Genomic DNA, 54462 nt, shown 5'->3' on the forward strand with positions numbered 1-54462 from the left:
CCACCAGTCCCTGCTGGCCACCCGCATGCGCACCGAAGACATGCTGCCGATCTGCGACAAGCTCGACAAGGTCGGCTACTGGTCGCTGGAAGTCTGGGGGGGCGCCACCTTCGACGCCTGCGTGCGCTTCCTCAAGGAAGACCCGTGGGAGCGCCTGCGCAAGCTGCGTGCGGCCCTGCCCAACACTCGCCTGCAAATGCTGCTGCGCGGCCAGAACCTGCTGGGCTACCGCCATTACAGCGACGACGTGGTCAAGGCCTTCGTCGCCAAGGCGGCGGTCAACGGCATCGACGTGTTCCGCATCTTCGACGCCATGAACGACGTGCGTAACCTGCGCGTGGCCATCGAGGCGGTCAAGGCTGCCGGCAAGCACGCCCAGGGCACCATCGCTTACACCACCAGCCCGGTGCACACCATCGAAGCCTTCGTGACCCAGGCCAAGCAGATGGAAGCCATGGGTTGCGACTCGGTGGCGATCAAGGACATGGCCGGCCTGCTGACTCCCTATGCCACTGGCGAACTGGTCAAGGCGCTGAAGGCCGAGCAGTCGCTGCCGGTGTTCATCCACTCCCACGACACCGCCGGCCTAGCCGCCATGTGCCAGCTCAAGGCTGTGGAAAACGGCGCCGATCATATCGACACCGCTATCTCCAGCTTCGCCTGGGGTACCAGCCACCCGGGCACCGAGTCGATGGTCGCCGCGCTCAAGGGCAGCGAGTACGACACCGGCCTGGACCTGGAGCTGCTGCAGGAGATCGGCCTGTACTTCTACGCCGTGCGCAAGAAGTACCACCAGTTCGAAAGCGAGTTCACCGCCGTGGATACCCGCGTGCAGGTCAACCAGGTTCCAGGCGGCATGATTTCCAACCTGGCCAACCAGCTCAAGGAGCAGGGCGCGCTCAACCGCATGAACGAAGTGCTGGCGGAGATCCCGCGCGTGCGCGAAGACCTCGGCTTCCCACCGCTGGTCACCCCGACCTCGCAGATCGTCGGCACCCAGGCGTTCTTCAACGTGCTGGCCGGCGAGCGCTACAAGACCATCACCAACGAAGTGAAGCTGTACCTGCAGGGCGGCTACGGCAAGGCCCCGGGTGTAGTCGACGAGAAGCTGCGGCGCCAGGCGATCGGCAGCGAAGAGGTGATCGACGTGCGTCCGGCCGACCTGCTCAAGCCGGAAATGGCCAAGCTGCGCGCCGAGATCGGCAGCCTCGCCAGCTGTGAAGAAGACGTGCTGACCTATGCCATGTTCCCGGACATCGGCCGCAAGTTCCTCGAGGAGCGCGAAGCCGGCACCCTCAAGCCCGAAGTCCTGCTGCCGATCCCGGAAGCCGGTGCCGTGGCCTCGGCCAGCGGCGAAGGTGTGCCGACCGAGTTCGTCATCGACGTGCACGGCGAGACCTACCGCGTCGACATTACCGGTGTCGGTGTCAAGGCCGAAGGCAAGCGTCACTTCTACCTGTCCATCGATGGCATGCCGGAAGAAGTGGTGTTCGAGCCGCTCAACGAATTCGTCGGTGGTGGCGGCAGCAAGCGCAAGCAGGCCAGCGATCCGGGTCATGTGAGCACCACCATGCCGGGCAACATCGTCGACGTGCTGGTCAAGGAAGGCGACATGGTCAAGGCCGGTCAGGCGGTACTGATCACCGAAGCCATGAAGATGGAGACCGAAGTCCAGGCGGCCATCGCCGGCAAGGTCGTCGCTATCCACGTGGCCAAGGGCGACCGGGTGACTCCGGGTGAGATCCTGATCGAGATCGAGGGCTGATAGACGCCTTCGACTGCAAGCGGTTTACCTCGTGGGGAGCGATATGCTCCCCTTTTTTTGGGTTCTTCACGGAATCCTGGGAAAGACAGAAACAAGAACGCCGTATTTCGCCCATTCGGCCTACAGATGGGGGGTGGTCAGGCGACAGCGTCAGGTCATCTGATCCTTACCTGGCCCTGGCGAGCTTGCTCAGGTCCGGTTCCGGCAGGCCTCGAGCGTTTCGAGTTGCCCTTCGGGCCGTTGATTGGCTTCGCTCAACCAACGCTCGAACCCCGCTGCCACCGCTGGCCACTGTTCATCGGTAATCGCATACCAGGCCGTATCGCGGTTGCGGTCCTTGATCACCATGTGGTTGCGGAACACCCCTTCGAAGACGAAGCCCAAGCGCTCTGCCGCGCGCTTCGAGCGGGCATTGGCGTTGTTGCACTTCCATTCCAGGCGGCGGTTGCCCAGCCCGAAGCCGAGCTTGCCCAGCAGGTAGATCGCCTCGGTGCCTTTTGGTGTACGCTGCATGGCGGCGCTGAAGGCGATGTGGCCGATCTCGATGCGGCCGTGCTCGGGGACGATCGACAGCAGGCTCAGGATGCCCTGCACCTGGCCGCTGGCGCGATCGATGACACTGTAGAACAGCGGATCGCGGCTGGCCGCGTTGCCGTCCAGCCAGAGGTCGAAGTCCGGCCGTTCGGAGAATGGGCCGTAGGGCAGGTAGTCCCACAGGGCAGGGTCGGAGCCCGGCCCCTGCAGCACGTCCCACAGGTCGTCGCCGTGGTGCCTTGAGTCGAGCTTTTCCAGGCGAACGAAGCGGCCTTCAAGGGGTTCGGCCTTGGGGAGGGCGGCGGGTTTCCAGTGTAGCGGCTGGTTCATGTTCGGCTCCCGGCTCACAGTGCCTTGCGAAATTGGATGAAGCCTGGCCGCTCGGCGACCTGTTCGTACAGGCCGATGGCGGTCGCGTTGGTCTCGTGGGTCAGCCAGTGCACCTTGGCGCAGCCAGCCGCCTTGGCCGTGGCATAGACGTGCTCGATCAACTGGCGGCCGATACCCTGGCCACGCTGTGTGTTATCGACGTACAGGTCCTGCAGGTAGCAAGCGTTCTCGACGCTCCAGTTGGAGCGATGATAGATCCAGTTGACCATGCCTACCGCCTTGCCGTCGACCCAGGCGAGGGCCGAATGGGTTGGCTCGTTGGGATCGAGGATGCGCTGCCAGGTAACGTTGCTGACCTCGTCGGCCAAGCTGGTCTGGTAGAAACGCAGGTAGGCCTGCCACAGGGGCAGCCAGGCGGCATGGTCGTTAGCGCCGACCGGGCGCAGGGTGATGCGGGTCATGGGGCTTTCTTCCTTCAGGGGAGGCGCATCTGCGCCGCGAGTTGCTTGTCCAGGTAGTCGGGGCTGCGGGCCAGGCCGTCGCGCACGCCCTGGATGTCGGTGGCGCTGCGGTTCTGGCTGAGCTTGCGCGCGCCTTGCAGGCGGGCGATGGGCAGGCGGATGCCGACGATGGCGCGGAGCATGCCGTCGATGTAGTCGGCGGGGGCGTCGGCCACTTTCCACGGCTCGCTGCGGCCCTGCTCGTGGCGGTCGCTCAGGCGGCTGACGATGTCCAGCAGGCGTGGCGCGTCGTGGATGACCTCGACCGGGCCATAGGCATGCACCGCCAGGTAGTTCCAGGTGGGTACCACCTTCGGGTCGCCGGCCTTGCTGGGGTAGTACGACGGGCTGACATAGGCGTCTGCCCCGGGAAACACCAGCAGGGCCTCGCCGCCTTGTGCCAGGTCCTGCCATTGGTGATTGGCCCGCGCCAGGTGGCCATGGACCGTGCCGTACTCGCCCTCGGTCGTATCGACCAGCACTGGCAGGTGGGTGGCCAGCAGGCCTTGCGCGCCATGGCTGACCAGCACCGCGAGGCGGGTTTCCAGCATCTGTGCATGCAAACGCTCGAGGTCGTGTTCCTGGTGGGGTCTGGCGTTGTACATGGCGCAGCTCCTTGTCGAATGGCTCCATCCTAGGCAGGCTATTGGCTCTATGTAAGAGCCAATAAAGGCTGTTTTGAAAGGTCCAATACCATGAATGAGCGCGCCCTTGCGTTGCCTTTCGACCCGGCGGGTATCGTGCTCGACCGCCGTCGCGGGCTCAGCCAGCAGCTCTACCAGGCACTGCGCGCACGGGTGCTGGATGGGCGCCTGGGCAGTGGCACGCGCCTGCCGGCAACGCGGGACCTGGCGGCGATGCTGGCGCTTTCGCGCAACAGCGTGGTGCGTGCCTATGACCAGCTGTATGCCGAGGGCTACATAGAAAGCCGGGTAGGGGATGGCACCTACGTCAGCCGGCTACCTAAACTATCCACACAACTGTCCACAGGGTTATCCCTGGGTTTATCAACAGACTTATCCACATTTTCGTCAGATGATACTGAGGATTCATCCAGTTTTCCGGGTGCCAGTGAGCCTCTGCAGCGTCTGAAGAATAACCATCTGCCGCCTCCACAAGCGGGAGCGCCGCGGGCATTTCGCGTTGGCGTGCCGGCTTTCGACCTGTTCCCGTTCGAGGTCTGGGCCAGGCTGCAAGCGGGTTTCTGGCGAAATCCCGACCCTGCATCGCTGGGTTATGGCGATCCGGCGGGCGAGCCTGCGTTGCGCGAGCTCATCGCTGCCTACCTGCGTCGGTCACGTGGGCTCTCCTGCAGTGCTGAACAAATTGTGATCACCAGTGGTGCACAGCAGGCGATCAGCCTTTGTGCACAGTTGCTGCTGCAACCGGGCGACGGCGTGGCTGTGGAAAACCCAGGGTATCGGGCCGCCGGACACACCTTTGCCGTGGCGGGGGCCAATGTCAGGGGTGTGCCGGTGGACGACGAAGGCCTGGATTGCGAGCGGCTCGCCCAACTGACCGATTGCCGGCTGGCCTATGTCACACCCGCCCACCAGTACCCGACCGGTGTCACCATGAGCCTGGCCCGGCGCCTGTCGCTGCTGGCCTGGGCCGGGCGCCAGGGGGGTTGGATCATCGAGGACGACTACGACGGCGAGTACCGCTACAGCGGCGCCCCCCTGGCCCCCCTGGCGGCGTTGGACCGGCAGGGCCGGGTGCTGTACGTCGGCACCTTCGGCAAGATCGCCTTCCCCGCCTTGCGCCTGGGCTACCTGGTACTGCCCAGGCAACTGGTGCAGGGGTTCAGCCAGGGGCGGGCGCTGGCGGTACGTCACTCCGAGGTGGGCACCCAGCAGGTGATGGCGCAGTTCATGGCCCAGGGGCACTTCCAGCGGCATATCCGACGCATGCGCAAGGCCGCGTTGGCGCGACGCAACGTGCTGAAGGCCGGCTGGCCCGAGGATATCGCCGGGCTGGGGAGCATGCCGGCGGTGGCGGCGGGGCTGCACGTGAAGGTGGATGTGGATAACTTTGCGCGCGAGCAGGAGCTGGTAGCCAGGGCGCAAGCGGCAGGGGTGGAGATCACGCCGCTGAGCAATTATTGGTTGGAGGACAGCGAGGTACCTGTGGATAAACGGGCAGGGCTGGTGCTGGGGTTTGCTGCGGTGCCGGAAGCTCGGATCGCCGATGCCTTGATGCGTTTGCGCAAGGCTTGGCGGCAGTGACATGAAGGGGGCGCTTGGCGCCCCATTCGCGGGCAAGCCCGCTCCCACAGGGTCCCCGTTGCCCTCGGGGGCTGGTGGAGTACTTGGAAGCCAGCTTGCCGGCGATAGGGCCGGTACAGACAGAACAGACGCCCCTGCAAATCACACCCTCTGTGATCGACTCAGGCCCCGAACCGCAACTCAGGTGCCCGACTTGATCCGTGTCCAGGCCCGCGTGCGCGCCCGTTCGGCGTCCCTTGGCAATGGCTTGAGGGTATACAACGTGGCCATGGCCTGCTCGGTCGGGTACAGGTTGGGGTTGTTGCGGATCTCTGGGCTGACCTTGTCGGTGGCGTCCTTGTTCGGGTTGGGGTAACCGACGAAGTCGCTGATCGGTGCGATCACCTCCGGTTGCAGCAGGTAGTTGATGAACGCATGGGCATCCTCGGGGTTGGCGGCATTCTTGGGGATGGCCAGCATGTCGAACCAGATCGGCGCGCCTTCCTTGGGCAGGCGCATGTCCACCACCACGCCATTCTTCGCATCGCGGGCACGGTTGGCGGCCTGGGAGAAGCTGCCCGAGTAGCCCACGGCCACGCAGATATCGCCATTGGCAATGTCGGCCATGTACTTGGAGGAATGGAAGTAGGTCACGTACGGGCGGATCTTGAGCATCAGTGCCTCGGCCTGCTTGTAGTCGGCCGGCTTTTCACTGTTGGGCGGCAGGCCCAGGTACTGCAGCGCCAAGGGCAGGATCTCCGACGGCGAGTCGAGCAGGGCGACGCCGCATTGCTTGAGCTTGGCGATGTTCTCTTCCTTGAAGATCAGGTCCCAGCTGTCCACCGGGGCGTTGTCGCCCAGCGCCGCCTTGACCTTGTCGGGGTTGAAGCCGATCAGCACGGTGCCGTACATGTAGGGCACGGCGAATTTGTTGCCCGGGTCGTTGGCCTCGATCAGCTTCATCAGCGCCGGGTCCAGGTGTTGCCAGTTCGGCAGCTGGGTGCGGTCCAGGGGCTGGAACACGCCGGCCTCGATCTGCTTGGCGAGGAACACGTTGGACGGTACCACCACGTCATAGCCGGAATTGCCGGTGAGCAGCTTGGCTTCCAGGGCCTCGTTGGTGTCGAAGATGTCGTAGATCAGCTTGACCTGGGTGTCTTTCTGGAAGTCGACCAAGGTCTGCGGGGTGATGTAGTCGAACCAGTTGTACACCCGCAGGGTGCGCTGTTCGGCATGGGCCTGCAGGGCGCCGGCGACAAGGCCGGCGGCGATGAACGGGGCGAGCAGACGCTTGAGTCGGATCATGGCCGGGCTCCTGGCTGGGCGCGCTGGAAGCCTTCCAGCACATTGACGGCATTGATGCCGATTTCTTCCACAGCGTAGCCACCTTCCATCACGAACAGGGTCGGCTTGCCCAGGCGGGCGATGCGCTCGCCCATTTCCAGGTAGTCCGGGCTGTCGAGGCGAAACTGCGAGATGGGGTCGTCCTTGAAGGTATCCACACCCAGGGAGATCACCAGCACGTCCGGGCCGTAGGCCTCGATACGCTGGCAGGCGTCTTCCAGGGCTGCGCTCCATGCCGTCCAGTCGCTGCCGGCGGGGAGGGGATAGTTGACGTTGCAGCCCTCGCCGTCACCTTCGCCGGTTTCGTCGGCATAACCGAGGAAGAATGGGAACTCGGCCTGTGGGTCCCCATGGATCGAGGCGAAGAACACATCGCCCCGGCGGTAGAAGATGTCCTGGGTGCCGTTGCCATGGTGGTAATCGACGTCGAGGATGGCGACCTTGCTCCGGCCCTGGTCGAGGAAGGCCTGGGCCGCGATCGCGGCGTTATTCAGGTAGCAGTAGCCGCCCATGACTTCGGCAGCGGCGTGGTGTCCTGGCGGACGGCACAGGGCGAAGGCCGAATGGGCACCCTGCTGGATCGCCGCCTGGGCGGTGAGGGCGACCTGCGCGGCGCTGTAGGCGGCCTGCCAGGTACCGGCGGTGATCGGCGCGCCGGCGTCGAAGCTGTAGTAGCCCAGCTCGCCATGCAGGCTGGTCGGCTTGACCTGGCGCAGGGTGCGCGCCGGCCAGGTGAAGGGCAGCAGGTCGCCTTCCTGGCCCAGCTTGGCCCAGCGTGCCCAGGCGCCCTCGAAGAAGTCCAGGTAGCTAGCGCCATGCACCCGCAGTAGTGGCGCGCGGCCGAAGTCGGTGGGGCCCTGGACGGGGCCGAGGTTGCGTTTTTTGACTTGCTCCAGGACGTGGTCGGCACGCGAAGGCATCTCGAAGCACGGCATCAGCTTGCCGTCGATCAGCTCGCAGCGGCCGTGGTGCAGGCGGTGATCATCGGAATAGATCGTCAGCATTTGTTGTTCTCCGGGTTTACTGGCGTGGGCCCATTTTCACGGGCGGTCAGGCGGGGGAGAACGACGCAAACGGCCAAAAGGGGATCGATGTGGCCAAAGGGTGATGTCCGGTTGGAGGCCCTGTTCGCGGATGCGCCACTCAGCTAAGGCTTCAAACGCCCATTTGTGGCTGCGAAGCGGCCCCAGTAGGGCTTGTCGGCACTGCTCAGCCGCGGAAATGGCTGGGGGCCACTCCACTCCAGCGTTGGAAGGCATGCCTGAAGCTCGCTGTCTCGCTGAAGCCCAAGGTCTCGGCGATGCGATAGATCGGCATCTGGTCCTCGGCCAGCAGTTGCTTGGCGCGCTCGAAGCGCAGTTCGTCGAGCAGTTGCTGATAGCTGCTACCCAGGGCCTGCAAGTGCCGGCGCAGGGTGCGCGACGAACAGTTCATTTGCCGGGCCAGGCCTTCCAGGCCCGGCGCGGCGTCCAGTTGCCGCATCAGCAACTGGCGGATCCGCTCCAGCCAGGCCTGGCGGCCGGTGAACTCGAGGTTCAGTTGCCGGCAACGTTCGCTCATGGCCTTGTGCGTGATGGGGTCGGCCAGCGGCAAGGGCATCTCCAGCCAGCGGCGCTCGAAGGCGAAGGCATTGTCGCGGGCCTCGAAGCCCAGAGGGCATGGGAATGCCCCGTTGTAGAGCGCATGATAGCCGGGCCGGGGATGCTCGAAGCGCGTGGCCAGCAGCGGTAGCGGACGGCCCAGCAGGTCGTCGCAGATCACCTTCAGCGAAACCAGGCAGAACTCGGCATTGAAGGCAGCCAGCGCCGGGCTGTCGCGATAGTCGCTGGCACTGAGCCAGACTCGTGGGCCATCGTCCACCAGGCGCAGTTGGAAGGCCGTCCCCAACAGGGCCGGGTAGCGCAGCGCCAGGCGCAGGGCGTCACCCAAAGTGGCACTGGAGAGCAGGGCGTAACCGAGCATGCCGTAGCACGACACATGCATGCGCCGACCCAGCTCCAGGCCGATTTCCTCGCGCCGGGCCACGGCGTTGGCACACACCTGGAACTCCTGCTGGGTGGTGATGCGCGCGTCGGGATGACCCAGGTCTGCCGGGCCGATGCCACTGCCGGCCAGCAGTTGCGTGGCGTCGCAGCCCTCCTCCTGGAAGACCTTGAGGATCAGCGAAACGGCATTGAGGGTGGTGAGGTGGCTGTGCAGCATGCGCGATGTCCCGTTGGGCTGGGGGACATTATGGAGCAAGTTGTATGCCGGATGCGGCGCAACGCCTTGCACGCCCTGAAGCCACCGACAGGCGAATAAAAAAAGGGCCCGGAGCGTGCGCTCGGGCCCTTGAAAGGTTGAGAGGTGTCTAGTCCCTCGACCTGGTGAGACGTTACAAGCGGTCGGTTACGCCTTCAGCGGAACCAGACGTGGAGCGATCATGTTTTCCGGACGCAGGATGTCGTTGAGCATCGCTTCGTCCAGCAGGCCTTCCTCGCGCACCAGTTCCAGCACGCCGCGGCCGGATTCCAGGGCGACGCGGGCGATACGGGTGGCGTTCTCGTAGCCGATGTACGGGTTCAGGGCGGTGACCAGGCCGATCGAGTGCTCGACCAGTTCACGGCAACGCTGTTCGTTGGCGGTGATGCCGACGATGCAGTGCTCGCGCAGCATGTCCATGGCGCGCTGGAGCAGGCGGATCGAGTCGAAGATCTTGTAGGCGATCAGCGGCTCCATGACGTTCAGCTGCAGTTGGCCACCTTCGGCGGCGACGGTCAGGGCCAGGTCGTTGCCCATGATGGCGAAGGCCACCTGGTTGACGGCCTCCGGGATCACCGGGTTGACCTTGCCTGGCATGATCGAGCTGCCCGGCTGGCGTGCCGGCAGGTTGATCTCGTTGATGCCGGTACGCGGGCCGCTGGACAGCAGGCGCAGGTCGTTGCAGATCTTCGACAGCTTGACCGCGGTGCGCTTGAGCATGCCGGAGAACAGCACGAAGGCGCCCATGTCGGAGGTGGCTTCGATCAGGTCGGCGGCCGGGACCAGCGGCTGGCCGCTGATGGTCGCCAGGCGCTGCACGGCCAGGGCCTGGTAGCCCGGGTCGGCGTTGATGCCGGTGCCGATCGCGGTGCCGCCGAGGTTGATTTCGGTCAGCAGCTCGGGTGCCAGGGAGCGCAGGCGGTTCAGGTCTTCGGTCATGGTGGTGGCGAAGGCACGGAATTCCTGGCCCAGGGTCATCGGCACGGCGTCCTGCAACTGGGTACGACCCATCTTCAGGACGTGGTCGAACTCCTGGCCCTTGGCGGCGAAGGCCTGGATCAGGCTCTCGAGGCTGGCCAGCAGGGCGTCGTGGCCCAGCAGCAGGCCCAGGCGGATCGCGGTCGGGTAGGCGTCGTTGGTCGACTGCGCCATGTTCACGTCGTTGTTCGGGTGCAGGTACTGGTACTCACCCTTCTGATGGCCCATGGCCTCCAGCGCGACGTTGGCGATGACCTCGTTGGCGTTCATGTTGGTGGAGGTGCCGGCACCGCCCTGGATCATGTCCACCACGAACTGGTCGTGGAAATCACCGCGGATCAGGCGGGCGCAGGCCTCGCTGATGGCGGCATGCTTGGCATCGCTCAGGTGACCCAGCTCACGGTTGGCGTCGGCAGCGGCCTGCTTGACCATGGCCAGGGCCACGACCAGCTTCGGGTAGTGCGACAGCGGAACACCGGAGAGGTGGAAGTTGTTGGCAGCGCGCAGGGTCTGGATGCCGTAGTAGGCATCGGCAGGAACTTCAAGGGTACCAAGCAGATCTTTTTCGACGCGGAACGATGCAGCGGAGGACATGACGGATATCATCTCGATTAAAACCCGGCACCTGCCGGAATGCCGCCAATCCTAGGCTCGCCCGGATTTTGCGGCCAATGCTGTTGCACGCTAACCTATGCACAAACGGCATAGTGTTTGATGTGACGCCAATTGACATTCGAGCGTGTTCCATTTTGGTGCACATCCGGAGATCGCTGCATGAACCTCGAAAGCAAGTGGTTGGAAGATTTCAGCGCCCTGGCTGCGACCCGCAGTTTTTCCCAGGCAGCGGAGCGGCGTTTCGTGACCCAGCCGGCGTTCAGCCGACGCATCCGCAGCCTCGAGGCGGCATTGGGGTTGACCTTGGTGAATCGTTCCCGCACGCCCATCGAGCTGACCGAGGCCGGCCAGCTGTTTCTCGTCACAGCGCGTACGGTTGTCGACCAGTTGAGCGAAGTTCTCCGTCATTTGCATCATCTCGAAGGCGGGCAGGGCGAGGTGATCCAGGTGGCTGCCGCGCACTCCCTGGCCTCCGGTTTTTTCCCGCGCTGGGTGGCGCAGTTGCGCAACGACGGGCTGAACATCGCCACGCGCCTGGTGGCCACCAACGTCGGTGATGCGGTGCACGCATTGCGCGAAGGGGGCTGCGACCTGATGCTGGCCTTCTACGACCCGGACGCCGCCTTGCAGATGGACTCGGAGATCTTCCCGTCGCTGCACATGGGCACCACCGAGATGCTGCCGGTCTGCGCCGTGGGTGCCGACGGCAAGCCATTGTTCGACCTCGAGGGCGAGAGCAGCGTGCCGCTGCTGGCCTATAGCGCCGGGGCCTTCCTCGGCCGCTCCGTGAGCCTGCTGCTGCGCCAGCGCAACCTGCGCTATACCACTGTCTATGAGACCGCCATGGCCGACAGTCTCAAGAGCATGGCCCTCGAGGGCATGGGCATCGCCTGGGTGCCACGGCTGTCGATGCGTGGCGAACTGGAGCGCGGCGAACTGGCGATCTGCGGTGGCAGCCAGTGGCATGTACCGCTGGAAATCCGTCTGTACCGCTGCGCCCTGGTGCGCAAGGCCAACGTGCGGCTGTTGTGGCGCAAGCTCGAAGGCGGCGCGGCGATCGGCGCGGTTGACCCAAAAGTCAGCCAAGGCCCCGAAAAATAAGGCCGACAGTTGGTCGCCGGGGGTGCCTGGATGGCCTCGCGTTACGTTATACTGCGCGGCCCCTGGACCGGATCGACCCGGTCATGACTCAGCAAACAAGCCACGCCGGTCGTCCCGCGTGGCTTGTTGTTTTTTGACGCGCCCAAGGGCGCACAAGCGAAGAGGCTCGACGATGAGTGCACTGGTTGGCGTGATCATGGGCTCCAAGTCCGATTGGTCCACCCTTAGCCACACCGCCGATATGCTGGAGAAACTCGGCATTCCCTACGAGGTGAAGGTGGTTTCCGCCCACCGTACCCCGGATCTGCTGTTCCAGTACGCCGAAGAGGCCGAAGGCCGTGGCATCGAGGTGATCATCGCCGGTGCCGGTGGCGCCGCCCACCTACCGGGCATGTGCGCCGCCAAGACCCACCTGCCGGTACTGGGCGTGCCGGTGCAATCGTCGATGCTGTCGGGTGTCGATTCGCTGCTGTCGATCGTGCAGATGCCTGCGGGCGTGCCGGTCGCCACCCTGGCCATCGGCAAGGCCGGCGCCATCAACGCCGCGCTGCTGTCGGCCAGCATCCTGGGCGCCAAGTACCCCCAGTACCATGCCGCGCTCAAGCAGTTCCGCAAGGAGCAGACCGAAACCGTCCTGGATAACCCGGACCCGCGCCAGGCCTGAGATTGACGAACATGAAAATCGGTGTAATCGGTGGCGGCCAGCTGGGCCGCATGCTGGCCCTGGCGGGGACCCCGCTGGGCATGAACTTCGCTTTCCTCGACCCGGCCCCGGACGCCTGCGCCGCGCCCCTGGGCGAACACCTGCGTGCCGACTACGGCGACCAGGACCACCTGCGCCAACTGGCCGACGAAGTCGACCTGGTGACCTTCGAATTCGAGAGCGTCCCGGCCGAGACCGTGGCCTTCCTGTCGCAGTTCGTCCCGGTCTATCCGAGCGCCGAGGCCCTGCGCATCGCCCGTGACCGCCTGTTCGAGAAGAGCCTGTTCCGCGACCTGGGGATCCCGACCCCAGCCTTCGCCGACATCCAGTCCCAGGCGGACCTGGACGCTGCGGTGGCTACCATCGGCCTGCCGGCGGTGCTCAAGACCCGTACCCTCGGCTACGACGGCAAGGGCCAGAAAGTCCTGCGCAGCGCCGAGGATGTCGTGGGCACTTTCGCCGAGCTGGGCAGCGTGCCGTGCCTGCTGGAAGGCTTCGTGCCCTTCACTGGCGAGGTTTCCCTGGTTGCCGTGCGCGGCCGCGATGGCGAAACCCGTTTCTACCCGCTGGTGCACAACACCCACGAGGGCGGCATCCTGCGCCTGTCGGTGGCGAGCGAGGCCCACCCCCTGCAGGCGCTGGCCGAGGACTACGTTGGCCGCGTGCTGGAGAAGCTGGACTACGTCGGCGTGCTGGCCTTCGAGTTCTTCGAGGTCGACGGTGGCCTTAAGGCCAACGAGATCGCCCCGCGCGTGCACAACTCCGGGCACTGGACCATCGAGGGCGCCGAGTGCAGTCAGTTCGAGAACCACCTGCGCGCCGTGGCCGGCCTGCCGCTGGGCCCGACGGCCAAGGTCGGCGAGAGCGCCATGCTCAACTTCATCGGTCAGGTGCCGGCCGTGGACAAGGTGCTGGCCATCGACGATTGCCACCTGCACCACTACGGCAAGGCCTTCAAGATCGGGCGCAAGGTTGGCCACGCCACCCTGCGTAGCAAGGACATGGCCACCCTGCAGCGCAAGATCGCCGAAGTCGAAGCGCTGATCGCCGGCTGATTGAACCTCTGCGCCCGGCAGGCCCTCTGAAATGGCAACAAGCCAAAGCGCTGTCTAGGCTATGGCTTGTTCCATTTCACTGCAGAGGGATTGCCATGGGTATCATTGGAACCATCTTCATCGGCCTCATCGTCGGCCTGCTGGCCCGGTTCATCAAGCCGGGGGACGACAGCATGGGCTGGATCATGACCATCCTCCTCGGCATCGCCGGCTCCCTGGTCGCCACCTATGGCGGACAAGCCCTGGGTATCTACCAGGCGGGGCAGGCTGCGGGTTTCTTCGGTGCCTTGGTCGGCGCCGTCGTCCTGCTGGTGATCTACGGATTCATCAAGAAGCGCTGATTAACGGCTAGAATGCCCGGCAATTCCATCCGAGTTGCCGAGCATTTCCATGCGTGCGTTTTTCCTCATTCCCTTGTTGCTGGTCAGTGCCCTGGCCCATGCCGAGCTGCCCGAGACCGATTGGCTGGAGCTGATGCCCAAGTCGGACCAAAAGGCGCTGGAGCAGATGCCCGAGATCGACCACGACTCCCCGGAGGCCATGGGTACCTTCACCCAGAAGGGTGGCCTCAAGCAGGGCAAGGGCCTGCCGGCGGTGATGTACTCGACCAAGACCGTGGCGGCCATGAACGGCAGGCAGATCCGCCTGGGCGGGTATCCGGTGCCGCTGGAAAGCGATGCCAAGGGCAACAGCACATTGTTCTTCCTGGTGCCGTATCCGGGCGCCTGCATCCACGTGCCGCCACCACCGCCTAACCAACTGGTGCTGGTGCGCTATCCCAAGGGGCTGAAGATCGATGATATCTACACGCCGCTGTGGGTCAGCGGCACCTTGAAGGTCGAGACGGTCAGCAATGACCTGGCGGATGCAGCCTATGCCCTGGATGCGGGGATGGTGAGGGTCGTGGAGGATGCCGATCTCTGAGGCCGTCAGTTGGGGCACGAAGCGGCCCTGAATGGACCGCTTCAAAAGGGGTTTGCGCAGTTGCCTAGAGCGCTTCGCTGGCGAAGGTGACGCTCAACGCATGGCTCGCCCCTGGCGCCAGCGTCACCACGTCATCCCACACGTTCGCCGTCTCGATGCACAGCATCCGCTGCCAGCCGTCGTCAGCCATGTCCGCCAGCTCGTGGGCGCGGTCGGTCCAGGGGTTCCAGATCACTGCCGAGCGCGACCCGCTGCTGTCGAGCGTGATACGCCGGTTCCAGTGAGGGTCGACGATCGCCAGCCGCTGCGGTGTGCCCAGGTAGATGCGATCGGTCTCGCCGGTAAAGCCCAGTGCCCCCTGCTGCCGGCGCTGTTCCCAGTCGGCCAGGGTCTCGATGTAGTCCAGCCCCGCGACGCCCTCGACCTGCACCTGGTGCACATCGCTCACCGCGAAGTAACTGTGCAGGGCCTGGCTGAGGGTCACGTCATCGTTGCCCAGGTTGTAGCTGGTCAGCGTCAGCTTCAGTTGCCCGCCCAATTCGACCAGCAGCTTGAGTTCGACTTCGTGCGGCCAGCCGGGCAGGTCACCCTGGGCCTCGGGCAGGCCGAACTCGATGCGCAGGTCGCTGCCCGCGTCCTCGATGCCCAGCAACTGCCAGTCGCGCGTACGGGCCAGGCCGTGGGCCGGGGCCTGCTCGCCGTGGTACATGGCCTGGACGGCCTGGGGATTGCGCTGCAGGTTGCCGAACCATGGCCAGCACACCGGCGCGCCGGCGCGTACCGACTTGCCCCGGCGGAAGATGGCCTGGTCGCTCAGCCACAGCAGGGGCGGTTCGCCCAGCCGCTGGTAGCTCAGGACCTGGGCGCCCTGCTGGGCGATCAGCAGTTCGGCGTGGTCACTGGTGATCCGCCAGCAATTGAGTTCGCCGTGTTGTTCCGTTTCGACCTGGAAGGTAGCCATGCGCTTGTCTCGTCGTGATGCACGTAAGCCCCTTGGACCTTGTGCCCTGCACCGAGTTTACCGCGCTCCCGGCTCAGCGACGAGGGACGGAACGGGTACGGCCGCTGCCGTCGATGGCGACGAACACGAACACCGCCTCGGTGACCTTGCGCCATTCGCTGGACAGCGGATCGTCGCTCCACACTTCGACCATCATCTGGATCGAGCTGCGGCCGATCTCCAGGGTCTGGGTATAGAAGGAAAGCTGCGCGCCCACGGCCACCGGGACCAGGAAGGCCATGCGGTCGATCGCCACCGTGGCGACGCGGCCGCCGGCGACGCGGCTGGCCATGGCGGTGCCGGCCAGGTCCATCTGGGCGACCAGCCAGCCGCCGAAGATGTCACCGAAACCGTTGGTTTCACGGGGCAAAGCAGTGATCTGGAGGGCCAGGTCGCCCTGCGGGATAGGATCTTCTTGTTCGAGCTCAATCATGCGGTGGGGGCCTCTGACCCGTGACGCTTCGTTGGTTGGCGCAATGACGGACGCCGGGAAAACGATTCAGCTGGAAATATCCTACGCTGATTTCGTTTCACTGGGCGGCCAAGGGAGACTCTGCGAAACCGCCTGAGCATACCGACCGGCGTTTTCGCACAACATCCCATACGGGGCGCAACCTTTTCCTACGAGAGGCCAGTATATAGACCTGAACAGCCAGCGACGACTGCACATTGATGAATATCTGTATGGATTTTGTACCGCTATGAGCCTGGCCCGGCAATTTGTTATCTTCGCTGGCCACCCTACTCAGAAGCCGCGAGCCAAGCGGCCTGCACGACCTACAAGAGAAAACCCATGACCTCCGTGCCGAGCAGTATCGATCAGCCTACCCGGCCACTGACCCGCAGTGACTACAAGACCCTCTCGCTGTCCGCCCTCGGCGGGGCTCTGGAGTTCTACGATTTCATCATCTTCGTGTTCTTCGCCACGGTGGTGGGCAAGTTGTTCTTCCCGGCCGAGATGCCCGAATGGCTGCGCCTGATGCAGACCTTCGGTATCTTCGCCGCGGGCTACCTGGCGCGGCCGCTGGGCGGGATCATCATGGCCCACTTCGGCGACCTGCTCGGGCGCAAGAAGATGTTCACCCTGAGCATCTTCATGATGGCCGTGCCGACCCTGGTCATGGGCCTGCTGCCGACCTATGCGCAAATCGGCCTGTGGGCGCCGATCCTGCTGCTGATGATGCGCGTCGTCCAGGGTGCGGCCATCGGTGGCGAGGTGCCGGGGGCCTGGGTGTTCGTCTCCGAGCACGTGCCGGCGCGTAACACCGGTTACGCCTGCGGTACCCTCACCGCCGGCCTGACCGCGGGCATCCTGCTCGGCTCGCTGGTGGCGACCCTGATCAACACCGTCTACACCCCTGAGGAAGTCGCGGACTACGCCTGGCGCATCCCCTTCCTGCTCGGTGGCGTGTTCGGCCTGTTCGCGGTGTACCTGCGCCGCTGGCTGCACGAGACCCCGGTGTTCGCCGAGATGCAGCAGCGCAAGGCCCTGGCCGAGGAGCTGCCGCTGCGTGCGGTGCTGCGCGACCACCGCGGGGCGATCATCCTGTCGATGCTGCTGACCTGGCTGCTGTCGGCCGGCATCGTGGTGGTGATCCTGATGACCCCGGCGCTGCTGCAGAGCCTCTACCACGTCAGCCCCACCGATTCGCTCAAGGCCAACAGCCTGGCCATCGTCCTGCTCAGCCTCGGTTGCATCGGCGCTGGCAGCCTGGCCGACCGCTTTGGCGCCGGGCGCGTCTTCGTGGTGGGCAGCCTGCTGCTGCTGGCCTCGTCCTGGGCCTTCTACCACAGCCTGCCGAGCCGCCCGGACCTGCTGTTCCCCCTGTATGCCGTGACCGGCCTGTGCGTCGGCATCGTCGGCGCCGTGCCCTACGTGATGGTCAAGGCGTTTCCGGCGGTGGTGCGCTTCAGTGGCCTGTCGTTCTCCTACAACCTGGCCTACGCCATCTTCGGCGGCCTGACGCCCATGGTGGTCACCGCGCTGCTCAAGCTCAGCCCCATGGCACCGGCCTACTATGTGGCCGGGCTGTGCGCCGTCGGTCTGTTGGTGGGGCTGTACCTGCTGGCCAAGAAGCGCTGACTGCCGCTCTATCTCCGCCCTTGCAACATCCTGTAAAGGCCATCCTGCGTGAGCAGTGATGGCCTTTCATCCAATTGTCATATTCGAGTCATAGAGTGTTCATGCGGCCTGCAGATACTTGGGCCCGATCCATCTCACACCCCAAATATTCCTGCTAGGAGCAAGGCATGAAACTGAAGCGTTTGATGGCGGCCCTGACATTCGCCGCCGCTGGCGTAGCCACCGCCAATGCGGTTGCCGCTGTCGACCCTGCAATCCCGACCTACACCAAGACCACGGGTGTATCGGGCAACCTCTCCAGCGTCGGTTCCGATACCCTGGCGAACCTGATGACCCTGTGGGCCGAGGCCTACAAGAAGGAATATCCGAACGTAAACATCCAGATCCAGGCCGCCGGCTCCTCCACTGCGCCGCCCGCCCTGACCGAAGGTACCGCCAACCTCGGCCCGATGAGCCGCAAGATGAAGGACGTCGAGCTGCAGGCCTTCGAGCAGAAGTACGGCTACAAGCCGACCGCCATCCCGGTCGCCGTGGATGCCCTGGCTGTGTTCGTGCACAAGGACAACCCGATCAAGGGCCTGACCATGGCCCAGGTCGATGCGATCTTCTCCACGACCCGCCTGTGCGGCGGCAAGAGCGACGTCAAGACCTGGGGCGACCTGGGCGTGACCGGCGACCTGGCCAACAAGCCGGTCCAGCTGTTCGGCCGTAACTCGGTTTCCGGCACCTATGGCTACTTCAAGGAAGAAGCCCTGTGCAAAGGTGACTTCAAGCCCAACGTCAACGAACAACCTGGCTCGGCTTCGGTCGTGCAGTCGATCAGCAGCTCGTTGAACGGCATCGGCTACTCGGGCATCGGCTACAAGACCGCCAGTGTCAAGACCGTGCCCCTGGCCAAGAAGGAAGGTGGCGCGTTCATCGAGGACAACGAAGCCAACGCCCTGAACGGTACCTACCCGCTGTCGCGTTTCCTGTACGTCTACGTCAACAAGGCCCCGAACAAGCCTCTGGCCCCGCTGGAAGCCGAATTCGTCAAGTTGGTCCTGTCCCAGGCTGGCCAACAGGTGGTGGTGAAGGATGGCTACATCCCGCTGCCGGCCAAGGTGGTCGACAAGACCCTGGCTGACCTGGGCCTGTCGCACAACGCCAACGTCGCGGCCAAGCAGTAAGCGGTGAAGCGGAAGGAGTGGGTGCTTTGCGCCGGCTCCTTCCACGATTTCTCGGTCCGCAGCCAGGGCTCCTGAGCGGCGGGCTTTTTTGCGTCACTGCATTGTCATGTTTTTGTCATACGGGACCGCTAGGGTGTGCGCATGAATGATCTGGCCAACTCCACAATGACCCAAAATTCTCCCCCCGTGCGGATTGACTTCAATACGCCCGAGTTGCAACGCAAGCGCCGCCTGCGCGCGCTGAAAGACCGCCTGACCCGCTGGTACGTACTGGTGGGCGGGCTTGCCGTATTGGCAGCCATCACCCTGATCTTCTTCTACCTGGCCTACGTGGTGCTGCCGCTGTTCCAGGGCGCCGAGCTTTCCAGCAAGAAGGCCCTGGAGCCGACCTGGCTGCAGCAGGATGCCGGCAAGCCGCTGATGATCGCACTCGAGGAGCAGAACCTCGTGGGCATGCGTGTTTCCGACAAGGGCCAGGCGTTGTTCTTCGACACCAAGACCGGTGCCGAGGTCAAGCGCGTCGACCTGGCGCTGCCGGCCGGCACCGAGGTCTCCTCGATCAGCACCGACCAGCCGGGCAGCCCGCTGGTGGTGCTGGGCCTGTCCAACGGCCAGGCGCTGGTGTTCAGCCACAGCTACAAGATCACCTACCCGGACAACAAGAAGACCATCGAGGCAGCCATCGACTACCCCTACGGCCAGGAGCCGTATGTCCTGGATGACCAGGGCCGCGCGCTGGAGCACGTGAGCGTCAACGTCAATGGCGACACCCTGCTGCTGGCCGGCTCCACCGGCTCGCACCTGCAGGTGGTCGAGCTGACCCGCGAAGAGAACATGATGACCGGCGAGGTCACCAGCGAGCAGAACCGCATCGCGCTGCCGCAGATGTCCGAGCCGGTCAAGGCGATCTTCATCGACCCGCGCCAGCAGTGGCTGTACGTGGTCAATGGCCGCGCCCAGGCCGATGTCTTCAGCCTGCGTGAAAAGACCCTCAATGGCCGCTACAAGCTGCTCGAGGACGGCAAGGCGGAAATCACCGCCAGCACCCAGCTGGTCGGCGGCATCTCGCTGATCTTCGGCGACTCCAAGGGCGGCCTGAGCCAGTGGTTCATGGCCCGTGACCCGGATGGCGAGTCGCGCTTCAAGCTGATCCGCAGCTTCCAGATGGGCAAGGCGCCGATCGCCCAGATCGATGCCGAGGAACGCCGCAAGGGCTTCATCGCCCTGGATACCGACGGCAAGCTCGGCGTGTTCCACAGCACCGCGCACCGTACCCTGCTGGTCGAGCCAGCCGCCGAAGGCGCCGGTGTGATGGCCCTGTCGCCACGGGCCAACCGCATTTTCATCGAGCAAGGCGGCAAGTTGCTGCCCCTGAACCTGGACAACCCGCACCCGGAAGTTTCCTTCAGCGCACTGTGGGGCAAGGTCTGGTACGAGAACTATGACGAGCCGAAGTACGTCTGGCAGTCCACGGCCTCCAACACCGACTTCGAGCCCAAGCTGAGCCTGTCGCCGCTGACCTTCGGTACCCTCAAGGCGGCGTTCTACGCGATGATCCTCGCCGCGCCCCTGGCCATCGCCGCTGCCATCTACACCGCCTACTTCATGGCCCCGGGCATGCGCCGCAAGGTCAAGCCGGTGATCGAGCTGATGGAAGCGATGCCGACGGTGATCCTCGGCTTCTTCGCCGGCCTGTTCCTGGCGCCCTACCTGGAAGGCCACCTGCCAGGCGTGTTCAGCCTGCTGCTGATCATGCCGGTGGGCATCCTGGTGGCGGGCTTCGCCTGGAGCCGCCTGCCCGAGTCGATCCGCCTGCGTATCCCGGACGGCTGGGAAGCGGCGATCCTGATCCCGGTGATCCTGGTGATCGGCTGGTTCGCCCTGTTCATGAGCCCGTTCCTCGAGACCTGGTTCTTCGGCGGCGACATGCGCCTGTGGATCACCCACGACCTGGGCATCACCTACGACCAGCGCAACGCCCTGGTGGTCGGTATCGCCATGGGCTTCGCGGTCATCCCGAACATCTACTCGATCGCCGAGGATGCCGTGTTCAGCGTGCCGCGCAGCTTGACCCTGGGCTCCCTGGCCCTGGGCGCGACGCCGTGGCAGACCCTGACCCGCGTGGTCATCCTCACCGCCAGCCCGGGCATCTTCTCGGCGCTGATGATCGGCATGGGCCGTGCGGTGGGCGAGACCATGATCGTGCTCATGGCCACCGGCAACACCCCGGTCATGGAGCTGAACCTGTTCGAAGGCATGCGTACCCTGGCCGCCAACGTGGCGGTGGAAATGCCCGAATCGGAAGTCGGCGGCAGCCACTATCGTGTGCTGTTCCTCGCCGCCCTCGTGCTGCTGCTGTTCACGTTCATCATGAACACCTTGGCCGAGCTGATTCGCCAGCGCCTGCGCAAGAAATACTCGTCGCTTTGATAGAAAGGTAGAGATCCGTGAAAAAGGATTCCCTCAAGGGCTGGTTCAAGAGCGGCGCCCCCGGCGTCTGGATCAGCGGTGGCGCGGTCGCCATCGCGGTGATCATGACCGTGGGTCTGCTGGCAGTGATCGCCGTGCGCGGCCTGGGCCACTTCTGGCCGGCCGACCTGATCCAGGCCACCTACAAGGTGCCGGGGCAGGCCGACCATGTGATCATCGGTGAGGTCGTGCAGAAGGAAGAGGTGCCGCGTGCCCGCCTCAAGGGCGCCGGCCTGCCGGTGCCGGACGAAGGCCCGGAGTTCATGACCCGCGAACTGGTCAAGGTGGGCAACCGCGACCTCAACGGCAGCGACTTCACCTGGCTGGTCGGCGAGTGGCTGGTCGACCAGCAGAAGCCGGCCGAGCTGATCGCCCTGGAGCGCCGCGAATGGGGCAACTTCTATGGCTACCTGGTCAGCGTCAAGGAAGAAGGCCGTGTGGTCGCCGAAGGCCCGGCCGCCTGGCCCGAACTGCAGGCTCGCCTCAAGCGCGCCAACCAGTTGGCCGGTGAGCTGCAGACCCTCGAGAAGAAGGACATCGGTGCCATCAACCATGGCCTGGAGCGCCTGCGCCTGAAGACCCGCCAGCTGGAGCTGCAGGGCAAGCTGGACGCCGCTGCCCAGGCTGATATCGAGGCCGATCGCGCCGAGCTGAACAACCGCTACAAGGCCATCGAGGAGCGCCTGGGGGGCCTGCACCAGGCCTTCGCCCGCGACAGCCTGGTGGCCCGCGATGGCAATGGCCGTGAGGTGGAGATCAACCTGAGCAAGGTGGTCCACGCCTACCAGCCGAACGCCATGTCCGGCCTGACCAAGATGGGCACCTACTTCGCCAAGGTCTGGGAGTTCCTCAGCGACGACCCGCGTGAGGCCAACACCGAGGGCGGTATCTTCCCGGCCATCTTCGGTACCGTGATGATGACCCTGATCATGGCCGTGATCGTCACCCCGTTCGGTGTGCTGGCCGCGGTCTACCTGCGTGAGTATGCCAAGCAGGGGCCGGTCACCCGCCTGATCCGCATCGCGGTGAACAACCTCGCGGGCGTTCCGGCGATCGTCTACGGCGTGTTCGGCCTGGGCTTCTTCGTCTATGTGCTGGGCGGCTCGATCGACCGCCTGTTCTTCCCCGAGGCGCTGCCGGCGCCGACCCTGGGTACCCCAGGCCTGCTCTGGGCCTCGCTGACCCTGGCGCTGCTGGCCGTACCGGTGGTGATCGTGGCGACCGAAGAAGGCCTGGCGCGTATCCCGCGTACCGTGCGCGAAGGTTCCTTGGCCCTCGGCGCGACCAAGGCCGAGACCCTGTGGAAGATCGTCCTGCCCATGGCAAGCCCGGCCATGATGACCGGCATGATCCTCGCCGTGGCCCGTGCCGCGGGCGAAGTGGCGCCGCTGATGCTGGTGGGCGTGGTGAAGCTGGCGCCGTCGTTGCCGCTGGATGGCAACTACCCCTACCTGCACCTGGACCAGAAGATCATGCACCTGGGCTTCCACATCTACGACGTCGGCTTCCAGAGCCCCAACGTCGAGGCCGCGCGACCGCTGGTGTACGCCACCGCGCTGTTGCTGGTGCTGGTGATCGCCACCCTCAACCTCTCCGCCGTGTGGATCCGTAACCACCTGCGCGAGAAGTACAAGGCCCTCGACAGCTGACTTCAGCTTTAAGCCACAGCGGCAAGCCCCTAGCAGATTGCCGCTTTGCCCTAACTTGCAGCTTGCAGCTCGAAGCTGGCAGCTACGAACGGAGTGAGAACATGCAGCAAGAATCCCACGCCCACGGCATCGATATGTCGGCCTTGGGCCGCGACAAGCAGAGCCTGCGCCTGGCCGAGGAAACCGTGGCCATCGAGGTGCCTGGCCTGTCCCTGTTCTATGGCGACAAGCAGGCGCTGTTCGACGTGCAGATGAACATCCCCAAGCAGCGCGTGACTGCCTTCATCGGCCCGTCCGGCTGCGGCAAGTCGACCCTGCTGCGGACCTTCAACCGCATGAACGACCTGGTCGATGGCTGCCGCGTGGAAGGCGCGATCAACCTGTACGGCAACAACATCTACCGCAAGGGCGAGGACGTGGCCGAGCTGCGCCGCCGGGTCGGCATGGTGTTCCAGAAGCCCAACCCGTTTCCCAAGACCATCTATGAAAACGTGGTCTACGGCCTGCGCATCCAGGGCATCAACAAAAAGCGCACCCTCGACGAAGCCGTCGAGTGGGCCCTGAAGGGCGCGGCCCTGTGGGACGAGGTCAAGGACCGCCTGCACGACTCGGCCCTGGGCCTGTCCGGTGGTCAGCAGCAGCGTCTGGTGATCGCCCGCACCATCGCCGTGGAGCCGGAAGTCCTGCTGCTCGACGAGCCCTGCTCGGCCCTGGACCCGATCTCGACCCTGAAGGTCGAAGAGCTGATCTACGAACTGAAATCCAAGTACACCATCGTCATCGTGACCCACAACATGCAGCAGGCGGCGCGTGTCTCGGACTACACCGCGTTCATGTACATGGGCAAACTGGTCGAATTCGGCGATACCGACACCCTGTTCACCAACCCGGCGAAGAAGCAGACCGAAGACTACATCACCGGCCGCTACGGTTAACGGCGCCTGCGGCGCAGCTGCAAGAAAAAGCGGTTGGCACAGGGCCAGGGAACGACACGAACCACTTGAAGCTTGCAGCTTGAGGCTTGCAGCTTACGTGCGGAGCGAAAGCATGATTAACAAAGAAAGTCTGACGCATCACATCTCCCAGCAGTTCAACGCCGAGCTCGAGGAGGTTCGCAGCCACCTCCTGGCGATGGGCGGCCTGGTCGAGAAACAGGTCAACGACGCGGTCACCGCGCTGATCGAGGCCGACTCGGGCCTGGCCCAGCAGGTGCGAGAGGTCGACGAGCAGATCAACCAGATGGAGCGCAACATCGATGAGGAGTGCGTACGCATCCTCGCCCGCCGCCAGCCGGCGGCCTCCGACCTGCGCCTGATCATCAGCATTTCCAAATCGGTGATCGACCTGGAGCGCATCGGCGACGAGTCGACCAAGATCGCCCGCCGTGCCATCCAGCTGTGCGAGGAAGGCGAGTCGCCACGGGGCTACGTCGAGGTGCGCCACATCGGCGACCAGGTGCGCAACATGGTACGTGACGCACTGGACGCCTTCGCCCGCTTCGATGCCGACCTGGCCCTGTCGGTGGCCCAGTACGACAAGAACATCGACCGCGAGTACAAGACCGCCCTGCGTGAACTGGTCACCTACATGATGGAAGACCCCCGCTCGATCTCGCGGGTCCTCAGCGTCATCTGGGCGCTGCGTTCGCTGGAGCGCATCGGCGACCATGCGCGCAACATCTCGGAGCTGGTGATCTACCTCGTGCGGGGTACCGACGTGCGTCACCTGGGCCTCAAGCGTATGAAGGCGGAAGTCGAGGGCGCGGTCGAAAACGCTAATGTTCCGGCCGAGCCTGACGATAAGTAGTAGTGCTCCTGAGTATCGACGCCCGGCTCTGGCCGGGCGTTTTCGTTTGTGCTCGAGCATCCAGCAGGCACCCGCGAGCGATGTGCGCAGTCCCGGCGTGACTCAGGTTTTGGCAAATGGCCATCAGTCGGCGGTATGCTAGTCGGGACTCAAGAGGAGTAGGGATGAGTAAAGTCAATGTGCTGGTCGTGGACGATGCGCCGTTCATTCGCGACCTGGTGAGGAAGTGCCTGCGCAATGCCTTCCCCGGCATAGTCGTCGAGGATGCGGTCAACGGCCGCAAGGCCATGGCCCTGCTGGGCAAGGAGCGTTTCGATCTGGTCCTGTGCGACTGGGAGATGCCGGAGATGTCCGGCATCGAACTGCTGACCTGGTGCCGTCAGCAACCAGAGTTGAAAACCCTGCCGTTCATCATGGTGACCAGCCGTGGCGACAAGGAAAACGTGATTCAGGCCATCCAGGCCGGTGTTTCCGATTTCGTCGGCAAGCCATTCACCAACGAGCAGCTGCTGACCAAAGTGAAGAAGGCCCTGAGCAAGATCGGCAAGCTCGAAGGCTTGGTGGCCAGCGCGCCTGCACGGGCCAATGCGGCATTCGCCAACGACTCGCTCAATGCCTTGACCAGCGGTCGTCCGGAAACGGTCAAGGCGGCCCCGGCCAAGCCCTTGATCAGTGCGCCGGCGCCCAAGAGTGCGGCGGCCCAGGCCGGCCGTGGGCAGGGCCAGCTGCGCCTGTCCAGTGGCATCCAGCCTTGCGTGATCAAGGCCCTGAGCCTCAAGGAGGCACTGCTGGTGGTGCGCCGCAGTGCAGCCCTGCCACAAGTGCTCGAAGGTGCGGTGCTGGACCTGGAGCAGGGCGAGAATGCCGAAGTCGCTCGCCTCAATGGCTACCTGCATGCCATTGCCGCCCTGGAGCCGAAGCCTGAGAGCGACTGGCTGCAACTGACGTTCAAGTTCGTCGACCAGGATGCGCAGAAGCTCGACTACCTGTCGCGCCTGATCGCCCGTGGGACTGCACAGAAGCATTTCACCCCAGGGGCGTGATTGAAACAGTCACGACTTTCCGCTGCCATTTTGGGGCTGCTTCGCGCCCCATCGCTGGCAAGCCAGCTCCCACAACCCCGTCGGGCTTGAGGGCAGCGGTGAACCTTGTGGGGCTGCCGGCGAGCAGCCCCGTCCCGCTTGACCGACTGGCACCTTCTCCGACCAACTGCCATACCTCCCTGCAAACCGGCTGCTAGGCTTCGACACAACAATAAATGTCAAAAAGCCACCATCATGCCCATTCGCCCGCTGCTGTTCTGTGCCTTGCTCACGGCCTCGGCGCCGAGCCTGGGCATGACCCTCTACACGACCACCGACACCTTCGGCGTGGTGTCCTATTCCTACCAGCCCAGCCCTGGCGCCAGGGCCTTCGTGTTCCGTGAGCCGATGGCCGAGCGCCTCGACAGCCAGGTGCGCTTGCGCGCCGAGCCATTCGCCGCAGGCGTGCGCTTCGTTGCGCACAATGCCTTGTTCGCCCCGGTGGAGGTCGAGCTGCGCCTGGAGCGCCTGGCCAATGCCCAGGGCGGCAATGCACCGAGAATCGTGCGGCGGGTGCTGCAGGCGCGTTCGACCCAGGTGCTCAGCGTGCTGATGGCGAGGCAGGGGGCGCGCCTGAAGTATGCGTCGAAGTTTCGTCATGCCCTGGGCGACCCGGCCCAGCGGCCCCAGGCCTATCGTTATCCCTTTCCCTGGCGCGGCGGCCCGTTCCGTCTGACCCAGGGGCCCAATGGCCGCTTCAGCCACTTCGGCCCCAAGGGCCGCCATGCCATGGATATCGCCATGCCCGAAGGCACGCCCATCGTCGCCGCGCGGGGCGGGGTGGTGGTGAAGGTCGAGAACGACCAGAGCGGGCGCGGCAGCCATCCCTCCGGCAACTTCGTCAGGATCCTCCACCCCGACGGCACCATGGGCGTCTACCTACACCTGATGCGCGGTTCGGTGGTGGTGGGCGAGGGGCAGCGGGTGGCCGTGGGCGAGCTGCTGGCCAAGTCGGGCAACACCGGCAACAGCACCGGGCCGCACCTGCATTTCGTGGTGCAACGCAATGTGGGGCTGGCGCTGGAGTCGATTCCCTACCAGTTCGACCGGCCGATCGGCGGATTGCCGGACTTCACGGCCGGCAATCCTTGAGCGGGCTGGGCCGCCGTGCGGTCAATCGAGCTTGAGCACCTTGGCCAGCACGATCTTCGGCCCTTTCATCTTCTTGATGATGATGCGCAGGCCCTCGACCTCCAGCACTTCCTCTTCCTCGGGCACGCGCTTGAGGGTCTCGTAGACCAGCCCGGCGAGGGTTTCCGCCTCGATGTGGTCAAGGTCCACGCCCAGCAGGCGCTCGACCTTGAACAGCGGCGTATCGCCTCGTACCAGCAGCTTGCCGGGCTGGTAGGCGAGGATGCCGCGTTCGGTCTTGCGGTGTTCGTCCTGGATGTCGCCGACCAGCACCTCCAGCACGTCTTCCATGGTCAGGTAGCCGATCACCTTGCCGTCGGCTTCCTCGACCAGCACGAAGTGCGCACCGCCCTTGCGGAACTGCTCCAGCAACTGGGCCAGCGGCATGTGGCGGGACACGCGCTCCAGCGGGCGGCACAGGTCATCCAGGTCGAGGGTCTCGGGAATGTGGTCCAGGTCGGCCAGCTCCAGCAGCAGGTCCTTGATGTGCAGCAGGCCGATGAACTCCTCGCGCTCGGCATCGTAGACCGGGTAGCGGCTGAACTTGTGGCGCCGGAACATCGCCAGGATTTCCTTGAGCGGCGCACGGGCGTCGAGGCTGATCATGTCCTCGCGGGAGTTGGCCCAGTCGACCACTTCCAGCTCGCCCATCTCCACGGCCGAGGCCAGCACGCGCATGCCCTGGTCGCTCGGGTCGTGCCCGCGGCTGGAGTGCAGGATCAGCTTGAGCTCCTCGCGGCTGTAGTGGTGCTCATGGTGCGGCCCTGGCTCGCCTTGCCCGGCGATGCGCAGGATGGTGTTGGCGCTGGCGTTGAGCAGGTAGATGGCCGGGTACATCAGCCAGTAGAACAGGTACAGCGGCACGGCGGTCCACAGCGACAGCAGCTCGGGCTTGCGGATCGCCCAGGACTTGGGCGCCAGCTCGCCGACCACGATGTGCAGGTAAGAGATCACGAAGAAGGCGATGAAGAACGAGATCGCCTTGACCAGCTCCGGCGTGTCGACGCCCACGGCGGCCAGCACCGGCTCGAGCAGGTGGGCGAAGGCCGGTTCGCCGACCCAGCCCAGGCCCAGGGAGGCCAGGGTGATGCCCAGCTGGCAGGCCGACAGGTAGGCATCCAGTTGGTTGTGGACCTTGCGCAGGATGCTGCCGCGCCAGCCGTGCAGGTCGGCGATGGATTCGACGCGGGTGGAGCGCAGCTTGACCATGGAGAACTCGGCGGCAACGAAGAAACCGTTGAGCAGCACCAGGAACAAGGCAAAGATGATCATGCCGAAGTCGGCGAACAGGGTGGTGAGGCTGATACCAGGGGAAGGGTCCATGATGGAGTTTTTACGGGGTCCGTCTTCAGAAAAGGGAGAAAAAAAGTGCCAGCTCCGGCTGGCACAGGGGGTTCAATGTAGCGGCTGGGGCTGCAAAAGCAAAGGGGACAGGCTTTGGGAGAGGCTGCGCAGCCCCGGCTCAGCCCCTGGCGTTGGCCAATTGTGCAGGCGCGAAGTGACAGGTGAAGGTACTGCCATGACCCGGTACGCTGCTGATCTCCAGGCGGCCACGATGGCGCAGCAGCACGTGCTTGACGATGGCCAGGCCCAGCCCCGTGCCGCCGGTGTTGGAGGCGCGGCTGGAGTCGACCCGGTAGAAGCGCTCGGTCAGGCGTGGCAGGTGCTTGGCATCGATGCCGATCCCCGAGTCCTGCACGGACAGGTGCGCGCCCTGGTCATCGGCCCACCAGCGGATGCGGATGTTGCCTTCGTCGGGGGTGTACTTGACCGCGTTGAACACCAGGTTGGAAAAGGCGCTGCGCAGTTCCGACTCGCTGCCCTTGAGGCGCACGCCGGGCGTGGCATCCAGGCTGATGCGTTGGTTGCGCGGGCCGGACAGGGCCTGGGCGTCGGCCTTGATCGACTGCAGCAGGGCGTCGACCGCCACCGGCTGGTTGTCCGACGGGTAGTCGGTGGCCTCCAGCTTGGCCAGTAGCAGCAGGTCGTTGAGCAGGGTCTGCATGCGCGAGCCTTGCTGGCTCATCTGCTGCAACGCACGGTTCCAGCGCGGGTTGACCTCCTCGACGTTGTCCAGCAGGGTCTCCAGGTAGCCGGTGATCACCGTCAGCGGGGTGCGCAGCTCGTGGGAGACGTTGGCGACGAAGTCCTTGCGCATCTGCTCGAGCTGGTGGATGCGGGTGACGTCGCGCACCAGCATCAGGTGCTCGTTGTTGCCATAGCGGGTGATGTGCAACTGGACGCGCAGGCGATCGTTGATCGGCGAGGGGATCTCCAGCGGTTCGACGTAGTTCTGCGACTCGAAGTATTCCTTGAAGCGCGGGTGGCGGACCAGGTTGGTCACCGGCTGGCCACCGTCCTGTGGGGTCTTGAAGCCCAGCAGGGTTTCGGCGGCGCGGTTCCACCACTCCAGGTTGCCTTCGCTGTCGAGCATGATCACCGCGTCGCGCAGGGCGGCAGTGGACTCCTGTACCCGGTCGATCACCGCCTGCAGGCGGCCGCGTACGCGCTGGTCGCGCCGTTGCAGGTGGTAGATGCTGTCGAACACCTCGCCCCACAGACCGTAGCCGTCGGGCGGTGCTTCGTCGGGCTGGTGGTTGCGCAGCCAGTCATGCAGGCGCAGCAGCTGCTTGAGGGTCCAGCCCAGGTAGAGGGCAAGGCCGATGGCCAGGCTCCAGCCGTAGTAGCCACTGACCAGCCCGCCAACCAGGCAGACGGTGATCAACAGCAGCATGTGGCGAATCAGGGTCGCGTGCCAGTTCTGGTTCAATTGACGAATCCTTCGGATCCAGCTTTGAGCTTCAAGCTGCAAGAAGAAGCGGATCGGTGGTGCTGTTCAGTCCTTTATTTCAAGCCTGAAGCGGCGAGCAGGCTTGACGCTGGCTGCTCTTTCTTGCCGCTTGAGGCTTGGAGCTTGCGGCTAGCTCTTGGTGGAAAAGCGATAGCCGGTGCCCCGGACGGTTTGTACCAGATTCTCGTAGGCTTCACCCAACGCCTTGCGCAGGCGGCGGATGTGTACGTCGACGGTGCGCTCCTCGACGTAGACGTTGCCGCCCCAGACCTGGTCGAGCAACTGGCCACGGGTGTAGGCGCGTTCCTGGTGGGTCATGAAGAACTGCAGCAGGCGGTATTCGGTCGGGCCCATCTCGGCCGGCTTGCCATCGATGGTCACGCGGTGGCTGATCGGGTCGAGCAGCAGGCCACCGACCTCGATCGGCGCCTCGCTGTCGCTCGGACCGGTACGGCGCAGCACGGCCTTCAGGCGCGCCACCAGCTCGCGGGGCGAGAACGGCTTGGTGATGTAGTCATCGGCGCCGACTTCCAGGCCCTGGATCTTGTTGTCCTCTTCGCCCTTGGCAGTGAGCATGATGATCGGGATGTCGCCGGTCAGTTCGTCGCGCTTGAGGCGGCGCGCCAGCTCGATGCCCGAGGTGCCCGGCAGCATCCAGTCGAGCAGGATCAGATCCGGTTTGCGATCGACGATGATGGCATGGGCCTGCTGCGAGTTCTCCGCTTCCAGGCAGTCATAGCCGGCCATTTCCAATGCAACGGCGATCATCTCGCGAATGGGCGCCTCGTCGTCGACGATCAGAATGTTTCTGCCAACCATGCTCAATACCTCTCCCGGGAACGATGTCTTGGCCCGCATTAGATAACGGAATTATTGCAGCTGTGTGACAGGACATTGGCGGTTCTGGCGACATTCCGTGACTGGGCTAGGCTTCAAAGGGCCGTCGAAACGGCACTCGGACCTCCCTCCACCCCCGAAACAATGGTGATTCCAATGACACGACATACGCTGAGCTGGATGGCCCTTTTCGCTGCACTGGCGCTACCGGGGGTGGCGTCGGCGCACCATGCGATGGAAAAGGATGGCATGTGGGTCGACCACGCGGGCATGACGCTCTACACCTTCGACAAGGACGAAGGCGGCAAGTCGGCGTGCAACGGCGAATGCGCCAAGAACTGGCCGCCGCTGCTGGTCAAGGCGGATGATGAAGCGGCCACCGACAAGTGGACCCAGATCACCCGCGACGACGGGAGCAAGCAGTGGGCCTATGATGGCAAGCCGCTGTACACCTTCATCAAGGACAAGAAAGCCGGGGACAAGACCGGTGATGGCGTGAAGGACGTCTGGCATATCGCCAAGCCTTGAGGGCGAAGGGGCTGCAAGGCAGCCCCAGCCAACTCAGCGCAACGCGTAGTCCAGCACCACGCCAACGAAGACCAACAACCCCGCCCAATGGTTGTGCAGGAATGCCTTGAAGCACGATTCGCGATCCAGCCCGCGGGTCGACCAGAACTCCCAGGCAAAGCACAGCGCCGCGCCCAGCAGCCCCAGGTGGAACCAACCCCCCAGCTCGAAGCGGCTGCCAGCCAGCAGCAGGCAACCCAGCGACAGCATCTGCAAGGTCAGGATGATCACCCGGTCGGCTTCACCGAACAGGATGGCGGTGGATTTCACGCCGATCTTCAGGTCGTCGTCGCGGTCCACCATCGCGTAGTAGGTGTCATAGCCCACGGTCCACAGCAGGTTGGCGATGTACAGCAGCCAGGCGCTGGCCGGCAGGTCGCCGCCTGCCGCGGTGAAGGCCATGGGAATGCCCCAGGAGTAGGCGGCGCCCAGCACCACCTGGGGGTAGTAGGTGTAGCGCTTCATGAACGGGTAGCAGAACGCCAGGGCCACGGCGCCGAACGACAGCCACACCGTCCGGGCGTTGGTGCACAGCACCAGCAGGAAGCTCACCCCGACCAGCAGCGCGAACAGCATCACCGCCTCGCGCGGCTTGACCCGGCCGCTGGCCAGCGGCCGGTCGGCGGTGCGCTTGACGTGGCCGTCGACCTTGCGGTCGGCGAAGTCGTTGATGCAGCAACCCGCGGCACGCATCAGCACCACGCCCAGGCCGAAGATCAACACGTTGGCCAGGGTCGGCGAGCCTTGCCCGGCGATCCACACCGCCGACAGGGTCGGCCACAGCAGCAGGTAGATGCCGATGGGACGATCCATGCGGCTGAGCTGGACGAAGTCCCAGGCGCGCGGGTGCAGGCGGTTGAGCGACTTGAGCAGTTGCAGGTACATCAGCGGATCTCCTCCTTGGCCGCTTGCCACAGCGTGGGCAGGAACACCTCGGCCACCAGCAGGTCCAGGCCGCCGCGGGCGAAGCGCGAGCGCCGTGCCCACAGCTCGCCGTGGCGCACCTCGGGCGGCAACCAGGCCTGTGGATAACGGCACACCTCGATGGGATGGCGGACGAAGGCCTGGTCGCAGAACAGCAGTTCGCCCAGCGAGCGACTGCCCAGCGTCTCCAGGTCGAGGCCGCCACGCTCCAGGGCACTGCGCCCGGCCACGCTGCGGGCGAACACCCAGGGTTGGCCATGGCCACGCAGGTAGACCTCGCGCACCCAGCCTTCCTCGCCGGGCGCCAGGCCCAGGGCCTGGCACTCGTCGTCGCGCAGGGCCTGCCAGCCCTCGAACAACGGGGTGACCGAGAAATGATCGTTGGACAGGCGGGTCAGGCGGCGGGTCAGGGAGCCCTGGTCGAAGAGCCAGTCGAGGGTCGGCTGGGCGACGTCGGCCGCCAGCTGTGAAGACGGCAGCCACGCGACAGCGGCTGCTTGCGGGGTTTCGTACGGCACGTCGGTATGCTTGATACAGGCCAGAGAGGTGGCGAGCTTAGCATGTTTGCCCGGATTGCTTGCATACTGCTGGCAGGGCCAGTACAAAGCCCGAGGCTGAGGCCCCCTTCGAGGGCCGGGCGGTCGCGCCAAGCCTGAGTCAGTTCGAGGAAAACCGTGATGAAAAAATGGCAATGCATTGTCTGTGGCCTGATCTACGACGAAGCCGAGGGCTGGCCGGACGACGGCATCGCCCCGGGCACCCGCTGGGAAGACGTGCCGGAAGACTGGCTGTGCCCGGATTGTGGTGTCGGCAAGAGTGATTTCGAAATGATCGCCATCGGCTGATCGCAACCCCCTGTTCGAGAGAGGAAGCACGGCATGACGTCCCCTGTGGTAATCATCGGTACCGGCCTTGCGGGCTACAACCTGGCCCGTGAATTTCGCAAGCTTGATGGCGAAACGCCGCTGTTGTTGATCACCGCCGACGACGGCCGTTCCTACTCCAAGCCCATGCTCTCCACCGGCTTTGCCAAGCACAAGGACGCCGATGGCCTGTGCATGGCCGAACCCGGGACCATGGCCGAGCAACTCAAGGCCGAGATCCGCACCCATACCCGCATCAGTGGCATCGACCCGGGCCACAAACGCCTGTGGATTGGCGAGGAAGCGGTGCAGTACCGCGACCTCGTCCTTGCCTGGGGTGCGCAGACCGTGCAGGTGCCCATCGAGGGCGACGCCGGCGATTTGGTCTTCCCGATCAATGACCTGGAAGACTACGACCGTTTCCGCCGCGCCGCGCAGGGCAAGCAGCGGGTGTTGATCCTCGGCGCCGGCCTGATCGGCTGTGAATTCGCCAACGACCTGACCCTGGGAGGCTACGCCGTCGAGGTGGTCGCGCCCTGCGAGCAGGTGATGCCGACCCTGTTGCACCCGGCCGCCGCCGGTGCCGTGCAGGCGGGCCTGGAGGGCCTTGGCGTGCGCTTTCACCTGGGGCCGGTGCTGACCCGCCTGCAGCGGGTGGGCGAAGGCCTGGAGGCGCATCTGTCCGATGGCCGGGTGATCCCCTGCGACCTGGTGGTCTCGGCCATCGGCCTGCGCCCGCGCACCGACCTGGCCGCTGCCGCCGGCTTGGAAGTCAACCGTGGCGTGGTGGTCGATCGCCAGTTGCGTACCTCCCATGCCAACATCTTCGCCCTGGGAGACTGTGCCGAGGTCAACGGCATCAACCTGTTGTACGTCATGCCGCTGATGACCTGCGCCCGTGCCCTGGCCCAGACCTTGGCCGGCAACCCGACCACGGTCGCCTATGGGCCGATGCCGGTCACCGTGAAGACGCCCGCCTGCCCCCTGGTGGTGTCACCGCCCCCACCCGGCCACGACGGTACCTGGCAGGTGCAAGGGCAGGGCGCCGACCTCAAGGTGCTCTGCCATGACCGCGAAGGCCGGTTGCTGGGTTACGCGCTGACGGGCACGGCGGTCATGGAAAAGCTGGCGCTGAATCGGCAGTTGCCACCCTTGATGGCGTGAATGGCTGGCGTTCTGTCGGATATATCCTGTTCTTGACGCGACAATGGCCGCCCAGGTACTGGCGCGGCTCCGGTGAGCGTGCCATCCTCATTCCCGTCTGCCGCAGTTTAGAGCCTGCGGTGCCTTGAACGCTGCCTATCGGGCAGCACGGCATAACAACAAGAAATCCCGTCCAAGAGGCTTCACTATGCGTAAACCAGAACTCGCCGCCGTTATCGCCGAAAAGGCCGATCTGACCAAGGAAAAGGCCAACCAGGTCCTTAACGCGATTCTCGACAGCATCACCGGTGCGCTCGACAAGGACACCGTCACCCTGGTCGGTTTCGGCACCTTCGAAAAACGCCATCGCGGTGCCCGCACCGGCAAGAACCCGCAAACCGGTCAACCGGTGAAGATCAAGGCCAGCAATACCGTCGCCTTCAAGCCTGGCAAGAACCTGCGCGACAGCGTCAACCAACCCGTCAAGGCTGCCAAGAAGGGCAAGTGATCCACGCCCTACCAGCCAGCGTTATTCGAACGGGCGCCCTTGGGCGCCCGTTGTGCGTGTTGGCATGGCAAAAGCTGGTAAAACAGATTTGCATTGCAGGTTCAATAAAGGGATAAACTGCGCGGCTCAGTCACATTCAAGTCGAGGCGCGTTGATGAAGTTCCGCTTTCTTCTCTGGGCCATGGGTCTGCTGATGGCCAGGGCCAGCCGCAACAATCCGGCCTTCCAGCAGCAATTGCGCGACAAGGACCTGGTATTCCAGATGCAGACCCTGGACGGCAAGGTCGCCCGGCATTTCATCGTCAGCGGCGAGCGCGTCAGCAGCAAGGGCGGCCAGCACCCACAACCTGCCTTTGCCATTGCCTTCAAGGATGCCGCCTATGGCTTCGCCACATTGCAGGCCGCCAACAAGCAACTGGCCTTCATGCAGGGCATCCAGGACAAGAGCATCCAGATCAAGGGCAACCCGGCCCTGGTCATCTGGTTCCAGGGGCTGATGAAGTACCTCAAGCCGAAGAAGAAAAGCTGAAGCCGAGGCTTGCTTCTACAAGGAGGCCCCTGCAAACCGCATCACTTGTGATCGACGCGGACCCTGTGGGAGCCGGCTTGCCGGCGATGGGCTGCGCAGCAGCCCCAGTGGCCATCAATGCGGCGCATTGAACTGCGAAGCCAGCTCCCGCAGCAGGGTCTCGGCCGCCAGCACCTTGTCGACCGATTCCTCGGCCTTCTCCCGGCTCAACCCCAGGCGTTCCAGCAAGGCATCCGGGATCGGCGCCTCGGGCCCCGAGCCGATGCCGCGCGTGCGCAACAGGCGTGTCGCCAGGCAGACCAGGTTAGGGAAGGCCGCATATTCGCCGTCATAGGACGGATCGTGCTGGAAGCGCAACGCGGTCGACAGCTCCTCCGGCATGTCCCACAGCTTCATCAGCCAGGCGCCGATCTGTTCGCGGCTGATGCCCAGCAGGTGCTGCTCCACGAAGGTGTGGTTCAGGTGCGGATTGACCTCCAGGTGCCGGCAGATCAGCGAGAAGTGCGGCGGGAAGACATGGGCCAGGAGCAGGTAGCCAAAATTGTGCAGCAGGCCGGCCAGGTAGGTCAGGCCGGCTTCCGGACGCTCCGCCCGGGGCATGGCCCGGGTCAGCCCTTCGATCACCGCGGCGGTGTAGATCGATTGCTGCCAGTACGGCGTGGCCTGCTGCGGATGATCCTTGGGCAGGCTCATGGCCTTGCCCAGGGCCAGGCCCAGGGCGAGGTTGATCACCAGGTCGAAGCCCAGCACGCGCACGATGGCATCCTCCACCGAGCGGATCTTGCCGGGTGAGGCGTAGTAGGGCGACGCTGCCCAGCTGACCACCTGGGCGGCCAGGGCCGGATCGGTCTCCACCACGCCGGTGATGTCATCGATGCTGGCATTGGGGTCGACACGCAGCTTGATGATCTTCTGCGCGGTGTCCGCCAGTGGTGGAATCTCGATCGTCTGCTCCAGGCGTTGCTGGATGCGCCGGGCGGTGAAGGCCTGGACGGCCTGGGTGATTTCCTTGGGGTCGTCGGCTGGGCGATCGAGGTTGGGGCGGATGTCCTTGACCGCTTCGCCGAAGCTGCCCACGCTGGCCTTGTTCAGCATCCGCTTGAACGCGTCGCGTTCGATCTCCAGCAACAAGCCGCTCTCGCCCGACTGGATCAGCAGTTTGTCGGCGTGCAGCAGGCTTTCTTCATAGAGGCAGGGGGAGCTGGTCAGCGCTGGAATGCCGGGCAGGGCCTTGAGGCCATGCTTGTCGAGCATGTGCTTGAGGCGCGCCATGGGCACGGCCACCAGTTTACGGCCGGTCAGCTCGGTCAGGCGATTGAGGTCCAGCAGCTGGCTCTGCGGGAACAATGCCATCAAGGCGCCGACTTCGTCCTCGAGGAGGATCGCCTGAACCCGCGAGGTGGCCGGCAGCGATAGGTGCTCGGGCACTTCGCGGTAGGCCACGCCAAGCTTTTCGAGCAATAGCCGGATGACAGACGGTACGTGTGGGGTTGCGGTGTCCAGAGCAACTTCAGTCATGGTCTGTATCCAAGTTTTTCTTTAAACGCGAAGTATAACCAGCCTATGTAGGAAGCTGGATCCATTCGCAGACGGACGTCACACCTGGCCATACTGCTGGCCGTGCCGCAGCCAGCGTTCGAGCAGCGGGCTGACGTGGTCCGGCCAGCGCGCCAGCAGGGCCTGGGCGGCATCGCGCACTGCCGGCAGCAGGTCGGCGTCGCGCATCAGGTCGGCGACCTTGAACTGCAGCAGGCCGGTCTGCCGGGTCCCGAGCATCTCGCCCGGACCGCGCAGCTCGAGGTCCTTCTCGGCAATGACGAAACCGTCGTTGGTTTCCCGCATGATGCCCAGCCGTTCGCGGCCGATCTGCGACAACGGCGGATGATAGAGCAGCACGCAATGGCTGACCGCGCTGCCCCGGCCGACCCGGCCGCGCAATTGGTGCAACTGGGCCAGGCCCAGGCGCTCGGGGTTCTCGATGATCATCAGGCTGGCATTGGGCACATCCACGCCGACCTCGATCACCGTGGTGGCCACCAGCAGCTGCAGGTTGCCCTCTTTGAACTCGGCCATGACCGCAGCCTTCTGCGCCGGCTTCATGCGCCCGTGGATCAGGCCCACGCGCAGTTCGCCCAAGGCGCTGCCCAGCTCCTCGAAGGTGCTTTCGGCCGCCTGGCAGGTCAGCTCCTCGGACTCCTCGATCAGGGTGCATACCCAGTAGGCCTGGCGGCCTTCGGCGCAGGCGGCGCGGACCCGCTCGACCACCTCGAAGCGTCGGCTGTCGGCCACCAGGACGGTGTTCACCGGTGTACGGCCCGGTGGCAGCTCGTCGAGGATCGAGGTATCCAGGTCGGCATAGGCGCTCATGGCCAGCGTGCGCGGAATGGGCGTGGCGGTCATGATCAACTGGTGCGGACACAGCTCGCCGGCCACGCCTTTCTGGCGCAGGGCCAGGCGCTGCTGGACACCGAAGCGGTGCTGTTCGTCGATGATCGCCAGGGCCAGGTGGCGGAACTTCACTTCTTCCTGGAACAGCGCATGGGTGCCGACGATCATGGGTACGCCACTGGCGATTTGTTCCAGGGCGCTGGCGCGGGCCTTGCCCTTGAGCTTGCCGGCGAGCCAGGCGACCTCGATACCCAGCGGCTCCAGCCAGCGCTTGAAGGTGATGTAGTGCTGTTCGGCGAGGATCTCGGTCGGCGCCATCAGTGCCACCTGGTAGCCGGCTTCCAGGGCCTGCAGGGCGGCCAGGGCGGCGACCACGGTCTTGCCGGCGCCAACGTCGCCCTGAACCAGGCGCATCATGGGTTCGGGCTGGCTCAGGTCGTAGGCGATCTCGTTGCCGACCCGCTGCTGGGCACCGGTTGGGGTGAAGCCGAGGTTGGCCAGGTACTGCGCCGGCAGCCGGCTGGCCTTCGGCAATACCGGCGCGCGCAGGGTGCGCAGGCTCTCGCGCAGGCGCTGCTGGGAAAGCTGGTGGGTCAGCAGCTCCTCGAAGGCCAGGCGATGCTGGGCCCAGTGATGGCCTTCGGCGAGCTCTTCCAGGTCGGCATCCGCAGGCGGGTTGTGCAGATAGCGGATGGCGTCGTCCAGCGGGGCCAGCCTGTAGTCCCGCGCCAGCTCCTCCGGCAGCCAGTCGGGCAGGCTGCGCGGCCCGAGCATGGCCAGGCTCTGTTGGCAGAGCAGGCGCAGGCGTTGCTGGGTCAGCCCTTCGGTGGTCGGGTAGATGGGCGTCAGGGTCTGCTCCACCGGCGGTGGCGGCTCGCTGCCATTGAGCGCGCGATATTCCGGATGGTAGATCTCCAGGCCCGAGGCGCCGGGGCGTGCCTCGCCGTAGCAGCGCAGGTGGGTGCCGCGCTTGAGGCCCTCTTTCTGCGCATTGCTGAAATGGTAGAAGCGCAGGCTCAGCACGCCGCTGCCGTCCCCGAGGCGCACCACCAGGCTGCGGCGCTTGCCCATGACCACGTCGGCGCCGCTGATCACGCCTTCGATGACGGCATCCTGGCCCGGGCGCAGGGCGCCGATCGGCACCACGCGGGTGCGATCCTGGTAGCGCAGGGGCAGGTGGAACAGCAGATCTTGCAGGTTCTCCAGGCCAACCTTGGCGAGTTTCTCGGCCATGGCCTCGCCGACCCCCTTCAGCACCGTGACCGGGACCTTCGACAACTCCGTCATGGGATCAGGCCGGCTGTTCCACGGGCGGCTTGGCCACCGAGCACAGGCGGATCGAGTCGGCAAGCAGCTCGATGGCCTTCGGCCGCGGGAAGCTGGCACGCCAGGCGATGGCCACGGTGCGGAACGGCGAAGGCGCGGTCAGCGGACGCACTTCGATCACGCCCGGGGCGTAGTGATGGCTGTGTACCGCCGACAGCGGCAGGATCGACACGCCAAGGCCGGAGGCGACCATGTGGCGGATGGTTTCCAGCGAGCTGGACTCCACGGTGGTGTGCTTGGACCCTTCACCGCCCTTGTTGATCGTCGGGCAGGCTTCCAGCACCTGGTCGCGGAAGCAGTGGCCCTCGCCGAGCAGCAGCAGGCTCTTGTCGTTGAGCATGGCCGTGTCGATGGTGTCCTTGGCGGTCCACGGGTGGTCGGCAGGCATCAGGGCGTAGAACGGCTCGTCGTACAGCGGCAGGGTGAGCACGTCGGCCTCGTTGAACGGCAGGGCGATGATCACCGCATCCAGTTCGCCGTTGCGCAGCTTCTCGCGCAGCACGTGGGTGAAGTTCTCTTCGATGTACAGCGGCATCTGCGGTGCCACCCGGTGCAACTGGGGGATCAGGTGCGGGAAGAGGTAGGGGCCGACGGTATAGATGGCGCCGACCTTGAGGGGCGCGGTCAGTTGGTTCTTGCCGGCCTGGGCCAGTTCGCGGATCCCCTGGGCCTGCTCCAGGACCTTCTGCGCCTGGGCGACGATGCTCTCGCCGACCGGGGTCAGGCGCACCGCGCTCTTGCTGCGCTCGAAGATCAGCACGCCAAGCTCGTCCTCGAGCTTCTTCACACCGACCGACAGGGTCGGCTGGCTGACGTGGCAACGCTCGGCGGCATGGCCGAAATGCTGCTCCTGGGCAAGTGTGACGATGTAGCGTAATTCTGTGAGGGTCATAACGTGCGTCCATGAAGTTGCGGCCCCAGCATAGCGGCTGCAATCGATAGACGCACGTTATCAGACTTGCCGTTTTGTGACAGAAACAAAAGTGTCAGCGTCGGTCCAGCGAGTAGACGAACGGCGCTACCACCTCGATCGTGCCATTGTTCAGCAGCTCCTGCGGCGGCTTGGGCACAGGCTGCGCCCGACGGATCATCTCCAGGGTCGCCCGGTCCAGCGACGCACTGCCGGAACCTCCGGCCAGGGCGTAGGACAGCACCTTGCCCTCGGCGTCGACCACGAAGCGCAGCCGGTTGATGCCTTGCAGGCCGCGACGGCGAGCGTCTTCCGGATAGCGCTTGTACTTCGCCAGGTGACGCAGCAGGTCGCTCTGCCAGGTCGGCAGGGCATTGCTGTTGGAGGCGATGCTCGGCGCGGGTGCCGCGGACTTCTGCGGTGGCGTGTTGCTCGGCGGCGTATCCGCTACCTCCTCCTTGGCCGGTGGCAGTTCCTTCGGCGGCTCAGGCTTCTTCTCGGGCTTGGGCGGCTGTGGCTTGGCCTTCGGCTTGGGCGGCTTGGGGATGGCGATCTTGGGCTTGGGCGCCTCCACCAGCTTTGGCAGCGGCGGCTCTTCGACCGGCGCCGGTGGCTTGGGGGCGGCTTTCGGTGGTGGCGGCGGCGCAGGTTCGGGGAGCGGTGCCAGCTCGACCATCATGGCGGCCGGCGGCAGCTCGATGGCCTGGGGCACCGACCAGTTCAGCGTCAGCAACACGGCCAGGGCATGCACGCCGAGCACGATCGCCAGGCTGGTACCGTAGCGCGCCAGCAGGTTGGACCGCTTCTTCGTCATTGCTTGGCTGCCGTTTCGAGACCGACCAGACCGACCTTGAGGTAGCCGGCCGCGCGCATGGTGTTCATCACTTCCATCAGGTCGCCGTAGTCGACCCCCTTGTCGGCCTGGAAGAAGATGGTGGTTTCCTTGTCGCCTTTGGTCTTGGCATCGAGTACCGCGCCAAGCTGGTCGTGCTGGGCCACCTCATCGTCGCCGACGTACAGCTTCTTGTCGGTCTTGACGCTGACGAACACCGGTTTCTCCGGCCTAGGGGCCGGCTTGGCGGTCGAGGCCGGCAGGTCGACCTTGATATCGACCGTGGCCAGGGGGGCTGCGACCATGAAGATGATCAGCAGCACCAGCATCACGTCGATGAAGGGCGTGACGTTGATTTCGTGGTTTTCGGCGAGGTCGTCGCCACCTTCGTTGAGATGCAGGCCCATGGCTTACCCCACTTTCACCATGTGCGGGGCGGCGCGCTCGCTGCCCTGATGGTCCAGGTCACGGCTGACCAGCAGCAGGACCTGCGCCGAGGCGTCGGAGACCTGGGCCTTGTAGCCGGTGATGGAGCGGGCGAAGACGTTGTAGATGACCACGGCCGGGATCGCCGCGACCAGGCCCAGCGCGGTGGCCAGCAGGGCCTCGGCGATACCCGGGGCGACGACCGCCAGGTTGGTGGTCTGGGTCTTGGCGATGCCGATGAAGCTGTTCATGATGCCCCACACGGTGCCGAACAGGCCGACGAACGGTGCGGTCGAGCCGATGGTGGCGAGCACGCCGGTGCCGCTGCTCATGTTGCGACCGCTGGCGGCGACCAGGCGCTCCAGGCGGAAGCTGACGCGCTCCTTGATGCCTTCCTTCTCGCGGGTGTTGGCCGACAGGCGCATTTCCTCGAGGGCTTCGTGGACCAGGGTGTGGGCCAGGGTGCCCTCCTTGGTCGAGGCTTCACTGGCTTCCTTGAGGCTGGCGACCTTCTTCAGGACCTCGACCTCGCCCCGCAGGCGACGCTTGGCGCCCATCAGCTCGAAGCCTTTGGCGATCCAGATGGTCCAGGTGATGATCGAGGCGATGGCCAGGCCGATCATCACGGCTTTGACGACCACGTCGGCGTTCTTGTACATGCCCCAGGGCGACAGGTCATGGGCCATGCCCAGGGTGGTGTCCTCGACCAGTGCCTCGACGTTCTCGCCGGCTGGCGCCTGGGCGTCCGCAGGGGCCGGGGCAGCGGTGTCAGCGTTGGCGGCAGGCGCAACAGGTGCCTGCGCCTCGCCTGCCGGTGCGACCGAGTCAGCCGGGGCGGTGGCGGCCGGTACATTGGCAGCCGGTGCGACAGGCTCTTCGGCCATGGCGACCGGGGCCAGCACCAGGCTGAACATCAGCGCGGCGATGGCGCGCCATGCACGCGGCGTGGTTGGCGAAGCGGAAGGTTGAGTACGAGTCATGCTGGCCGGACCTGATGAAGAAAAAAGAGTGACGTTCTCCACAGCCTCGAGGTGGGCCGAGAACAGATAGGGGCGCCATTATTGCAAGTAATTCTTGTTAGCAGAAGTAATGCCGTTGCTTTTTTTCACCTTTGTATAACCGTTGATCGTGTAATCCCGTTAGCCTGAGCCTTTGGAAGGAGGAGTCTAGCAATGTCAGGTCGTTCTGCATTGATCGTAGGTTGCGGGGATGTGGGCGGGCGCCTGGCGCGCCGGTTGCTCGCTCGTGGCTGGCATGTCGAGGGCCTGAGGCGCTCGGTGGGCGAGTTGCCGCAAGGCGTTCACCCGGTTCCCGCCGACCTGGCCGATGGCCGTATTCCCGATGCCTGGCCGCAGCGCACGCCGGATTACTTGGTGTATTGCGTGGCGGCCAGCCAGCATGACGAGGCGGGGTACCAGGCTGCCTATGTCGAGGGTTTGCGCCATGTGCTCGGGTGGTTGGTGCAGAAGGGGCAGCGGCCGCGCCGGCTGCTGTTCGTCTCCAGCAGCAGCGTCTATGCGCAGAAGGATGGCGAATGGATCGACGAAACCGCCGCCACCGCGCCCGAGGGGTATTCGGGGCGTGTCATGCTCGAGGCGGAGCGGCTGGCGCTGGAAAGTGGCATCCCTGCCAGTGTGGTGCGCTTGACCGGTATCTACGGGCCGGGGCGTGAATGGTTGCTCAGCCAGGTGCGCCAGGGTTATCGCGTGGCCGAGGAGCCGCCGCTGTACGGCAATCGCATTCATGCCGAGGATGCGGCGAGCTTGCTGGATTTCCTGCTGCAGGCCGACGCCGATGGGGTCGCGCTGGAGGATTGCTACATCGGTGTCGATGACGATCCGGCGCCGCTGGCCGAGGTGGTCGCCTGGTTGCGCCAGCACATGGGCGTCACCGAATGGTCCGAGGAGCAGCGGGTACGGCGCACGGGCAGCAAGCGTTGCCGCAATGCCAGGGCCCGGGCGCTGGGGTGGGCGCCGCAGTATCCGAGCTACAGGGAAGGGTATGCGGCGATCCTCGAAGGGCGGGGGTGAGCCAGATGCTGGGGCCGCTTCGGACCCTGTATTGGCTTGCCCACGAATGCGGCGGTACGACCGCCGCAATCCCTGGCCGGGTCAGTCGCGCTCCAGCACCCACTGGCGGGCGCCGGGTACCAGTTGCGGCATTTCGTTCGGCTGGGCGCGGTTGAGCGCCTGGAAGATCTCCAGGGTGTCGTCGTCGCGCTTGAAGATCCACGGCGCACCACGCTGGTTACGCTCCAGCCACAGGCTGTCGTTGTCGCCGCCCATGGCCGCGCAGGCGCCAGCCAGGCACAGCGCATAGCGGTCCGGGCCGGGCAGGCCGGTGACGTTGCCGTTGTCGGTGAAGCGTACCAAGGCGCCTTTGCCCGGGCCTTCGACGATCTTCCAGTCGCCGCCCAGGTACGCCTTGTACAGTGCCTTCTCGAAGCTGCTGCCCAGCGGGGCATTGGCGGGCGCGGCAGGCTTGGCACGCACGAACGTCTGCCGCTTGCCGGCCTGGTCGGTGGCCTGCAGCTTGCTGCCGTCGAGCTTGAGCTGTCCGTTCTCGTCACCGTTGAAGGTGACCAGCCAGTCCTTGTCGCTGGCGCTCAGGCGCCCGTCGGCCGCCTCGAAGCCGTTGCTGAAGCTGGCCTGCTGGTTGGCGACGTCGATCTTCCATTCGAATACCGGGCCTTGTTCGGACAGGGCCTGGCGCAAACTGCCGCCTTCGGCGGCGGCATCGATGGCCGCCTGGTTGATCCAGGTGCCGTTGTAGTCTTCGGGCTTGTGACTGGCACAGCCGCCCAAGAGCAGGGCTGCCAGTGCAAGGGGCAGGGCATGGCGCATGATGGGAAACCTTGGGGCAGAGGTGACGGGCTGGACGCCCGTCACCAGGGGCGTCACTCGATGACCAGGATGGCGTCCATCTCGACCTGGGAGCCTTTCGGCAGCGCGGCGACGCCGATGGCGGCGCGGGCCGGGTAGGGCTGCTCGAAGTAGCGGCCCATGATCTCGTTGACCTTGGCGAAGTGGCTCAGGTCGGTGAGGAAGATGTTCAGCTTGACGATGTCCTTGAACGAACCGCCAGCGGCCTCGGCCACGGCCTTGAGGTTCTCGAAGACCTGGACGGTCTGGGCTTCGAAGCCTTCGACCAGTTCCATGGTCTTCGGGTCCAGCGGGATCTGGCCGGACATGTACACGGTGTTGCCGGCCTTGATCGCCTGGGAGTAGGTGCCGATGGCGGCGGGGGCCTTGTCGCTGTTGATGACGGTCTTGGTCATGTTGACTCCTTGCTGTTGACGGACTACGTACGCATGCGGGTGATGCGGACCACGCCGGTCAGGGTACGCAGTTTCTTGATCACGCGGGCCAGGTGCACGCGGTCGCGCACGCTGACCACCAACTGGACCACGCTGATACGGCCGTCGCGTTCGTCCATGCTGATTTTCTCGATGTTGCCGTCGGCGGCATTGACGCTGCTGGCCAGCAGGGCGATCAGGCCACGCTGGTGTTCCAGTTCGACGCGCAGCTCGACATTGAACTCGCCGGTGACGTCCTTGGCCCAGGAGAGTTGCAGGCATTTCTCCGGATTGTGGCGGATTTCACTGATGTTGCGGCAGTTCTCCAGGTGCACGACCATGCCCTTGCCCGCCGACAGGTGGCCGACGATCGGGTCGCCGGGGATCGGCGTGCAGCACTTGGCGTAGCTGAGCACCAGGCCCTCGGTGCCACGGATGGCCAGCGGGCCCTCCGGTGCCGGCAGCTGCTCGCCCTCGGCGGACAGCAGGCGACGGGCGACCACGTAGGCCATGCGGTTGCCCAGGCCGATGTCTTCCAGCAGGTCTTCGACCAGCTCCAGGCGGTACTCGGTGAGGATCGCCTGGATACGTTCCTGCGGGATCTTGTCGAGGCTGTTGTCGAAACCGGTCAGGACCTTGTTCAGCAGGCGCTCGCCCAGGCTGATGGACTCGGAGCGGCGTTGCTGCTTGAGCGCATGGCGGATGTGCGTGCGCGCCTTGCCGGTCACCACGAAGTTGAGCCAGGCCGGGTTTGGCCGGGCCCCCGGGGCGCTGACGATCTCCACGGTCGAACCGCTTTGCAGCGGCTCCGACAGCGGCGCCAGGCGGCGGTTGATGCGGCAGGCGATACAGCTGTTGCCGACGTCGGTGTGGACCGCGTAGGCGAAGTCGACGGCGGTGGAGCCCTTGGGCAGCTCCATGATCCGTCCCTTGGGCGTGAAGACGTAGACCTCGTCGGGGAACAGGTCGATCTTCACGCTCTCGATGAATTCCAGGGAGTTGCCGGCGCGTTGCTGCAGCTCCAGGATGCCCTTGACCCACTGGCGGGCGCGGGCATGGTTGCCCTTGGGCTGTTCGTCCTCGTTGGACTTGTACAGCCAGTGCGCGGCGATGCCGTTGTTGGCCATCTCTTCCATCTCGCGGGTGCGGATCTGGATCTCGATGGGCACGCCGTGCATGCCGAACAGCGTGGTGTGCAGCGACTGGTAGCCGTTGGCCTTGGGGATCGCGATGTAGTCCTTGAAGCGCCCGGGCAGCGGCTTGTACAGGTTGTGCACGGCGCCGAGCACGCGGTAGCAGGTATCGACCTTGTCGACGATGATGCGGAAGGCGTACACGTCCATGATCTCGTTGAAGGCGCGGCGTTTGCCACGCATCTTCTTGTAGATGCCATAGAGGTGCTTCTGCCGGCCGCTGACCTCGCCCTCGATACCGTCCGCGGCCAGGCAGTTGGCCAGGGAGTGCTCGATCTTGGCGACGATCTCCTTGCGGTTGCCACGGGCGCTCTTGACCGCCCGGTGGATCAGCGACGAGCGCATCGGGTGCATGGCCTTGAAGCCCAGGTCCTCGAACTCCACGCGCACGTTGTGCATCCCCAGGCGGTTGGCGATGGGGGCGTAGATCTCCAGGGTTTCCTTGGCGATGCGCCGGCGTTTCTCGCCGGACAGTACTTCCAGGGTGCGCATGTTGTGCAGGCGGTCGGCCAGCTTGACCAGGATCACGCGGATGTCGCGGGCCATGGCCATGGCCATCTTCTGGAAGTTCTCCGCCTGGGCCTCGGCCTTGGTCTCGAAGTTCATCTGGGTCAGCTTGCTGACCCCATCGACCAGCTCGGCGACGGTTTCGCCGAACTGCTGGCTGAGGGCTTCCTTGGCGATGCCGGTGTCTTCGATCACGTCGTGCAGCATGGCGGCCATCAGGCTCTGATGGTCCATGTGCATGTCGGCGAGAATGCTGGCTACCGCCAGCGGGTGGGTCACGTAGGGCTCGCCGCTGCGGCGGCGCTGGCCATCGTGTGCCTGCTCGGCATAGAAATAGGCCCGGCGGACCAGGTTGACCTGGTCATGGCCGAGGTAGGTCGACAGCCGTTCGGCGAGGGCTTCTATACCCGGCATGGGTTCACCTCCTGCCGAGGAAGAGGGCCTGGTGCCGCGCGACGTCGACCGGGCATGGATCAGACAGCCTCGTTGTTCTCGTCCTCGAACGCGGCGAAGACCGGATCCTCGGTGACGATCTCTTCGGCGGCGATGAACTCAGGGGTGACGATGCCTTCGGCGATCTCGCGCAGGGCGACTACGGTCGGCTTGTCGTTTTCCCAGGCGACCTTCGGCTCCTTGCCGCCGGTGGCCAGCTGACGGGCGCGCTTGGTCGAGAGCATGACCAGCTCAAAGCGGTTATCCACGTGTTCTAGACAATCTTCAACGGTTACGCGGGCCATGGTCTTCCTCGTAGCGAATGCGGTAAGCGTGCAGCCCAGAATGGGCGGGCGGACTCGATAGTTTAAAAAATCACCAGCCAATAGGGAAGCGCTGTTTTGTCGGGTGCGGGGCCGGCGGCCTTGTGTCCGGCTCTTCGCGGGCACGCCCAGGAGGGGCCGCAAGGTAAAACCTGGACCGATACCTGACGATAACGGTTCCCTGCGGCCTGTTACAACCGTCCTTGACGCATCAGCGCAGCATGGCGTCGCGCAGGCGTGGGGTGAGTTCTTCGAACAGGGTCTGCACCGAGCGCAGGGCACGGCAGTCGGGACGGGTCAGCAGCCACAGCTGGGTGTCGCAGCCGGGCAGGGGGCCGCTCAGCGCCTCGACGCCGGGCATGGCATGCACCATGTAATCGGCCAGGGCGGCCACGCCCATGCCGGTACTGACCAGTTGGGCGATGGTCGACATGCCGCTGCACTGGTAGCGCGGGATCAACCCCGGGTACTGCTGGTTGCGCCAGACCACCGTGGGGTGGTCCTGCATGGCGTCGTCCGGGCCGATCCACGGCACGCTGGCCGGCGATTCGGCCAGGCGTTCGCGAAAGTGCGGGTGGCCGCACAGCACATAGGAGGTCGAGCCCAGGCAACGTCCCACCAGGTGCTCCGGCGGCGTATTGGTCAGGCGCAGGGCGATGTCCGCATCGCGCCGGCTGAGGTTGGCGAAGGTGTTCGAGGTACCCAGCTCCAGGGACAGCGCCGGGTAGTTCGGCATGAAGGTCGCCAGCGCCGGTAGCAACAGGCTGTGCAGCACGGCCTCGGTGCAGGTCAGGCGTACCGTGCCGCTGACCACCTGCTCGCCGCTGGTCAGGGCGATGCGTGCGGCGTCCAGCGCCTGCTCGGCGCGCTCGGCCTGTTCGGCCAGGGCCTGGGCGGTGTCGGTCGGCAGGTAGCCCTTGCGGCTCTTGACGAACAGGGCGGTGCCCAGCGCCGACTCCAGGCGACGGATCGAGCGGAACACGGTCGAGACGTCGACCTTGAGCAGTTCGGCGGCCTTGGCCAGCGACCGACCGCGCTCCAGGGCCAGGACCAGGGAGAGGTCGGCATGGGTGATCTGATATTGCATTGGTGCACGCTCTGCTTGCCGAAATGCCAATGTCTGTTGCGTTGAGGCCATTTTATAGTGGAACGGCCCCCGGGAATCAATGCACCCGGTCGGCACCCGATCCCCACGATGGGAAAGTGAAAAGAACAACAGCAGCAACCATCGCCGCCCGCGAGGCGCCAGCCGTATCCCTCCACATCGCCGCCCCGAACCAAAGGATGTACAGCCATGACGTCGGTCACCCCGTGCGCCAGTTCTTCCAGCGAGATGAATGAATTCCTAGAGGCTCACCCGGATACGCAGTTCGTCGACCTGCTGATCTCCGACATGAACGGCGTGGTACGTGGCAAGCGCATCGAGCGGGCCAGCCTGCACAAGGTGTACGAGAAAGGCATCAACCTGCCGGCCTCCCTCTTCGCCCTGGACATCAACGGTTCCACTGTCGAGAGCACAGGCCTCGGCCTGGACATCGGCGATGCCGACCGCATCTGCTACCCGATCCCCGGCACCCTGGCCGACGAGCCCTGGCAGAAGCGCCCCACCGCCCAGTTGCTGATGACCATGCACGAACTGGACGGCGCACCGTTCTTCGCCGACCCGCGCGAGGTGCTGCGCCAGGTGGTGAGCCGGTTCGATGACCTGGGCCTGGACATCTGCGCGGCGTTCGAGCTGGAGTTCTACCTGATCGACCAGGACAACCTCAACGGCCGTCCGCAGCCGCCGCGCTCGCCGATCTCCGGCAAGCGCCCGCAGTCGACCCAGGTCTACCTGATCGACGACCTCGACGAATACGCCGACTGCCTCCAGGACATGCTCGAAGCCGCCAAGGAGCAGGGCATCCCGGCCGACGCCATCGTCAAGGAAAGCGCCCCGGCGCAGTTCGAGGTCAACCTGCACCACGTCGCCGACCCACTCAAGGCGTGCGACTACGCGATCCTGCTCAAGCGCCTGATCAAGAACATCGCCTACGACCATGAGATGGATACCACCTTCATGGCCAAGCCCTACCCGGGCCAGGCAGGCAACGGCTTGCACGTGCACATCTCGCTGCTCGACAAGAAGACCGGCAAGAACCTCTTCGCCAGCGATGATCCGCTCGAGAGCGCACCGCTGCGCCATGCCGTCGCCGGCGTGCTGGAGACCATGCCGGCCTCGATGGCCTTCCTCTGCCCGAACGTCAACTCCTACCGCCGCTTCGGTGCGCAGTTCTATGTGCCGAATGCGCCGAGCTGGGGCTTGGACAACCGTACCGTGGCCGTTCGTGTACCGACCGACAGCAGCGAGAACGTGCGCATCGAGCACCGCGTGGCCGGCGCCGACGCCAACCCGTACCTGATGCTGGCGGCGATCCTGGCTGGCATCCACCACGGCCTGACCCACACGCTCGAACCGGGCGCGCCGATCGAAGGCAACTCGTACGAGCAACTGGAGCAGAGCCTGCCGAACAACCTGCGCGACGCCCTGCGCGCGCTGGACGACAGCGAGATCCTCAACCAATACATCAGCCCGGACTACATCGATATCTTCGTCGCCTGCAAGGAAAGCGAGCTGGCCGAGTTCGAAGTGTCGATCTCCGACCTCGAGTACAACTGGTACCTGCACACGGTGTAAGCCCATGAGCGCAAATGCGGTTCCTCTGATCGGTGTCAGCGCCTGCCGCCAGCAGGTGGGGAAGAACTCGTCGCACACGGTGGGCGACAAGTATGTCGAGGCGGCCGGTTTCGCCGGGATCCCGCTGATCCTTCCGGCCCGTGACGTGGCCAGCGACCCCGGTGCACTGCTGGCCCACCTCGATGGCATTCTTTTTACCGGTTCGCCTTCTAATGTCGAGCCGCATCATTACAATGGCGCGCCCAGCGTGGAAGGGACCCGCCACGACCCCGCGCGTGACCGCCTGACCCTGCCGTTGCTGCAGGCGGCGATCGCTGCCGGCGTGCCGGTGTTCTGCATCTGCCGTGGTTTCCAGGAACTGAACGTGGCCCTCGGAGGCACCTTGCACCAACGGGTGCATGAGCTGCCCGGCTACCTGGACCACCGCGAACCTGTGGACGCCCCCCTGGAGGTGCAATACAGCCCTCGTCACCCCGTCGGCATCGAGCCGGGTGGGGTGTTCGAGCGCTTGGGCCTGGCGGCGCAGTTCGAGGTCAACTCGCTGCACAGCCAGGGCATCGACCGTCTGGCCCCTGGGCTGCGTGTCGAGGCACGGGCCCCGGATGGCCTGATCGAAGCGGTGTCCATGAGCGACGCGCCGGGCTTCGTGCTCGGCGTGCAATGGCACCCGGAATGGCGTTTCGCCGAAAACCCGGTCTCCCTGCGCCTGTTCCAGGCGTTTCGCGAGGCCTGCATTGCCCATGCTGCACGGGAGGTTTCGCGCCAGAACGCATTCTGACGTTAACCGAAGGTCTTGGATGACCCGCTTCCTGCTGCAGCTTTCAATGAGTGAAAGCGGGCCTTGTTCGCAAGGCCTGTGAAAACAATACCAAGAGCAACGGCACATACTCATGAGCGAATACACAGAAGCCGGCCGCCCACCCGATGGGGCGACCGACGCGGGCAACACTCAGCGCGCCAGCAAAGGCCTGGCCAAGGGCCGCCTGGGCCTGCTGGCCAGCGTAGTGCTGGGCATTTCCACCATCGCCCCGGTCTATACCCTGACCGGTGCGCTCGGCCCGACCGTGCGCGAAGTCGGCGCCCACCTTCCGGCGGTGTTCATCGTCGGCTTCCTGCCCATGCTGCTGGTCGCCCTCGGCTATCGCGAGCTGAATGCGGCCGAGCCGGACAGCGGCACGTCCTTCACCTGGTCGGCCCGCGCCTTCGGCCCGATGATCGGCTGGATCGGCGGCTGGGGACTGGTGGTCGCCACCACCATCGTGCTGTCCAACCTGGCGGGTGTCGCCGTCGACTTCTTCTACCTGTTCCTCGGACAGATCACTGGCAACTCTGCACTGGCCGCGCTGGCCGACAACCTATTGGTCAACATCACCACCTGTTGCGTGTTCATCGGCCTGGCGGTGTGGATCTGTTGTCGCGGCATGGGCACCACCATGACCGTGCAGTACGGGTTGGTCGCCCTGCAGTTGCTGGTGCTGATCGGTTTTGCCTTCGCCGCTTTCGGCGAGACCACCGCGCCGCCACCGTTGGCGTTCGATTTCGCCTGGTTCAACCCGTTCGGCGTCGAGTCGTTCTCCGCCTTTGCCGCGGGCCTGTCCCTGTCGATCTTCATCTTCTGGGGTTGGGACGTGTGCCTGACGGTCAGCGAGGAGTCGGTGGGCAGCGATGAGGTACCGGGCAAGGCCGCTACCTGGACCGTGCTGCTGATCCTCGGCCTGTACCTGCTGACTTCCATCGCTACCCTGCAATTCGCCGGGATCAGCGACGTCGGCCTGGGCCTTGGCAACCCGCGTATCCAGGAGAACGTCTTCGCCCACCTGGCCGGTCCGGTCATGGGGCCGCTGGCGATCCTGATGTCCATCGCCGTGTTGGCGAGCACCGCGGCTTCGCTGCAATCGACCTTCGTATCGCCGGCGCGCACCCTGCTCGCCATGGGTTACTACGGCGCCGTGCCGCAGCGCTTCGCCAGCGTCTGCCCACGCTCGCAAACGCCACGCTACGCCACCATCTGCGCCGGCGTCGCGGCAGGCCTGTTCTACGTGACCATGCGCACCCTCAGCGAGAACGTGCTGGCCGATACCATCACCGCCCTGGGCATGATGATCTGCTTCTACTATTCGCTGACGGCGTTCGCCTGCGTCTGGTACTTCCGCCACAGCCTGTTCGACAGCCTGCGCCACTTCTTCATGCGTGGCCTGTGCCCGCTGCTCGGGGGTGTCATTCTCTCGGTGATCTTCGTGCGCACCGCGATCGACAGTGCCTCGCCGGACTTCGGCAGTGGCTCGCACGTGGGCGGCCTGGGGCTGGTATTTGTGATCGCCGCGATCATTTCGGCGCTGGGTATCGTCCTGATGGTGCTGTCACGCTGGCGTGCACCGGCGTACTTCCTCGGCGCGACCTTGCGCCAGCAGGCCACCTTGCAACTGCAGGAATAACGTTTGGGGGCGCTTTGCGCCCCTTTTCGCGACACAAGGGCCTCGCAGAGGCCCCGATCAGAAGGTCAACCGATCAGTTGCTTGAGCAGCGCCCCGTGGCGCTGTTGCTGCTTCTGAAGCTGCAGGCGGTTCGCGCGGAACACCGCCTTCAGGTCCTCCAGCGCAACGTCGAAGTCATCGTTGATGATGACGTAGTCGTACTCGTCGTAGTGCACCATCTCGCTGACCGCTTCCTTCATGCGCCCGGCGATGATCGCCTCGCTGTCCTGGCCACGGTTGTCCAGGCGATGGCGCAGCGCCTCCTGGCTGGGCGGCAGGATGAACACCGACAAGGCCTCCGGCATCAGCTCGCGCACTTGCTGGGCGCCCTGCCAGTCGATCTCGAGGATCAGGTCGAAACCCTGGTCCAGGGTCTGCTGCAACGCGCTGCGCGAGGTGCCGTAGAAGTTGCCGAAGACCTCGGCGTGCTCGAGGAAGTCACCCTTGTCGATCAGTACCTTGAACTCCTCGTGGGCGACGAAGTGGTAGTTCACCCCGTGCTGCTCGCCCGGGCGCATGGCGCGGGTGGTGTGGGAGACCGAGACGCGGATCTGTGGGTCGGCCTGGGTCAGCGCCGTGACCAGGCTGGTCTTGCCGGCGCCGGACGGCGCCGAGACGATGTAGAGGGTACCGCTGCTGTGATTCATGGTGGGGTGGCCTTACTCGATGTTCTGTACTTGTTCACGCATCTGTTCGATCAGCACCTTGAGGTTGACCGCCGCTTGGGTGCTGCGTGGGTCGAAGGCCTTGGAGCCCAGGGTGTTGGCCTCGCGGTTGAGTTCCTGCATCAGGAAGTCCAGGCGCCGGCCGGCGGCGCCGCCGGACTTGAGCACCCGTCGCACTTCGGTGATATGGGTGTTCAGGCGATCCAGTTCCTCGGCGACATCGCTTTTCTGCGCCAGCAGGACCATCTCCTGCTCCAGGCGCTGCGGCTCGAGCTCGGCCTGCAGGTCGCTGAAGCGGTCGAGGATCTTCTGCCGCTGGGCGGCCAGCATTTGGGGCACCAGGGCGCGCAGGGTGGTGACCTCGCTGGCCATGCCGTCCAGGCGCTCGTTGATCAGCCGGGCCAGTTCCTGGCCTTCGCGCTGGCGGCCGGCCTTGAGCTGCTCGAGGGCTTCGTCGAACAGCGCCATGGCCTCGGCATTGAGGGCCTGGGGATCGCTGGCGTCGGCGACCAGCACGCCCGGCCAGGCCAGGACCTCCAGCGGATTGAGCGGCGCCGGCTGCTTGATCAGCGCGGCGACGCTCTCGGCGGCGGCGACCAGTTGCGCGGCGCGCTCGCGATCGACCTGCAACGGCTTGCCGGTGCTGTCTTCGTTCAAGCGCAGGGTGCATTCCACCTTGCCGCGTGACAGACCCTGGCGCAGGCCTTCGCGCACGGCGCCTTCCAGGTCACGCAGGGCCTCGGGCAGGCGCAGGTGGGGTTCCAGGTAGCGGTGGTTGATCGAGCGCAGCTCCCAGACCAGGGTGCCTTGGCTGCCGGCGCGCTCGACACGAGCAAAAGCGGTCATGCTATGCACCATGGGGAGTACCTCGCAAAGATGGGGAACGGGGAAGCCTTTCGGCTGCAAGGCGCAGGATTGTAGCGCAGTGCGGCGCGGCCGCCCAATCCGCCCATGCTACAGAAGGGCTTGCCGGTCACCAGGAAAAGTCGACAGGCTGCCAGGGGCGCGACAATAGGCATGTCTTCCCGGGGCGGCGGGCTCTATAATGCTCGGCAGATTCAAATGTCCCGGTACAGGTATCCCAGATGAAACGTCCAAGTGGTCGCGCCGCCGATCAGCTCCGCTCGATCCGCATCACCCGCAACTACACCAAGCACGCCGAGGGATCGGTACTGGTCGAGTTCGGCGACACCAAGGTCGTCTGCACGGTCAGCGTCGAGAATGGTGTGCCCCGCTTCCTCAAAGGCCAGGGCCAGGGTTGGCTGACCGCCGAGTACGGCATGCTGCCGCGCTCCACGGGCGAGCGTAACCAGCGCGAGGCCAGCCGCGGCAAGCAGGGTGGCCGCACCCTGGAGATCCAGCGCCTGATCGGCCGCTCCCTGCGCGCCGCGCTGGACATGAGCAAGCTTGGCGACGTCACCCTGTACGTCGACTGCGACGTGATCCAGGCCGACGGTGGCACCCGTACCGCCTCGATCACTGGCGCCATGGTCGCCCTGGTCGATGCCCTGCGCGTGATCAAGAAGCGCGGTGGCCTGAAGGGCGGCGACCCGCTCAAACACATGATCGCCGCCGTGTCGGTGGGCATGTACCAGGGCGAGGCGGTGCTCGACCTGGACTACCTGGAAGATTCCGCCGCCGAGACCGACCTGAACGTGGTCATGACCAGCGCGGGCGGCTTCATCGAGGTGCAGGGCACCGCTGAAGGCGCGCCCTTCCAGCCTGAAGACTTCAACGCCATGCTGGCCCTGGCGCAAAAGGGCATGAACGAGATCTTCGAACTGCAGCAGGCCTCGCTGGCCGACTGACCGCCACGCCAAGGAGGGGAGGCACATGAGCGATCCGAACCTGCCGATCACCCCGCCCAATGCCGAGATCCGGCAATGGGCGATGTTCTGTCACCTTGCGGCGCTGCTCGGCCTGGTGGTGCCCCTCGGGCACCTGCTGGGCCCGCTGGTGCTGTGGATCTGGAAGCGTGAGCTGGACCCGTTCATCGATGCCCAGGGCAAGGAGGCGCTGAACTTCCAGATCAGCGTGACCATCGCCGGGGTCATCTGCTTCCTGCTGATGTTCGTTCTGGTGGGGATCGTGCTGTTCGCCATCCTCGTGGTGGCGGTGCTGATCCTGATCATTCTTGCCGGGGTCAAGGCCAACGAGGGGCAGCCGTAT

At 65.1% G+C, this 54462-nt stretch carries 53 protein-coding genes (2 of these 53 running past the window's edge); 26 read left to right on the plus strand and 27 right to left on the minus strand.

Annotated elements, in window-relative coordinates; translation table 11 throughout:
• On the plus strand, positions 1-1765 hold the 3' portion of the coding sequence (oadA, locus tag NJF35_RS02810; RefSeq protein ID WP_225786808.1) for a sodium-extruding oxaloacetate decarboxylase subunit alpha. Its footprint begins 44 nt before the window's first position; 1765 of the gene's 1809 nt are visible here — the last part of the coding sequence; its start codon lies beyond the left edge, outside the window; the stop codon is at positions 1763-1765.
• Between the two features lie 189 nt (positions 1766-1954).
• Here oadA and NJF35_RS02815 read toward each other — a convergent pair whose 3' ends face one another.
• Genes NJF35_RS02815 through NJF35_RS02825 form a run of 3 tightly spaced genes read right to left on the minus strand, consistent with a single transcriptional unit; the run spans position 1955 to position 3734 of the window.
• Complete coding sequence (locus NJF35_RS02815; protein WP_225786807.1) at positions 1955-2629, minus strand: GNAT family N-acetyltransferase; 675 nt, start codon at positions 2627-2629, stop codon at positions 1955-1957.
• Between the two features lie 14 nt (positions 2630-2643).
• Positions 2644-3090, minus strand: coding sequence for a GNAT family N-acetyltransferase (locus tag NJF35_RS02820; protein ID WP_225786806.1), 447 nt, complete (start codon positions 3088-3090; stop codon positions 2644-2646).
• Positions 3091-3104: 14 nt separating this feature from the next.
• Positions 3105-3734 (minus strand): FMN-binding negative transcriptional regulator, encoded by a 630-nt coding sequence (locus NJF35_RS02825; RefSeq protein ID WP_225786805.1) that lies wholly within the window; start codon positions 3732-3734, stop codon positions 3105-3107.
• 90 nt (positions 3735-3824) lie between these two features.
• Between NJF35_RS02825 and NJF35_RS02830 the strand changes: the two genes are divergently transcribed.
• A complete protein-coding gene (locus NJF35_RS02830) occupies positions 3825-5354 on the plus strand; it encodes a PLP-dependent aminotransferase family protein (protein ID WP_253090659.1) in 1530 nt (509 codons plus the stop codon).
• Between the two features lie 180 nt (positions 5355-5534).
• Here NJF35_RS02830 and NJF35_RS02835 read toward each other — a convergent pair whose 3' ends face one another.
• The 4 genes from NJF35_RS02835 to aspA all read right to left on the minus strand — a co-directional run bounded on the left by NJF35_RS02835 (position 5535) and on the right by aspA (position 10490).
• Positions 5535-6638, minus strand: a complete 1104-nt coding sequence (locus NJF35_RS02835) for a polyamine ABC transporter substrate-binding protein (protein WP_225786803.1) — start codon at positions 6636-6638, stop codon at positions 5535-5537.
• Positions 6635-7681, minus strand: coding sequence for a histone deacetylase family protein (locus tag NJF35_RS02840; protein WP_225786802.1), 1047 nt, complete (start codon positions 7679-7681; stop codon positions 6635-6637). The genes NJF35_RS02835 and NJF35_RS02840 overlap by 4 nt, the downstream gene beginning before the upstream one ends.
• A 205-nt stretch (positions 7682-7886) precedes the next feature.
• The gene (locus NJF35_RS02845) at positions 7887-8879 is read right to left on the minus strand and encodes an AraC family transcriptional regulator (protein WP_225786801.1); all 993 of its coding nucleotides are present in this window, start codon (positions 8877-8879) and stop codon (positions 7887-7889) included.
• Positions 8880-9065: 186 nt separating this feature from the next.
• Complete coding sequence (gene aspA, locus NJF35_RS02850; protein WP_225786800.1) at positions 9066-10490, minus strand: aspartate ammonia-lyase; 1425 nt, start codon at positions 10488-10490, stop codon at positions 9066-9068.
• Positions 10491-10670: 180 nt separating this feature from the next.
• On the opposite strand from aspA, the gene NJF35_RS02855 reads away from it, so the two are divergent.
• From NJF35_RS02855 to NJF35_RS02875, 5 genes are all read left to right on the plus strand, one after another.
• Positions 10671-11612 carry a LysR substrate-binding domain-containing protein gene (locus NJF35_RS02855; protein WP_225786799.1) on the plus strand — a complete coding sequence of 314 codons (942 nt, stop codon included), beginning with the start codon at positions 10671-10673 and terminating at the stop codon, positions 11610-11612.
• A gap of 172 nt (positions 11613-11784) precedes the next feature.
• Positions 11785-12276 (plus strand): 5-(carboxyamino)imidazole ribonucleotide mutase, encoded by a 492-nt coding sequence (gene purE / locus NJF35_RS02860; protein WP_225786798.1) that lies wholly within the window; start codon positions 11785-11787, stop codon positions 12274-12276.
• An 11-nt stretch (positions 12277-12287) separates the two neighbouring features.
• Entirely contained in the window at positions 12288-13370 is a 1083-nt protein-coding gene (locus tag NJF35_RS02865; RefSeq protein ID WP_225786797.1) for a 5-(carboxyamino)imidazole ribonucleotide synthase, read from the plus strand.
• Between the two features lie 95 nt (positions 13371-13465).
• Positions 13466-13711, plus strand: coding sequence for a GlsB/YeaQ/YmgE family stress response membrane protein (locus NJF35_RS02870; RefSeq protein ID WP_225786796.1), 246 nt, complete (start codon positions 13466-13468; stop codon positions 13709-13711).
• A gap of 49 nt (positions 13712-13760) precedes the next feature.
• Positions 13761-14294: a DUF3299 domain-containing protein gene (locus NJF35_RS02875; protein WP_225786795.1), complete on the plus strand. Its 534-nt coding sequence runs from the start codon at positions 13761-13763 to the stop codon at positions 14292-14294.
• A gap of 64 nt (positions 14295-14358) precedes the next feature.
• Here NJF35_RS02875 and NJF35_RS02880 read toward each other — a convergent pair whose 3' ends face one another.
• Positions 14359-15255, minus strand: a complete 897-nt coding sequence (locus tag NJF35_RS02880; protein WP_225786794.1) for a D-hexose-6-phosphate mutarotase — start codon at positions 15253-15255, stop codon at positions 14359-14361.
• A gap of 73 nt (positions 15256-15328) precedes the next feature.
• Positions 15329-15727: an acyl-CoA thioesterase gene (locus NJF35_RS02885; RefSeq protein ID WP_003253317.1), complete on the minus strand. Its 399-nt coding sequence runs from the start codon at positions 15725-15727 to the stop codon at positions 15329-15331.
• A gap of 360 nt (positions 15728-16087) precedes the next feature.
• Here NJF35_RS02885 and NJF35_RS02890 point away from each other — a divergent pair, with 360 nt between their 5' ends.
• The 8 genes from NJF35_RS02890 (at position 16088) to NJF35_RS02925 (ending at position 26644) form a co-directional block, all read left to right on the plus strand.
• The gene (locus tag NJF35_RS02890; RefSeq protein ID WP_225786793.1) at positions 16088-17377 is read left to right on the plus strand and encodes an MFS transporter; all 1290 of its coding nucleotides are present in this window, start codon (positions 16088-16090) and stop codon (positions 17375-17377) included.
• Between the two features lie 167 nt (positions 17378-17544).
• Positions 17545-18546 carry a phosphate ABC transporter substrate-binding protein PstS gene (locus NJF35_RS02895; protein ID WP_225786792.1) on the plus strand — a complete coding sequence of 334 codons (1002 nt, stop codon included), beginning with the start codon at positions 17545-17547 and terminating at the stop codon, positions 18544-18546.
• A 141-nt stretch (positions 18547-18687) separates the two neighbouring features.
• Entirely contained in the window at positions 18688-20976 is a 2289-nt protein-coding gene (locus NJF35_RS02900) for an ABC transporter permease subunit (protein WP_225786791.1), read from the plus strand.
• A gap of 17 nt (positions 20977-20993) precedes the next feature.
• Positions 20994-22664: a phosphate ABC transporter permease PstA gene (gene pstA / locus NJF35_RS02905; protein WP_225786790.1), complete on the plus strand. Its 1671-nt coding sequence runs from the start codon at positions 20994-20996 to the stop codon at positions 22662-22664.
• A 101-nt stretch (positions 22665-22765) separates the two neighbouring features.
• Positions 22766-23599 carry a phosphate ABC transporter ATP-binding protein PstB gene (gene pstB, locus NJF35_RS02910; RefSeq protein WP_225786789.1) on the plus strand — a complete coding sequence of 278 codons (834 nt, stop codon included), beginning with the start codon at positions 22766-22768 and terminating at the stop codon, positions 23597-23599.
• Positions 23600-23711: 112 nt separating this feature from the next.
• Positions 23712-24470: a phosphate signaling complex protein PhoU gene (gene phoU, locus NJF35_RS02915; RefSeq protein WP_225786788.1), complete on the plus strand. Its 759-nt coding sequence runs from the start codon at positions 23712-23714 to the stop codon at positions 24468-24470.
• 164 nt (positions 24471-24634) lie between these two features.
• Positions 24635-25513, plus strand: a complete 879-nt coding sequence (locus tag NJF35_RS02920; protein WP_225786787.1) for a response regulator — start codon at positions 24635-24637, stop codon at positions 25511-25513.
• A gap of 234 nt (positions 25514-25747) precedes the next feature.
• Positions 25748-26644 (plus strand): M23 family metallopeptidase, encoded by an 897-nt coding sequence (locus tag NJF35_RS02925; protein WP_225786786.1) that lies wholly within the window; start codon positions 25748-25750, stop codon positions 26642-26644.
• Between the two features lie 21 nt (positions 26645-26665).
• Here NJF35_RS02925 and NJF35_RS02930 read toward each other — a convergent pair whose 3' ends face one another.
• The 3 genes from NJF35_RS02930 to phoB form a co-directional block, all read right to left on the minus strand.
• Positions 26666-28006, minus strand: a complete 1341-nt coding sequence (locus tag NJF35_RS02930; RefSeq protein WP_225786785.1) for a hemolysin family protein — start codon at positions 28004-28006, stop codon at positions 26666-26668.
• A 139-nt stretch (positions 28007-28145) separates the two neighbouring features.
• Positions 28146-29417 (minus strand): phosphate regulon sensor histidine kinase PhoR, encoded by a 1272-nt coding sequence (phoR, locus tag NJF35_RS02935; RefSeq protein WP_253080406.1) that lies wholly within the window; start codon positions 29415-29417, stop codon positions 28146-28148.
• A 186-nt stretch (positions 29418-29603) separates the two neighbouring features.
• Entirely contained in the window at positions 29604-30293 is a 690-nt protein-coding gene (gene phoB / locus NJF35_RS02940) for a phosphate regulon transcriptional regulator PhoB (RefSeq protein WP_003253341.1), read from the minus strand.
• A gap of 174 nt (positions 30294-30467) precedes the next feature.
• Here phoB and NJF35_RS02945 point away from each other — a divergent pair, with 174 nt between their 5' ends.
• Positions 30468-30839 (plus strand): hypothetical protein, encoded by a 372-nt coding sequence (locus tag NJF35_RS02945; protein ID WP_225786783.1) that lies wholly within the window; start codon positions 30468-30470, stop codon positions 30837-30839.
• Positions 30840-30872: 33 nt separating this feature from the next.
• Here NJF35_RS02945 and ubiA read toward each other — a convergent pair whose 3' ends face one another.
• A complete protein-coding gene (gene ubiA, locus NJF35_RS02950) occupies positions 30873-31763 on the minus strand; it encodes a 4-hydroxybenzoate octaprenyltransferase (protein WP_225786782.1) in 891 nt (296 codons plus the stop codon).
• Positions 31763-32320, minus strand: a complete 558-nt coding sequence (locus NJF35_RS02955; protein ID WP_225786781.1) for a chorismate--pyruvate lyase family protein — start codon at positions 32318-32320, stop codon at positions 31763-31765. The genes ubiA and NJF35_RS02955 overlap by 1 nt, the downstream gene beginning before the upstream one ends.
• 159 nt (positions 32321-32479) lie before the next feature.
• Here NJF35_RS02955 and NJF35_RS02960 point away from each other — a divergent pair, with 159 nt between their 5' ends.
• The 4 genes from NJF35_RS02960 to NJF35_RS02975 all read left to right on the plus strand — a co-directional run bounded on the left by NJF35_RS02960 (position 32480) and on the right by NJF35_RS02975 (position 34845).
• Positions 32480-32647: a rubredoxin gene (locus tag NJF35_RS02960; protein ID WP_011536423.1), complete on the plus strand. Its 168-nt coding sequence runs from the start codon at positions 32480-32482 to the stop codon at positions 32645-32647.
• Positions 32648-32680: 33 nt separating this feature from the next.
• A complete protein-coding gene (locus NJF35_RS02965) occupies positions 32681-33829 on the plus strand; it encodes an NAD(P)/FAD-dependent oxidoreductase (RefSeq protein ID WP_225786780.1) in 1149 nt (382 codons plus the stop codon).
• Between the two features lie 187 nt (positions 33830-34016).
• Positions 34017-34316 (plus strand): HU family DNA-binding protein, encoded by a 300-nt coding sequence (locus tag NJF35_RS02970; RefSeq protein ID WP_225786779.1) that lies wholly within the window; start codon positions 34017-34019, stop codon positions 34314-34316.
• Positions 34317-34470: 154 nt separating this feature from the next.
• The gene (locus NJF35_RS02975; RefSeq protein WP_225786778.1) at positions 34471-34845 is read left to right on the plus strand and encodes a helicase; all 375 of its coding nucleotides are present in this window, start codon (positions 34471-34473) and stop codon (positions 34843-34845) included.
• A gap of 114 nt (positions 34846-34959) precedes the next feature.
• Here NJF35_RS02975 and NJF35_RS02980 read toward each other — a convergent pair whose 3' ends face one another.
• The 6 genes from NJF35_RS02980 to exbB all read right to left on the minus strand — a co-directional run bounded on the left by NJF35_RS02980 (position 34960) and on the right by exbB (position 41707).
• Positions 34960-36363, minus strand: a complete 1404-nt coding sequence (locus tag NJF35_RS02980; protein WP_225786777.1) for an aminoacyl-tRNA deacylase and HDOD domain-containing protein — start codon at positions 36361-36363, stop codon at positions 34960-34962.
• A gap of 78 nt (positions 36364-36441) precedes the next feature.
• Positions 36442-38520 (minus strand): ATP-dependent DNA helicase RecG, encoded by a 2079-nt coding sequence (recG, locus tag NJF35_RS02985; RefSeq protein ID WP_225786776.1) that lies wholly within the window; start codon positions 38518-38520, stop codon positions 36442-36444.
• 4 nt (positions 38521-38524) lie between these two features.
• Positions 38525-39451, minus strand: a complete 927-nt coding sequence (locus NJF35_RS02990; protein WP_225786775.1) for a hydrogen peroxide-inducible genes activator — start codon at positions 39449-39451, stop codon at positions 38525-38527.
• A 94-nt stretch (positions 39452-39545) separates the two neighbouring features.
• Complete coding sequence (locus NJF35_RS02995; RefSeq protein WP_225786774.1) at positions 39546-40283, minus strand: energy transducer TonB; 738 nt, start codon at positions 40281-40283, stop codon at positions 39546-39548.
• A complete protein-coding gene (gene exbD, locus NJF35_RS03000; RefSeq protein ID WP_225786773.1) occupies positions 40280-40708 on the minus strand; it encodes a TonB system transport protein ExbD in 429 nt (142 codons plus the stop codon). The genes NJF35_RS02995 and exbD overlap by 4 nt, the downstream gene beginning before the upstream one ends.
• Before the next feature lie 3 nt (positions 40709-40711).
• Positions 40712-41707, minus strand: a complete 996-nt coding sequence (gene exbB / locus NJF35_RS03005; protein WP_225786772.1) for a tonB-system energizer ExbB — start codon at positions 41705-41707, stop codon at positions 40712-40714.
• A gap of 192 nt (positions 41708-41899) precedes the next feature.
• Between exbB and NJF35_RS03010 the strand changes: the two genes are divergently transcribed.
• Positions 41900-42757 (plus strand): NAD-dependent epimerase/dehydratase family protein, encoded by an 858-nt coding sequence (locus NJF35_RS03010; RefSeq protein WP_225786771.1) that lies wholly within the window; start codon positions 41900-41902, stop codon positions 42755-42757.
• A gap of 81 nt (positions 42758-42838) precedes the next feature.
• Here the strand turns inward: NJF35_RS03010 and NJF35_RS03015 are convergent, their stop codons facing one another.
• The 5 genes from NJF35_RS03015 to NJF35_RS03035 form a co-directional block, all read right to left on the minus strand.
• The gene (locus NJF35_RS03015) at positions 42839-43570 is read right to left on the minus strand and encodes a hypothetical protein (protein WP_253090660.1); all 732 of its coding nucleotides are present in this window, start codon (positions 43568-43570) and stop codon (positions 42839-42841) included.
• 53 nt (positions 43571-43623) lie between these two features.
• Positions 43624-44004: a RidA family protein gene (locus NJF35_RS03020; RefSeq protein ID WP_043209898.1), complete on the minus strand. Its 381-nt coding sequence runs from the start codon at positions 44002-44004 to the stop codon at positions 43624-43626.
• Positions 44005-44027: 23 nt separating this feature from the next.
• Entirely contained in the window at positions 44028-46136 is a 2109-nt protein-coding gene (spoT, locus tag NJF35_RS03025) for a bifunctional GTP diphosphokinase/guanosine-3',5'-bis pyrophosphate 3'-pyrophosphohydrolase (RefSeq protein WP_253090661.1), read from the minus strand.
• Between the two features lie 59 nt (positions 46137-46195).
• Positions 46196-46459 carry a DNA-directed RNA polymerase subunit omega gene (gene rpoZ / locus NJF35_RS03030; protein ID WP_225786768.1) on the minus strand — a complete coding sequence of 88 codons (264 nt, stop codon included), beginning with the start codon at positions 46457-46459 and terminating at the stop codon, positions 46196-46198.
• Positions 46460-46688: 229 nt separating this feature from the next.
• Positions 46689-47564, minus strand: a complete 876-nt coding sequence (locus NJF35_RS03035; RefSeq protein WP_225786767.1) for a LysR family transcriptional regulator — start codon at positions 47562-47564, stop codon at positions 46689-46691.
• Positions 47565-47771: 207 nt separating this feature from the next.
• On the opposite strand from NJF35_RS03035, the gene NJF35_RS03040 reads away from it, so the two are divergent.
• The 3 genes from NJF35_RS03040 (at position 47772) to NJF35_RS03050 (ending at position 51589) form a co-directional block, all read left to right on the plus strand.
• Complete coding sequence (locus NJF35_RS03040) at positions 47772-49154, plus strand: glutamine synthetase family protein (RefSeq protein ID WP_225786766.1); 1383 nt, start codon at positions 47772-47774, stop codon at positions 49152-49154.
• A 4-nt stretch (positions 49155-49158) separates the two neighbouring features.
• Positions 49159-49932, plus strand: a complete 774-nt coding sequence (locus NJF35_RS03045) for a gamma-glutamyl-gamma-aminobutyrate hydrolase family protein (RefSeq protein WP_225786765.1) — start codon at positions 49159-49161, stop codon at positions 49930-49932.
• Between the two features lie 112 nt (positions 49933-50044).
• Positions 50045-51589 (plus strand): APC family permease, encoded by a 1545-nt coding sequence (locus NJF35_RS03050; RefSeq protein WP_225786764.1) that lies wholly within the window; start codon positions 50045-50047, stop codon positions 51587-51589.
• Between the two features lie 65 nt (positions 51590-51654).
• Here NJF35_RS03050 and gmk read toward each other — a convergent pair whose 3' ends face one another.
• Positions 51655-52275, minus strand: a complete 621-nt coding sequence (gene gmk, locus NJF35_RS03055; RefSeq protein ID WP_225786763.1) for a guanylate kinase — start codon at positions 52273-52275, stop codon at positions 51655-51657.
• Positions 52276-52287: 12 nt separating this feature from the next.
• Positions 52288-53151 (minus strand): YicC/YloC family endoribonuclease, encoded by an 864-nt coding sequence (locus NJF35_RS03060; RefSeq protein ID WP_225786762.1) that lies wholly within the window; start codon positions 53149-53151, stop codon positions 52288-52290.
• Between the two features lie 227 nt (positions 53152-53378).
• Here NJF35_RS03060 and rph point away from each other — a divergent pair, with 227 nt between their 5' ends.
• Both rph and NJF35_RS03070 read left to right on the plus strand, forming a co-directional pair.
• On the plus strand, positions 53379-54101 hold the full coding sequence (gene rph / locus NJF35_RS03065) for a ribonuclease PH (protein ID WP_225786761.1): 723 nt from the start codon (positions 53379-53381) through the stop codon (positions 54099-54101).
• 25 nt (positions 54102-54126) lie between these two features.
• Positions 54127-54462, plus strand: partial view of a DUF4870 domain-containing protein gene (locus tag NJF35_RS03070; RefSeq protein ID WP_253080391.1) — the 5' portion only. It continues 33 nt past the right edge of the window; only the first 336 of its 369 coding nucleotides appear in the window; its start codon is at positions 54127-54129; its stop codon lies off the right edge, out of view.

The organism is Pseudomonas guariconensis, from assembly GCF_024127895.1.
Classification (GTDB): Bacteria; Pseudomonadota; Gammaproteobacteria; order Pseudomonadales; family Pseudomonadaceae; genus Aquipseudomonas; species Aquipseudomonas guariconensis_B.

Bases quoted from the DNA above. Each gene is read 5' to 3' on its own strand.
- NJF35_RS02815 (WP_225786807.1), bottom strand. From the start codon at position 2,629: ATGAACCAGCCGCTACACTGGAAACCCGCCGCCCTCCCCAAGGCCGAA.
- NJF35_RS02820 (WP_225786806.1), bottom strand. From the start codon at position 3,090: ATGACCCGCATCACCCTGCGCCCGGTCGGCGCTAACGACCATGCCGCC.
- NJF35_RS02825 (WP_225786805.1), bottom strand. From the start codon at position 3,734: ATGTACAACGCCAGACCCCACCAGGAACACGACCTCGAGCGTTTGCAT.
- NJF35_RS02830 (WP_253090659.1), top strand. From the start codon at position 3,825: ATGAATGAGCGCGCCCTTGCGTTGCCTTTCGACCCGGCGGGTATCGTG.
- NJF35_RS02835 (WP_225786803.1), bottom strand. From the start codon at position 6,638: ATGATCCGACTCAAGCGTCTGCTCGCCCCGTTCATCGCCGCCGGCCTT.
- NJF35_RS02840 (WP_225786802.1), bottom strand. From the start codon at position 7,681: ATGCTGACGATCTATTCCGATGATCACCGCCTGCACCACGGCCGCTGC.
- NJF35_RS02845 (WP_225786801.1), bottom strand. From the start codon at position 8,879: ATGCTGCACAGCCACCTCACCACCCTCAATGCCGTTTCGCTGATCCTC.
- aspA (WP_225786800.1), bottom strand. From the start codon at position 10,490: ATGTCCTCCGCTGCATCGTTCCGCGTCGAAAAAGATCTGCTTGGTACC.
- NJF35_RS02855 (WP_225786799.1), top strand. From the start codon at position 10,671: ATGAACCTCGAAAGCAAGTGGTTGGAAGATTTCAGCGCCCTGGCTGCG.
- purE (WP_225786798.1), top strand. From the start codon at position 11,785: ATGAGTGCACTGGTTGGCGTGATCATGGGCTCCAAGTCCGATTGGTCC.
- NJF35_RS02865 (WP_225786797.1), top strand. From the start codon at position 12,288: ATGAAAATCGGTGTAATCGGTGGCGGCCAGCTGGGCCGCATGCTGGCC.
- NJF35_RS02870 (WP_225786796.1), top strand. From the start codon at position 13,466: ATGGGTATCATTGGAACCATCTTCATCGGCCTCATCGTCGGCCTGCTG.
- NJF35_RS02875 (WP_225786795.1), top strand. From the start codon at position 13,761: ATGCGTGCGTTTTTCCTCATTCCCTTGTTGCTGGTCAGTGCCCTGGCC.
- NJF35_RS02880 (WP_225786794.1), bottom strand. From the start codon at position 15,255: ATGGCTACCTTCCAGGTCGAAACGGAACAACACGGCGAACTCAATTGC.
- NJF35_RS02885 (WP_003253317.1), bottom strand. From the start codon at position 15,727: ATGATTGAGCTCGAACAAGAAGATCCTATCCCGCAGGGCGACCTGGCC.
- NJF35_RS02890 (WP_225786793.1), top strand. From the start codon at position 16,088: ATGACCTCCGTGCCGAGCAGTATCGATCAGCCTACCCGGCCACTGACC.
- NJF35_RS02895 (WP_225786792.1), top strand. From the start codon at position 17,545: ATGAAACTGAAGCGTTTGATGGCGGCCCTGACATTCGCCGCCGCTGGC.
- NJF35_RS02900 (WP_225786791.1), top strand. From the start codon at position 18,688: ATGAATGATCTGGCCAACTCCACAATGACCCAAAATTCTCCCCCCGTG.
- pstB (WP_225786789.1), top strand. From the start codon at position 22,766: ATGCAGCAAGAATCCCACGCCCACGGCATCGATATGTCGGCCTTGGGC.
- phoU (WP_225786788.1), top strand. From the start codon at position 23,712: ATGATTAACAAAGAAAGTCTGACGCATCACATCTCCCAGCAGTTCAAC.
- NJF35_RS02920 (WP_225786787.1), top strand. From the start codon at position 24,635: ATGAGTAAAGTCAATGTGCTGGTCGTGGACGATGCGCCGTTCATTCGC.
- NJF35_RS02925 (WP_225786786.1), top strand. From the start codon at position 25,748: ATGCCCATTCGCCCGCTGCTGTTCTGTGCCTTGCTCACGGCCTCGGCG.
- NJF35_RS02930 (WP_225786785.1), bottom strand. From the start codon at position 28,006: ATGGACCCTTCCCCTGGTATCAGCCTCACCACCCTGTTCGCCGACTTC.
- phoR (WP_253080406.1), bottom strand. From the start codon at position 29,417: ATGCTGCTGTTGATCACCGTCTGCCTGGTTGGCGGGCTGGTCAGTGGC.
- phoB (WP_003253341.1), bottom strand. From the start codon at position 30,293: ATGGTTGGCAGAAACATTCTGATCGTCGACGACGAGGCGCCCATTCGC.
- NJF35_RS02945 (WP_225786783.1), top strand. From the start codon at position 30,468: ATGACACGACATACGCTGAGCTGGATGGCCCTTTTCGCTGCACTGGCG.
- ubiA (WP_225786782.1), bottom strand. From the start codon at position 31,763: ATGTACCTGCAACTGCTCAAGTCGCTCAACCGCCTGCACCCGCGCGCC.
- NJF35_RS02960 (WP_011536423.1), top strand. From the start codon at position 32,480: ATGAAAAAATGGCAATGCATTGTCTGTGGCCTGATCTACGACGAAGCC.
- NJF35_RS02965 (WP_225786780.1), top strand. From the start codon at position 32,681: ATGACGTCCCCTGTGGTAATCATCGGTACCGGCCTTGCGGGCTACAAC.
- NJF35_RS02970 (WP_225786779.1), top strand. From the start codon at position 34,017: ATGCGTAAACCAGAACTCGCCGCCGTTATCGCCGAAAAGGCCGATCTG.
- NJF35_RS02975 (WP_225786778.1), top strand. From the start codon at position 34,471: ATGAAGTTCCGCTTTCTTCTCTGGGCCATGGGTCTGCTGATGGCCAGG.
- NJF35_RS02980 (WP_225786777.1), bottom strand. From the start codon at position 36,363: ATGACTGAAGTTGCTCTGGACACCGCAACCCCACACGTACCGTCTGTC.
- recG (WP_225786776.1), bottom strand. From the start codon at position 38,520: ATGACGGAGTTGTCGAAGGTCCCGGTCACGGTGCTGAAGGGGGTCGGC.
- NJF35_RS02990 (WP_225786775.1), bottom strand. From the start codon at position 39,451: ATGACCCTCACAGAATTACGCTACATCGTCACACTTGCCCAGGAGCAG.
- NJF35_RS02995 (WP_225786774.1), bottom strand. From the start codon at position 40,283: ATGACGAAGAAGCGGTCCAACCTGCTGGCGCGCTACGGTACCAGCCTG.
- exbD (WP_225786773.1), bottom strand. From the start codon at position 40,708: ATGGGCCTGCATCTCAACGAAGGTGGCGACGACCTCGCCGAAAACCAC.
- exbB (WP_225786772.1), bottom strand. From the start codon at position 41,707: ATGACTCGTACTCAACCTTCCGCTTCGCCAACCACGCCGCGTGCATGG.
- NJF35_RS03010 (WP_225786771.1), top strand. From the start codon at position 41,900: ATGTCAGGTCGTTCTGCATTGATCGTAGGTTGCGGGGATGTGGGCGGG.
- NJF35_RS03015 (WP_253090660.1), bottom strand. From the start codon at position 43,570: ATGCGCCATGCCCTGCCCCTTGCACTGGCAGCCCTGCTCTTGGGCGGC.
- NJF35_RS03020 (WP_043209898.1), bottom strand. From the start codon at position 44,004: ATGACCAAGACCGTCATCAACAGCGACAAGGCCCCCGCCGCCATCGGC.
- spoT (WP_253090661.1), bottom strand. From the start codon at position 46,136: ATGCCGGGTATAGAAGCCCTCGCCGAACGGCTGTCGACCTACCTCGGC.
- rpoZ (WP_225786768.1), bottom strand. From the start codon at position 46,459: ATGGCCCGCGTAACCGTTGAAGATTGTCTAGAACACGTGGATAACCGC.
- NJF35_RS03035 (WP_225786767.1), bottom strand. From the start codon at position 47,564: ATGCAATATCAGATCACCCATGCCGACCTCTCCCTGGTCCTGGCCCTG.
- NJF35_RS03040 (WP_225786766.1), top strand. From the start codon at position 47,772: ATGACGTCGGTCACCCCGTGCGCCAGTTCTTCCAGCGAGATGAATGAA.
- NJF35_RS03045 (WP_225786765.1), top strand. From the start codon at position 49,159: ATGAGCGCAAATGCGGTTCCTCTGATCGGTGTCAGCGCCTGCCGCCAG.
- NJF35_RS03050 (WP_225786764.1), top strand. From the start codon at position 50,045: ATGAGCGAATACACAGAAGCCGGCCGCCCACCCGATGGGGCGACCGAC.
- gmk (WP_225786763.1), bottom strand. From the start codon at position 52,275: ATGAATCACAGCAGCGGTACCCTCTACATCGTCTCGGCGCCGTCCGGC.
- NJF35_RS03060 (WP_225786762.1), bottom strand. From the start codon at position 53,151: ATGGTGCATAGCATGACCGCTTTTGCTCGTGTCGAGCGCGCCGGCAGC.
- rph (WP_225786761.1), top strand. From the start codon at position 53,379: ATGAAACGTCCAAGTGGTCGCGCCGCCGATCAGCTCCGCTCGATCCGC.